Raw genomic sequence first — 57,671 nt, 5'->3', positions numbered from 1 at the left:
CATGACACAAATCCCTTCTTTTAATCGTTCATTGCTACATCCGCGCTATTGGCTCACCTGGTTGGGCATCGGCATCCTGTACCTTATCGTTTTGCTTCCCTACCCCGTTATTTATCGTATCGGTACCGCTCTCGGCTATCTGGCTATGCGTCTGCTGCCAAAGCGCGTCAAGATCGCCGCCCGCAACCTTGAACTGTGTTTCCCCGACATGCCACAGGCTGAACGTGATGTGTTAGTCAGGAAGAATTTCGAATCTGTCGGCATGGGCGTAGTTGAAACAGGCATGGCCTGGTTTTGGCCGAATTGGCGTATCGAGCGCTGGTTTACGGTGACAGGCGTTGAACACATCCTTCCTGAGAACGAACGGAAGCAAGGGGTACTGCTCATCGGGCTGCATTTTTTAACATTGGAACTCGGTGCGCGAGTTTTTGGCATGTACAATCCGGGGATCGGCGTCTATCGTCCGAATGATAACAAGCTGATTGACTGGTTACAGACGTGGGGAAGAATGCGGTCTAATAAATCCATGCTGGACCGAAAAGATCTGAAGGGCATGATTCGCGCTCTCAAGCAGGGCGACATTATCTGGTATGCCCCAGACCATGATTATGGCCCACGCAGCAGCGTATTCGCTCCTCTGTTTGCCGTAGAGAAAGCAGCGACAACCCGCGGTAGTTACATGCTGATAAAAACGGCACGCCCGGCAGTCATCCCTTTTGTGCCTCGCCGACTGCCTGACGGCAAAGGCTATGAACTACTGATCCAGCCAGCGGAACAGGATGCACCTGTAGATAATGAAACTGCGACTGCCGCTTGGATGAACAACGTGGTTGAACGGAACATTCTGCTCGCACTGGATCAATACATGTGGCTGCATCGCCGTTTTAAAACGCGCCCAGAAGGCGAACCGTCCCTTTATTAACGAATGCACTCCTGTAGTTTCGGAGCTGCGATACCTTATGACAGACGAAAAAAAGCAACGGCATTGATTGCCGTTGCTTTATCTTTCACACCACTAACTTTCTACACCACAAGCAGTTAGCTTTTGATATGAGGTGCGGGAAGTTTCTGGTAAGACTCAACCCATGCAGCATACGTTTCCGGCTTTTGCCACACATGGTAGTGCAGGCGCGAGATCGTTACAGGATCGCTAAGCAACGCCAGGCGCTGATTATTGCTCACCTCTTCCGGCTTGCGATTCAAGGCATCACGCACATTCTGCTCACGTACGTCTTCAATCGCTCGGCTGAAGCGATGGCGCGCCGTCGCCATTGCACTGGCAAGGGCGTTAATTGACGGATCAAAGACAGCCTGCATAAATCCATTATCGAGTCTACGCTGGTGGTTCAACCGGCAATATTCATCCGTAGCGACTAGTTCACGCGGCGGATTAAACTCTTCCGGTATCATCAACAGCTTGGCACGCTTACAACCCAGCCCCAATGACGCGCGGCTCGAATAAACCGAAACGAACGGCGACAAAATCAGCGAGAAGACAATCGGAGCCAGCCACCACAGGAAGCGCAGATCCAGCCATGCCATGCCAATCGCCCAGACCAGACCCAGAATCAACTGAGAACCGTGGCGCACAAACGCCTCACTCCACGGGGTCGCATCGTCGTCACGCTGTGGAGAATTCCACTGTACCGACCAGCCGAGAAACGCACTGACAACAAATACCGTGTGGAACAGCATTCGAACCGGTGCCAGCAGAACCGAGAACAGCATTTCCAGCAGCAGAGAAAGGAATACCCGGACAGCGCCGCCGTACTCTTTTGCCCCTTTCGCCCACACCAGAATCACACTCAACAGTTTTGGCAAGAACAGCAAGACCAATGTCGTCGAGAAGAGCGCGATAGCCAGTTCCGGCCGCCACTGTGGCCAGACGGGGAACAGCTGCCGAGGCTGCAAGAAGTACTGTGGTTCCATCAGCGTATGCACAACCTGTAAGGCTGTAGAGAGCACCAGGAACATAAACCACAGCGGTGCAGACAGATAAGACATCACACCGGTAAGGAAAACGGCACGGTGAACCGGATGCATGCCTTTAACCAGGAACAATCGGAAATTCATCAGGTTACCATGGCACCAGCGGCGGTCACGTTTCAGTTCATCCAACAGGTTAGGCGGCAGCTCTTCATAGCTTCCCGGTAGGTCGTATGCAATCCATACGCCCCATCCAGCACGGCGCATCAGCGCAGCTTCAACGAAGTCGTGAGACAGAATCGCACCAGCGAACGATCCCTCACCCGGCAGCGGTGCCAAAGCACAGTGCTCGATGAACGGTTTAACGCGGATAATGGCGTTATGTCCCCAATAGTGCGACTCACCCAGTTGCCAAAAATGCAGGCCCGCAGTGAACAGCGGCCCATAGACACGCGTTGCAAACTGCTGGCAGCGTGCATATAGCGTATCCATGCCCGATGCTTTCGGCGAGGACTGGATGATACCGGCGTTCGGATTTGCTTCCATCAGTCTGACCAGAGACGTCAGACATTCACCGCTCATCACGCTATCGGCATCCAGAATCACCATGTAGCTGTACTGGTTACCCCAACGGCGGCAGAAATCATCGATATTACCGCTCTTACGTTTGACACGACGGCGACGGCGACGATAGAAGATACGCCCTGCTCCACCAACATCACGACACAGCTCCATCCAGGCTTTTTGCTCTGCTACGCAGATATCGGGATCGTTACTGTCGCTCAGGACGTAAATATCAAAATGCTCAAGATTGCCCGTCGCTTCAACCGATTCATACGTCGCACGTAATCCCGCAAACACGCGTTCTACGTCTTCGTTACAAATCGGCATGATTAACGCCGTGCGATGCTCGGGATTCAGCGCCTCGTTACCCACTGTCGTGGAAGAGATACTGTATTTATCTCGACCAATCAGCAGTTGCAGGAACCCCATCAGCGCGGTCCAGAACCCGGCCGACACCCAACAGAACAGCACAGCGAACAGAACGAGTATGCCGCTTTGCAACACATAAGGCAGCAGTTGCATCACCGAGCGCGTCCACGGCTGACCCGCCATTTCAAACGGATCGATCAGCGCCCACCCCTGATAAGGAAGGATAGTTTTCATGTACCAGGTGGCGATCGCCGTCTGGAACAGCGTCAACACCAGCAGTATATAGCGACGGATTGTCCCTACCAGACGCCAGCGGTTTTCGGAAATTTTCTCTTCCGGGCTGTAATGAGGACGAGGCGGCACGGTACGGCCCAGCAGACTTTCCCACCAGCGAATCAGTGGGTTCGTCCGCCAGACATCAGGGAACATCGAGGCGCGGGTAATAACAGGCATAGCTTTTAACGCCGTCCGCCCTTCCCTGTCTGTGCCGAGCTGCTTACCGTTGTCCAGACCATCAGCCCAGGCCATTTCAAGACGAGCCTGCACGGAATGCAGCGCAGCATCGTCTTCTGCCTGAACATTGACCTGGCTGCCTTCAGACTGGCTGCCTTCAGACAACGCCTGATGCAAAACGGCCTGATCGTTCCAGGCCGCTTGCGGTAATTTTTCGCGAAGAACCTCTGCCTGCGGAGCAGGCAGAGGTAGTTTCTCAATATAATCGAGAGAAGAAGTTGACTTATTCATTAGCAGGCAGCTGATTGCTCCAGGTTTCAGTCAATGTCGTCTCGCCATTAACCAACGCAGCTCTCATTTCGGTCGGCTGTTTCGCATCCTTCACACGCAAACGCAGCGTCAGACGCCAGCCATGAGTTACCGGGTTATAGCGAACATTATTTTCTACAATCTCGCCGTTGTCGCCAATGCTGACCTGAGAAGCGACCGGAGTGCTCTCATCCAACTCTTTTAAATTCGGTCCAACAAAATCCACAATATAAGCGATCGTGCCGTCAGGCTGGCGGATCAGGTTAGATTGTTTAACATCACCGGCAGAACGGCGAGTCTGTTGAACATAGGCAATGTTCGGGGAATGCAGTTGATCTTCGTCGCGCGTAAAGTGCAGACGATATTTAATATCCAGCGGTTTGCCCGTTTCTGGCAACACATCCGGTGTCCAGAAGGCAACGATATTGTCGTTGGTTTCATCTGCGGTAGGGATTTCAACCAGCTCAACTTTTCCTTTGCCCCACTCGCCTTTTGGCTCAACCCAGCCACTTGGACGCAGATCGTAACGGTCATCAAGATCTTCGTAGGCGGCGAAATCACGGCCACGCTGCAGCAGACCAAACCCTTTCGGATTTTCCACCGCATAAGTGCTCACAGACAGGTGCTTAGGATTATTCAGCGGACGCCAAATCCATTCGCCATTACCGGCATGAATTGACAGACCGTTAGAATCGTTCAGTGCAGGACGGTAATTCAGCGTCGGCGACGGTTGGTTCGGCCCAAACAGATACATACTGGTCAGCGGAGCGATACCCAGCTTGCCCACTTTGTCACGCATGAACACTTTAGCCTGAACGTCTACAACGCTGTCACGCCCCGGATAAACGGTAAAACGGTAAGCCCCTGCAGCACGTGGCGAATCCAACAGCGCATAAATCACCAAGTGTTTATCATTTGGTTTTGGGCGTTCAATCCAGAACTCACGGAAACGCGGGAATTCTTCACCAGAAGGCAACGCCGTATCGATCGCCAAACCACGGGCAGATAAGCCATAAATCTGGCCTTTACCGACCACACGGAAATAGCTGGCACCCAGCATACTGACAATTTCATCGTTCTTATCGGCTTTATTGATCGGATAGAGAACTTTAAAACCAGCAAAGCCGAGATTTTTAACCGTTTCAGGATCGTGATTGACGGAGCCAAAATCAAAATACTCAGGAGAGTATTTAATCTCATCAACCGTTGTCGCCGTCACTTCATTAATTTTCACCGGGGTATCGAAATACATGCCCTGATGGTAAAACTGGAGTTTGAAAGGCGTCTGTACATTATTCCAGTATGATTTGTCGTTATTGAAACGAATTTGCTGGTAGTCCGCAAATTTCATATCACGGAATTGCGCAGGAAGATTACTTTTCGGCGCTTCAAAACCCTTTTCAGCCAGCTTTTCGGCTTGCTGTGCTACATCATCAATAGAGAATGCCCAAGCTGGCACTGCGCTTACTGACAGCATAACGGCGGCGGACAGCCAGCGAAGGCTAGCAACCCGCTGTTTAAACCCAAATTTATTATCCAGCACAGCTCCCCCTGTTCGTGTGCTTCAATCAACTAAAATCCATATTAATGGATAAGTTAGCTTTCCGACAACTTGATAAAGATATTGTTCATCATAATAGGTCAGCGTTTAAACAACGAGAACGCTAAAGCATGATAAACCGGGTTGTCAAAATGGAAAACAGCCACGGACTATAGCGAATATCGCCCTGCGCGGGCGTAGGATTATTCCGTTTACGCCCGTGCAATTTCCTAACGTGTCATTGATAGAAATCGGCCGGATAGCAACAACACTTCACATGGCACTGGCAGTATGCCGGGTATAAACATTTGTGTAACAATGCAGGGACAAGTAAAGTACACTCCTTGGCTGAACCCGGTATTGTTGAATTAAGACTGCTATGCTTTTGTCCGCACTACGACGGCGAAGTTTCCCAGCCTGGGTCGGCATCTTCGCTATTTTGACCATCTTCATTGCCCCGGTGATTTCACAAACACTGGTGCTTCATGGGGCCCATGCTCATGAAAATGGTACAAACACGCATAGCTCGACTGCACATACTAGTACTACTGCACATACGGCCTACGCGCATGATACAACCGCGTCCACCGGCCACAGCGGCAGTATAGCCGAACCGCACCATAATCATAATCATAATCATAATCATAATCATAATCATACCGGACATCAGATGTCCGGGCATCACGCGGCGCAATCACACCATTCTCCCTCATCGCCATCCATGATGATGGACCATGCTGCTTGCGGTTACTGCGTACTCTTTTCGTATACGCCGGCGCTGTTCGCAACAGGCACTCCCAATCCCATACTGACTGCGTCTTTATCGGAAGCGCTGGTTATTCATTTTATTTCCCGCATTGTCCTTCCTGAGCGTTATGCTTCTCCTGTAGTCCGCGCCCCACCTTTCTGAATCACGCATCATCATGCTCATGTGCATTTATAACGCATCGCGCTATACCCTTTCAGGTGTGGCGTTTGATCATTTTTTGCTAAGTGATTTCAGAGGGGTCTATGTCACACCCTAATCAGGCATCAGCCACTGCTGCCGCCTCCGGCTCACGCCCAGCCGGAGAAACGGCGTCGGATAAACACGCGATGGATAACGTATCGCCACGTGCAGCGATCGTTGCCCTGTTCATCCGGCTTCATTTCTATATCGGTATTTTTGTCGGTCCTTTTATTTTTGTCGCCGCTCTGACAGGGACGCTGTATGTCCTGACACCGCAGATTGAAAACCAGCTGTATTCACACCAACTTTTCACCGAGAGTCAGGGCACGCCACATTCTCTGTCTGAGCAAATCCATGCGGCACAGGCGGGGCTCGCTCACCGTCAGGATGCAAAACTGCTTGCGATCCGCCCTGCACCGGTAGCCGGAGAAACCACCCGCGTCATGTTTGCCTTACCGGAATTGGGGCCATCGGAAAGCCGCGCCGTTTTCATCGATCCGGTTTCGCTGGAAAATCGTGGCAGTGAGATTGTTTACGGCACCAGCGGCATTCTGCCATTCCGCACCTGGCTTGATTACCTGCACCGCGGGCTGCTGTTAGGCGATGTCGGGCGTAATTACAGCGAGCTGGCAGCATCCTGGCTGTGGGTCGCAGCACTGGGCGGCGTTGTTATCTGGTGGTCAACCCGACATCTGTCGTCAGCGACCAAACGACGGAAATTGAAGAATAGCAAGACGACAACAGCCAAGACGCAGCGTCTGCGCCACTGGCACGCCACGATGGGGCTGACCCTTGTGCTTGGTTTGCTCTTTTTCTCCGTAACGGGGTTAACCTGGTCGCAATGGGCGGGAAGCAATATTTCTGTCGCGCGTACCGCACTAGGGTGGCAGACCCCATCGGTGAACACACAGTTGCCCACACCGATGTCTCATCACGACATGATGCACGGTCACGATATGGCGATGACTACAGATGAACATGCAGAGCACCATGTGTCGATGCCAATGGAGAATGTCGAAGCCGCTTCACCTGCGTTATTTGATGAAGTGCTGGCTGCCGCGCGCAATGCTGGGATTGATGCCAATAAAATCGAAATTCGCCCTGCCACCAAGCCGCACCGTGCCTGGACCGTCAGTGAGATCGATCGTTCCTGGCCAACGCAGGTTGATGCCGTGTCGGTTAACCCAGATACGCTGGAGATTATCGACAAAACTGATTTCAACACCTTCCCGCTTGCCGCCAAGCTCACCCGCTGGGGAGTGGATGCACATATGGGCGTGTTATTCGGTTTGCCAAACCAACTCATCCTCGCGGCATTTGGTCTTGGGCTCTGTACGATGATTGTGTGGGGCTATCGGATGTGGTGGATACGTCGGCCAAAATCTCGCCATGACGCTAATCCGATCAACACACTGACTGCGGCATTGTTAAGGGTTCCGCTCTTTCAGCGTGTGTTAATTGCGCTTATTACGCTGCTGCTGGCAGTGAGCTTGCCCGTCATGGGGATCAGCCTGCTCATCTTCCTGCTCATTGATGTTGTTCGGTGGTATATGAATCATCCTAAGCAAACTATCGCTAAAAGCTGATTTCCGTCCTGTCATCATTGCCCAACACGGCAATAAAAAACCGCCATTGTGTTACACAACAAGTGCACACAATGGCGGTCAATCAGCAATACCGTTTAACGACAAAACGTTAGAACGTGGTCCAATCCGCTAACTCACCTTTGGCTGCTGTTTTTTCTGTACGGCCATTTTTAGGGGCAGCCAGCGCAGGCGTTTCTGCTTTTCTATTTAATGTCGCACTTTTGTACGATGCACCAAGATTGAATACGCTGACCGTACGCGCGAGGCTATTGGCTTGATCCTGCAAAGAGAGCGCAGCGGCGGCAGATTCTTCAACCAGCGCAGCGTTTTGCTGGGTTGTCGTATCAATCTGCCCAACGGCCAGATTGATCTGGTTTATCCCATCACTTTGCTCACGGCTGGCCTGCGCAATTTCGCTGATGATTCCCGTTACGCCCTGCACATTCGTCACCAGTGAGTTCATCGTGATGCCGGTTTCTTCTACCAGCCCCATGCCGTCCTGCACTTTCTTGAACGAGTCATCGATAAGTTCTTTGATTTCTTTTGCCGCCGTAGCGCTTCGCTGAGCCAGCGCACGTACCTCACTGGCGACAACAGCAAACCCTCTGCCCTGTTCACCGGCACGTGCCGCTTCGACGGCCGCATTCAGCGCCAGAATGTTAGTTTGGAATGCAATGCCATCAATCACGCCGATAATTTCCGCCATACGCTGTGACGAATCACGAATACCACGCATTTCCTGCGTTACTGTTTCCATCATGGCGCCGCTTTTTTTCACGGTTTCAGACGCGCTAGCCGCAAGATCTGTCGCCTGCGTCGTGTTATCGGCGGTATTTCTTATTGTCGACGTCAATTGTTCCATTGATGACGCCGTTTCTTCCAGCGAGCTTGCCTGTTCTTCCGTTCGGGCAGATAAATCCTGGTTCCCCGCAGCAATTTGCGATGCGGCACTAGAGATCGTTTCTGCCCCATCGCGCACCTGGCTGACAATCTGCCTTAAGCTGCTGTTCATATTATTCAAGGCGGATAACAGCTGGCCGGTTTCATCTTTACGATCGGTATAAATTTCAGAGGTCAGATCGCCTTTCGCGACATTTTCGGCCACACCCAGCGCTTCCTGTAGCGGCTGAGTAACGCTACGGGTAATCAATGAAGCAATAATTAATCCAGCCAGCGCACTGATGATAATGATCGTAGCGAGGACCATCAGCGCATTTTTATAGCTGTCCCCTACTTCTTGCGCTGAGGATGACATTTTATCATCCTGTATATCGATGAATTCGTTGACTTTACTGGTGTATTTCGCCTGGGTAACACGCGTGACATTGAAGTACTCTTCGGCAGCCGCGTCGGTGTTCCCTGCTGAGACCAGTGCAGAGAGTTTGTTCGCTGAACCAAGGAAATCACGTCGGATATCGCTAATATCACGCAGTACCGCAACAGATTTATCGTCACTTACCGACTGGTTCAGGTACTCCATGAGTTCAGATATTTTCCCTGAACGCTCTTTGTTCAGCGCCAACTGTTTATTGATTTCACTTTCTGATTTAAGGAGTAGCAGCAGCTGCTGATTATTGAGGTAACCGTTCAGCTCATCAATGAGCTTGTTACTTTTGACGGTGAGTGGATAGTTTTGCGAAACAATCTCATCCATTTTTTCGTGAAAATCACTTAGCTTTGAAATTGCAACGCTGCCAATTACCAAAAGCATTAATACCAGAAAAGAAAATCCCGCCCCTAATCGATATCCTATACGCCAGTTGGACAAACTCATTAACATCTCCTTAATTAATTTTCTCTATCTGTATAAAAATATATAATTAAAAAATTAATATTTATTTAATAAATACAGATAGCTCCAATACTCTTTTTCATAACAAAAAATACACATCTCTGGACAGATTATTTATATGCCCTGGTGAGAAACATAAACAATATGCAGATAGACATGCTCATCAACCCACATCCATCACAGCCCGGTCGAATGGGTCTAGCCAGATACGGCGCTCGGTACAAGACATCTGCCCATACTGGCAGTGGAAAAAGTCATCCTTTACCCCTCATCTTTCGCCGCACACTCTCGTCCATAGCTGATTTTTTACATTCCCATATGCTCGATAAAACCCAGGAGCATTACCGCCACTAAAATTAGGGTTAAATAGCAGCGATAAGGGTGAATAAAAAACCAGAACACGCCTTCTTTACGCCGAAGGTGGTATCGGCCTTTTGTAGATAATCTTTATATTTTCTAACTTATGACATTAATATCTATTAAATCGATCATTTTTTTATAATCTATCTATTTATAAGATATGTGTTTTTCAGGGAGGATAAATATTGCATTTAGGATGTAACAATAACCTCAAAAACAAAAGGTAACAATTCATTATAAAATTAAATAAACACAATCTGAATTTATATTATGGCGATCGTGGAGAGTGGGTATATATGGGATTAGATGAATAAGTTGCAATAGTATACTTTCAAGTGACTTTCACTTTCTATACTAGCCGCATTACAGGCAGGATGCTTTGAGCAAAGAAACGCACCCAGAGGTCTTTTTATCAAGACCTCTGGGTGATTTAATTTTATTATTTACTTCTTGAATCAATCAGAGATTCAACATCACATTTCAGCATTACTTTTTCTTGGAAGCCGCTTTGGATTTACCTTTCAGCAATTCCCGAACTTTCTTTAGCTCTTTCTGCGTCAACGGCGCTTCTGCTCCGACTTCTTCTGTACCCTGACTGTCCACTAATTCAGAGGACAACTCAGAGGTCTGGTGGCTTTCATCAAAGCTTCTCAATAATCGGGCGCTGACTTCTGCACTGATAGATACTTCGTTTTCCAGGGCAGCCGCTTTGATTTTTTCTTTCAGCTCTGAGGAAATCTTCAGGGACAGACTAGATATCTCACTCATTTTATTACCTTTCTCATGGGGTAAAATAGTAAGCTATGACAGCCTGCAAGCAATGTCCATACTGAAATAAAAATTTAATATTTCTGTCACAGAAAAAGCGTAATCAGACTCTTAGCAAAGAGATTATTATTTCGCTATTTTTATTTCCCTGCCGAATACTATCTATTTCCGTTTTTCATTCTCCAATCGTCAATCATTTTCCGAGTCACTTCGTCTTTGTAACAGATGGGCGAATATCCTCCTGCCCGACTCCATGCGCTACGTTTACCGCACCTGCTGCCATTACGTGCTGAATTATAAGGGCAAGGACAGTTACCAGAATAAGACGAAATCGATTCCTGAATGACCTGTTCTTTGATCTGCTCATCAGAAATTCGGACATTTTTCGCCATACTAGGCGTAGAAATAGAAAGCAGGGCCACAACACATACCATCGCAACAGCCAGCGTTGTTTTCATACCAAGGGTCTCATTTTAACCAGAGGATAATAACTGCGGTACAAGATACGTACCGCAGAACAATGTCACTCAACTACCCATTAAGAGTTAAAAAATTGATCGTAAAATATTAACAACATAAAATGCAGGTGCTGCGAGGATAAAAGGAAACAAACGTGCCACATCATTCCCCATGGGAACTCATTAAACTGACCTACATGATCGGCTTTGTCGTTTCCCTGATCGTGACGTTCTTGTTAAGTAAAGACAAATCCCTGCTCATCCGATTTTTTGCTTCGTTGATAGTCGGGCTAACCTGGCCGTTGAGCTTTCCCGTTGTCCTGCTGTTCTCCATTTTTTAAAGCGGCCTCACCGTAAGCTTGCTGCCCCGTCAACAACCTCAGACGAGGCAGCAAGGTTATGCACAAACTAGCGGACAACTAAGACTGACATTTTCGCATGGCGAACGATTGCTGCGGCATTTGAACCAAGTAGGTAGGTTTTCACATTCGGTCGCCGCGAACCAATGACGATTAAATCTGCATTAATCTCTTCCGCCAGCGCTAATACTTCGTCTCTGGCCGAGCCAAAACTGACGCTACATGACAAACGCGAGGCAGGAAGGTCGATCGTTTTCATCAGTGATTTCAGCTTGTCATTCGCTTTCACCACCACCTCATTCTCCAACTCTTTTATGCCAAAAGAATAAGCAGACAAAAACGCCGACGCATCTGGGAGGGAATGAAAGAGGTGGATTGCGGCACCCGACATTTTGGCCAACCTGACTGCATGCGTAAGCGCGTGTTTGGTGAGTTCATCTTCTTCTATATCTACTGGCACCAGAATGCTCGTGTACATAATCACCTCTCCCCTACGTGGATAACTGATTACCTGTCAGTCAGTAAGAAGCGTAGTCTGCCCCTCGTCAGCAAAATATGATCCCGTTCACTTTTACGCATGTTGCCTGCAACTTTTAACCCAATCGGCGCACAAAGTAAGCCGTTAGCTCACCTGTGGTTTTCATCTAAAGCGATCGTGAATAGATACGTGACGATTCACCCCAGGGGTGATAGCCCATTCCGGTAAAGTGAAATCCATACCGTTCATAAAAACCGAGTAGCTCGGTGCATAAATGCAATGCAGAAAAACCAGCACGGCGAGCTTCCTGAGCAAGATGCTCAATCAACCGCCCCGCATAACCTTTGCCACGATGGTTCTCTTCAACGTAAAGCGCGCACAGCCAGGGATAAAGATCCATGCGGCTGATGAAATCATTGGTAATTAACCCTGCACCGCCGATAATTTGCCCATCCTTCTCCAGCAGATACCAATCTGGCAATGGGTTTTCCGCATCAATACAGTGGCTGATACAGTCTTCGTAAAGCATCAGCGTCTCATCTGATGCCCAGTGGCGTTGGAAGTACTGGATCGCCTGCTCTTTGTATTCGGGGCGATTTCTGACAGAAATAATATTCAGCATGGAACTAACGACTCATCTTCCATGAAGCAACGATGTGCTCCGTGGTTTCTACCGTAATCGTGTTGCCCGGAATAATAAAATTCCGCCACACGTCGTTGTAATGCGTGACGAGCTGTTCGGCTTTCAGTTCGCCGCGATTCGCCGTCGTATGCGCATCAGCTGCAATCGTCAGCGCATAGCCTCGGCTGGCTGCATTCTTAATGGTTGCATCAACGCAATAGTCTGTCGCACACCCGCAAATCGTAAGGTGGTTAACACCCAACTCAGCCAGCACATCGGCTAACGACGTGCGGTAAAATGCATCGCACGCCGTTTTGGTGATAAACAGACTCCCCTCTGGCTGATGCAGTTCAGGTAATAGCTGCCACCCATCGCTGCCAGACAGCATGCCGTCTTCTTCATGCTGAATAAAAATCGTCCGATCTGCTGCATCTGAAAGCTGGTTTATCAATGCGACCGTCTGCGCTTGTCGCGCTCTTGGCGTTGAAAACACCGCATTTTGCATATCAATCACTATCAAAACCTGCATCTTTTTTTCCTTATTTCGACGCTTAACATCGGCACGGATTATCATCACGGATCAACGGCATGCCATCATCCCCACCAGTCAATTCCGACTAGATCATGTCCACTATACCATGAGGATAAAACTTGATTTCCCCTGAACGCAGCAAATCAATATCAAACCAGCGAGTCACGATCGGAACACCGTTTGTCTCTATCCCATGAATGATATCTTGTTGATAAAGAGACTCATCCTGAAATCGGGCCTCATAAACAAAGACAATCTCATGACCCGGCTTGCCATTGTAGGAGAAAATATTCTCTGAAACGCCCAACAGCGAAAAGTCCTTGGTCGCCGCACTGATTTCCTCCTGAACTTCCCTCTCCGCCGCGGCCTGCGACAGTTCGCCAAAATCGATGCCTCCACCGAGCGGCAACACATAGTGCTCATCTTTTATCGGGTCATGCCCTTCGGCTAACAGAATTTTGCCATTATTGCGGAAAAGACAAACTGCTTTTGCTCTGATCTTTTGCATGCCAACGCTCCAGGTAAACTACAGCTCTCTTTTGATAAAAAGATATTTTTGATAAAGAGACACTTTTTGGGTAAACGGACAATTTTTGACAAAAAGACATTTATTGATAAACAGCATGTATCACAGAAAAATGTCATCTTCTTGTACAGATCAAAATCTTATAGGTCGTAATCAAAATGCATTAATAGTCTTTATGTTCAGTTAATGTTTTTCCCTGCCTCCTTTCCTCTCGTTATGTTTAACTTATTGAAGTTATGTATCTCGCATAATTATTTCAGACATAATATTGGTGGGAAACGAACAATTCATATTTATCCGCCTGACCATTGATCCCCGTCATCCTTTCACGTTTGGAAGCATTGCGAGTAACGCTGTGTTTATTTATCTTATCAACTGGTTTTATGCGTATGATCGACTAAAGTTAAGTAACCATTTCTTCATGTCTGGCGGATAGCGCGTTCGTGCCGTCTGGCAAGACGTGCATTCACCCTGTCAGAAAGCGCTAAAGGGAGGAAAAACAATGCATTCAGAGGTACCCCCAAACGAGCTCCCGATATCTGATGTTCTCAGTCTTGACTCTCAGATCAGCGATATGGAAATGCTTGGCAACATTGTGGAAGAGATCATTCAATCTGGCCATTCCGTCAGTAACAAGGCCATCATCGCTAAATTAGTCCACAAGATTGAAACAGAGGCCAATGCCGCTTTTCAGGAAAAATATCGCACATTGCTCGATCTGGTTGTTTATAAAACTCAGGATGATTTCCTGATTTAATCTGTAATCAATACATCAACCTATCGTTTTCAGTCACATACATGTTTTCCATGTTCAGCGTTTTATTTAATGTACGCAAGGCCGAACAGAATATGTAAGCAATAAATAACACCGGTATTTGTATTGTTATTATTGAGCAATAATTATCTATTTATTAATAATGAATAACGCGATGCTTATTTATTTTTTACCAATCGTTAGTATTCATTTCTGAATGAATAGGTGATGGGAAAAACTCGCTTCGTGTCTTCACTACATGTTTCAACATGCTCAGCGCAGAAGTTGTTACGGACAATCGCCACATCAGTGCCATAAGGTAAAAACGATTCTGGGATTTGATAGCAGAAACGAAAACGGGCTAGCCTAAGCTAACCCGTTGAATTTTGTGGCGGAGGAGTAGAGATTCGAACTCTAGAACACTTTCGCGTCGCCGGTTTTCAAGACCGGTGCCTTCAACCACTCGGCCACTCCTCCGCAATGACGCGAACTATAAACAGTGTGTGAGATCTTGTAAAGCATCACAGCGCTCAATCGCCTGAAAAATAGCCTAACGCAGTGCAATTGGACGCAAAACCGTCACGCAGCAGATAAAATAGTGCAATTTATCTCCGGTATCACACCACTTGCCGAACAAAACACAAGCGCTGGCAGAAAAATGAAAAATTTCAGCGTAAAGAAGGGTAAACCATCTTTAATAACGTCATGAAACTATTTACTCTTTGACATTGGATAATAGCACCCTGAAGAGAGAGTCGCTGATATGGATCGTATTGTTGTTTCTTCTACCCGTGAAAGCTCGCTACTCAGCACGCACAAAGTGCTGCGCAACACCTATTTCCTGCTGTCGCTGACACTGGGTTTTTCAGCCGTTACCGCCACGGCAAGCACCGTACTCAACCTGCCTGCCCCTGGCTTAATTCTGATGCTGGTTGGGTTTTATGGTCTGATGTTCCTGACGCACAAGCTGGCTAACAGCCCTGCAGGCATTCTGGCCGCGTTCGCACTGACCGGATTCATGGGCTATACGCTGGGCCCAATTTTAAGCTCGCTGATTTCCACCGGCGCAGGCGACATTGTCATGCTGGCCCTCGGCGGCACGGCGGTGGTGTTCTTCTGCTGTTCAGCTTATGTCTTAACGACACGTAAGGATATGTCCTTCCTGTCAGGCATGATGATGGCTGGATTTGTTGTCCTGGTTGTTGCCGTTATCGCCAATCTGTTCTTGCAGATTCCGGCTCTGCATCTGGCAATCAGCGCCCTGTTTATTCTGTTCTCTGCGGGTGCCATCCTGTGGGAGACCAGTAACATCATCCACGGTGGCGAAACCAACTACATCCGGGCGACAGTTAGCCTGTATGTCGCGATATACAATATCTTCGTTAGCCTGTTGAGCATTCTGGGCATCATGCGTAACGACTAAGCCACATCTATCGCCGCACCAAGAAAGCCCCATCTGGGGCTTTTTTTATTCCGGTGCAGATAGAAAAATTTGGTAAACTGCGGGCTGAACTATCGCAGTCGGAGAGAAGATGTTGGAGTTTGAAGGGCGGACAATCGCAACTGACACACAGGGTTACCTGATGGACAGCACCGCATGGAGTGAAGCATTGGCTCCCGTGTTAGCGGAACAGGAAGGCATTGTGTTGACTGAACCGCATTGGGAAGTCGTCCGGTTTGTGCGGAATTTTTATCAGGAGTTCAATACGTCACCCGCGATACGCATGTTGGTTAAGGCGATGGCGCAAAAGTATGGTGAGGAGAAAGGAAATAGCCGCTACCTGTACAAACTGTTCCCAAAAGGGCCAGCCAAGCAGGCAACTAAAATCGCCGGCTTACCCAAACCGGTGAAATGCATCTAGCGTCACCCAGGTTCAATAGCGGATCGTAAACCCTTCATAGTCCGTCTTGCCATGTGGCTCAATAAGCACCTTATCCACTCTGGCGCTTCGTGGGCCTCCTTGCTTCAGCCACTCAATCAACGCCTCTACCGCATGAGGTTCACCGCTTGCTACCACCTCTACGCTGCCATCATCACAATTGCGTGCATATCCATTGAGCCCAAGCTGCCTAGCCTGATGCTGCGTGCTGTAACGAAATCCAACGCCCTGAACCACACCATAGACATAGGCGACCGTCGCTATCTTTGCCATCTTCTTCCCCCCTTTCCTACCCTGCAACCACACAACATTTCATTAGCAGACCTGTATCTTCTAAAAATTTACACCATACTGTTAATAATGTGTTCAGCCAGCGATTCATCAACGAACACATGACTTGAAAAACGCTGTACGCTAAAAGGCGTTATCGGATGCGGTCATTTTCCTTCACGCCATCCGCAACGAGTAGAAAGTGTAATCTATTTCCAGGGGGGTGATATGATCATCTGTAAATTTGGTATCGGACAACAGATTCGTCATAGACAACTGGGATTTCCAGGGGTTGTGATTGATATCGATCCCGAATACTCATTAGACACGCCCACCTGGGAAGAAATTAGCGGCAATGACACACCGCGCTCCGAACCGTGGTACCACGTTGTGATGGAAGATGACGAAGGCCAACCGATTCATACTTATCTGGCAGAAGCGCAGCTGATGAAGGAAGAACTTTCTGAGCATGACCACCCTTCGCTAAACGAATTAGCCGAGGTCATTCAACGCCGCGCGCCACAGCTGCGCCATTAGTTTTTCACTAACAGTAGATGCTGATGACCAAAGGCAGGCATTGGCGATGTTGTGATATTCAGCATCGCCTATCTGCAACTTATTTCTCCAACCCCAGCCGCGGGATTTCAATTTTCGGACAGCGATCCATTACGACTGTCAGCCCGGCATCGTGAGCCAAAATTGCGGCTTGCTCATTAATGACACCAATCTGTAGCCACAGAACGGTAGCGCCAATGGCGATGGCTTCTTTGGCAATCTCATAGGCCGCTTCCGGCTGGCGAAAAACATCGACCATATCAACTGGTTTAGGAATATCCTCTAAGCTGGCATACGCTTTTTGACCTAAAAGTGTCTGACCGGCCAGTTTGGGGCTAACGGGAATAACGTCGTAGCCCTGCTTAAGCAAATATGCCATCACGCCATAGCTCGGACGGGATGGATTATCGCTGGCCCCCACTACCGCAATGGTTTTTACCGTTTTCAGTACAGACTCAATCTCTCTGTCATTCATGCTATTCAACCTCTCTTGCGTGATTGATTACAGTGTATCGCACATTCTACGAATAGCATGAAATGGCTTAAGACCACCTCCATCTGCGCCCTATAGCGCGAAAAATGCCATAACAGCCTGTTTCAAATTGAAACCTTTGACACATTCAGACAATTCCTCAACAATACTCGGATTACGTTCCATCTGGGAAAATTATGAAATTCGGCTTCATCACTGTCTGCCTTGTTATTGCAGGTTTAAATACCTCTGCAATGGCGGCAACAACGTTGAAATTAGATCAGAAAATCGATCTCCTTATGGTTGACGGGCAAAAGATGTCAGGCTCGTTGCTGAAAGGTGCCGATAGCCTCGAACTTGGCAGTGGACAACACCAGATTCTGTTCAAAGTCGTCGATACTGTCGATGCCCAGACCGGTGCGCCAGCGACCTATTTCCCTTCAACCTTTATTGCGACCTTTAACACGGAAAAAGTGGCATCGGTGTCATTCAAGCTACCGCCGTTACAAACCCTTCAGGATCGCAAAAATTTTACCGCCCAGCCTCAATATCAATTGCTTGATGAAAAAAATCAGGCGATCCCCGTGCGTACCGATGCGTTTGTGATCGCAGACAATGAGCTACTTGATATAGAGCGAAAAATGTCAGAGTACAACGCGGCGGCGAACGGGGCTTCAGTTGCGGGCTTTGCTACCGCACTGAATGAATCCGTAAGCTGGTGATTTTACGCGCAGTCACATCTGATTTTTGATACCCGTTCGCCTTTTCCTGCTTTTATCGCTTTGCACTGAAACTACGTTTCCGTAATCTGTCTGTACCCTAGCGTCAGCTTTACTACACCAGATTGAAGGACGTAACCATGGAGTTCACCACCCGTACCATCCCCGCGCAAAAACATATCGCGCTGGTCGCGCACGACCACTGTAAACAATCTTTGCTGGATTGGGTTGGTACGAATAAACAACAGCTCACAGAGCACACGCTTTACGCTACCGGAACCACCGGCAACCTGATTCAGTTGAACACGGGCCTGCCCGTAAAAAGCATGCTAAGTGGACCGATGGGGGGTGACCAGCAGGTTGGCGCACTCATTTCCGAAGGGAAAATCGATTTAATGATCTTCTTTTGGGATCCGCTTAACGCCGTACCACACGATCCCGATGTGAAGGCGCTGCTGAGACTGGCTACAGTCTGGAACATTCCTGTTGCTACCAACCGGGCAACGGCGGATTTCCTGATTAACTCAGCGCTATTTAAAGAATCCGTTCAAATTGCCATTCCTGATTATCAGCGCTACTTGCAAGATCGTCTGAAATAATATCAGTACATCACAATGGACCAGCGGCGTACTACGTTGTCGACGCTGGTCTCTTCTGTTCTACTTTTCTCTTTTCGTTATCCCGGCTTACGCTGCGTCGGTACACCTAAACGATGAAGATGTTCAATAAACACCGATGGATTCGCCACATCCTGTAGCAACCACACGCGATGTTTCGCCCTCGTCAACGCCACATAGAGCAAACGTCGCTCTTCCGCATCGGGGAAGTCCTCCGGTTCAGGTAACAGCACCGCCTCAATCACCGACTCTCTTGCCGGCGCTGGGAAGCCGTCCTTCCCTTCATGCATACCTACGATAATGACATATTCCGCCTGCTGCCCTTTACTGGCATGCACCGTCATGAAATCAATGTGCAAATTCGGCCATTTGGTTGCAGCCTTTTCCAAAATCGCCGGGCGTAAATGGTGATAACGCGCAAGCACGAGAATGCGTTCATCAGCTTTCACAAAACCGCTCAGTTTATCCAGAAGTGGCTCAAGCTGCTCCTGAGGCAGAATAGTCACCGCTTTTTTATCTCCCTTACTCAGGCTATTAAGCGGTTTCTTCAACTGATACGGGTTTTGCTGTATGAAGGTGTTGGCGATTTCACCAATGCGTTCATTAAAGCGATAGGTCGTATCCAGCGCGCATTGCTCGCCTACGCCGAAATGCTGTTCAAATGCCGTCGTCAACGCCAGCTCAGCACCGCTAAAACGGTAAATTGCCTGCCAATCATCCCCGACGGCAAAAAGACAGGTACGGCTATTTTGTCGACGCAGTGCTGCAAGTAAGCTCGCACGCTGTGGCGAAATATCCTGAAATTCGTCCACCAGAATGTGCTTCCAAGGGCTGACAAAGCGCCCTTTATCCAGCAAGTTCACGGCCTGATGGATAAGGCCAGAGAAGTCGACGGCGTTCTCGTCCTTAAGCGCTTTTTTCCAGGCTTTCAACAGCGGTGCCATCAGGCGAATGCGTTGCTGAAAGTCTGTCCGAATGGATTCTGGTGCCTGCTCAATCATTTCACTCTGGCTGCCACCATGCATACGCATCAATCCCAGCCAGCGCTCAAGTCGCCCGGCCAACCGCCCCGCCAGCTTCGGATCGTTCCAGAAATCACCTTCTGGTACATCCCATTCCAGCTCTTCCGCTAACCAGCGTCGCCACCCGTTAGCCTGCGTTTTTTTCTCTGCACACTGCTGCTGCCAGTGAGAAACCAGCAGTTCGCGACGCTGTTTCGCATCGCTTTCCAGTTGGCTTATCATCGGGGCCTTGCGGCTAGCCTGCTGAATAATGTGCAATGCCAGCGCATGGAACGTCTTAGCCTGAATCTCATCCGTATGAAGCCGCTCCCGAATGCGATCGTTCATCTCTTCTGCCGCTTTACGACCAAATGCCAGCAGCAAAATTTGCTCGGGCGTGGCCTCTTGTCGGTGCATTAACCACGCCGCTCGGGCCACCAGCACGGAGGTTTTTCCGCTGCCTGCGCCCGCCAGTACCAATACGCCTTCTTCGCCATTGATCACCGCTTTACTCTGCGACACATTTAATGGCGAACTCTCCACCGTTTCAAAGAAAGGCTGCTCTGCCACCAGTGTGCGATCCATCCATGCCTGATTCACCGCAGTGCGCATCTCATCACCTTGCTCAAGCCAGCGTAAGCAGTGCCAGTAGTTATCACGGCAGTTATCAAAAGTCTCAAGACGAGAAACAGGCAGGGGCAAAGCCCCCAGAGAATCGCGAATGGCATTCTGCAACGTAGTGAGAGCCTGACGGCTAAACCATTTGTCCTGCTGCGTCAGCGTGTGAATATTGTCCGTTTGGCGCTGTAAAACTTCAGCGCTGATCAGACTCATCTCCTCACTCCAGTCGAGCCAGGATTTAAGAAGATGGCGGTAAAAAGCCTGCGTTTCCTGCCACTCTGTTCCGTGCAGGCGCACCACTTTTCCGGCTGGCAATTCAAATTCCAGCTCTCCCCACACCAGCCCTCTTTTACAATGAATACTCAGCAACTGATTAAAGGGGATCAGGTATTGATGTTTATCGCCACTCACTTCGACACCGGCATTCAGTAACCGCACCCGATTGTAAGGATGCTGGGCCAGATGTTTACCTAACGAGGTAGATTTCAGTTCCATGATGTTCGCGCCATGACTATGTGAGAGGTTATTTGTCCATTTTTTGTCGTTTATCTGTCCCTAGTTTACCCGTTATCGGACTTCACGCTCTAGCCTTAAAAACAGGTTAGGATATCCTGATGCTTAATGTGATAATTCTTTTACCATCAGCGAGTTTGGGACGTTATCTGGTTACCTTACAAGTACAGGAGAGACTATGCGTACTGTGTTGAATATCCTTAATTTCGTATTAGGTGGTTTTTTCACCACGCTAGCCTGGCTGCTGGCGACAGTCGTCAGCGTGCTACTGATTTTTACTTTACCGCTAACACGTTCATGCTGGGAAATCACCAAGCTGTCGCTCTTGCCTTATGGTAATGAAGCGATCCACGTTGATGAGCTACGTCCAGATGAAAAGAGCGCCATTCTCAGCGCTGGCGGATCGTTGCTGAACATCTTCTGGTTCATTTTCTTTGGCTGGTGGCTTTGCCTGTCGCACATCATTACAGGCATCGCACAGTGCATTACGATCATTGGCATTCCTGTTGGCATCGCCAATTTTAAAATTGCCGCCATCGCGCTGTGGCCAGTAGGGCGTCGCGTGGTTTCCATAGAACTGGCGCAGGCCGCCAGGGAAAACAATGCCCGCCGCCACTTTCGCTAACGGCATCTAAGGATATTACGTTGCTCACCTTCACCTCAGGAATTCGCCGCTATGTGTATAACAGCAGTTGGCTGTATACCATTCGCATCTTTATTGCACTGAGTGGTGCGGCGGCAGTTCCCTGGTGGCTGGGTCAGCCAACATCGACAATCCCCGTCACACTTGGCGTCGTCGCGGCCGCCCTCACCGACCTTGACGATCGCCTCACCGGGCGTCTGCGTAATTTGTTCATTACGCTGGCCTGTTTTTTTGTCGCTTCCGTCTCGATCGAACTGCTTTTCCCCCACCCCTGGCTATTTGGTCTTGGTCTGGCGGTATCGACCTGCGGCTTTATTCTGCTCGGCGCATTAGGGCAACGCTATGCAACCATCGCATTCGGCGCATTGCTGATCGCGATTTACACCATGCTGGGCATATCCCTTTACGACAATTGGTATCAGCAGCCCATCATGCTGCTGATCGGGGCCTCGTGGTACAATCTGCTGACGCTATTCGGCCATGTGATTTTCCCCATCCGCCCGTTGCAGGACAACCTCGCGCAGTGTTATCAGCAGTTGGCACGCTATCTGGATGCCAAAGCTAACCTCTTCGATCCCGATATTGAGGAAGAAACTGACAAGCCCCTCATTGACGTCGCGATGGCAAACAGCCAACTAGTTGCGACACTCAATCAGACCAAGTCATCGCTGTTAACACGCTTGCGGGGCGATCGCGGCCAGCGTGGAACGCGTCAAACGTTGCACTACTATTTCGTCGCGCAGGATATTCACGAACGGGCCAGTTCATCGCATGTTTACTATCCGCAATTGCGTGAAAAACTGCGTTATAGCGACGTCCTATTTCGCTTTCAGCGCCTGCTGAGTAGGCAGGCCAAAGCCTGTCAACAGCTGTCGCAATCCATTCTGCTGCACCAAAAATATCAGCATGACGGCCGCATTGAGCGGGCTTTCGTGCATCTTGAATCCGCTATTGCGCGTATCGCTGCCAACAACATGGCGGATGCCTCGCAAATTAAGGCACTCACTTATCTATTAAATAATTTACGCGCTATTGATGCCCAACTAGCGACTATCGAATCCGAACAGGCCATTGAGCAAGAGAACAACCCGGAAAACACGCTGGCAGACGACAAAATCACGGGCTGGAGTGACATCCGCTTACGTATTAGTCGCCACCTGACGCCGCAGTCAGCACTGTTTCGTCATGCTATCCGTATGTCCGTGCTGCTCTGTAGCGGCTACGCATTAATTCAGATAACGGGCTTGCAACACGGTTACTGGATCCTGCTCACCAGCCTGTTTGTTTGTCAGCCCAACTACAACGCCACTCGGCGGCGACTGACGTTGAGAATCATCGGGACATTGACCGGTATTTTGCTCGGCTTACCCATCCTGTACTTCGTTCCTTCGCTGGAAGGACAGCTCACGTTGATCGTTATTAGCGGCGTACTATTTTTCGCCTTTCGCAACGTGCAGTACGCCCACGCGACCATGTTTATTACCCTGCTTGTCCTGCTCTGTTTCAACCTGTTGGGTGAAGGCTTTGACGTTGCGGTGCCACGCATCATTGATACGCTACTTGGGTGTGCCATCGCCTGGGCGGCGGTGAGTTTTATTTGGCCGGACTGGCGCTTTCGCGCTCTGCCAACCGTCATCAATAAGACACTGGACGCTAACTGCCGCTATCTTGATGCGATCATGGTTCAATATTATGAGGGGAAAGATAATAGCCTGCCTTATCGTATTGCCCGCCGCGATGCGCATAACTGCGATGCCGAACTGGCATCCGTTGTGTCGAATATGTCTTCAGAACCTCATGCGACCAGAAGCAAGCTGGACAGCGCATTCCGCTTTATGTGCCTGAATCATACGTTGCTAAGCTATATTTCGACGCTCGGCGCACACCGCGGGAAAATTACCTCAACGGAAACGCTGCAATTGCTGGATGATGCCGTTTGTCATGTTGATGGTGCGCTACACTGTAGCGAAGAGGAAAGTTTACGTATCAATCAGGGATTGAAAACCATTACCGCCAGTCTTCAATCCCTCTCACCCGAGTCAGACAGTAAAGAATCATTAATTATTCAGCAAATCGGCCTGTTGATCGGTCTCTTACCTGAACTCGTACAGCTAAAAAATGACATGATGACACAGTGAAACAGACGCATCCCTTAGTGCTTTGGCCCTTTGGAGACCGCATTACTTTTATACCATTCCAACAGTTCATTGCGGATACCGCGAGGGAGTGCCGCCTGATGTGTACCACAAATGGCGCCAGCAAGCGCCAATAGCACGTTAACACTCAGATTAGCGCGAACCTTCCGCAACTCGAGATAGCTGTTTTTCGCACCATAATGCTGTAATTCATCGACATTCTTGATCCCTGCTTTCCACAGCAGCCGTTCGATATCGTGGTTAAGATTCGGAAGATCCTTTAACCGCCCGTTGGTACTTCTGACTGCTTTATCATACTGCGCCCCTCCCAACGCCAGATGGGCGAAATACAATAGCTGCTCAGATTCTTGCCATAATACTTCATCGACAAGAAAGTAATTCAACGGAACGGGCATACCGCGCTTGGTATAAATCAGATTAGGCATATCACGCTGCTGAAAATATTTTTCATCCTTCTTACTGGCGCGAAGATAAAGCTCCCCTTCCGACACCAGTCCAAAAATCGTTTTATTTGCTGCGATGCTGTAGCCACCAAATTGGGAACGTGAAGTGATGTCCCCCAAAGATGAAAAAGACTGCTGAGATTGCAAAATCCTTTTTTTGCATAATTGCTTCATTGCCATAATCCTTAGTATTGAAATGATCTCGTCCTGAACAATTAAAAATATCTGTAGCAGGAACAAATAATTAACCACAGCCCCGATGCTGCTTCAAACAGTAAATGTGTTTACTGTCTCTTGCATAAGGAATATGCGAAGCGCTTTCAAAAAATCAGGTTGATTTTCACGCACACAGCAGATACTGTATGTTCATACAGTAACACTATGGGTAGAACTCATTATGCGTACGCAATCAATCCGCTCTCACAACATCGAGCCGTCATCATTTTCTGCAAATCAACACGCTGCGGAGCCCTCGGTTGCCACAGGTGGAATTATCAGCGAAATCGTGTATAACGCCGATCAGCCCATAGTCACACACCTGTTATTACCGCTCTTACAGCAGCTAGGCACGCAGTCTCGTTGGCTATTATGGCTTTCGCCGCAGCAAAAATTGAGCCGCCCTTGGGTCCAGCAATCTGGGCTGCCGTTGGATAAAATGGTGCAACTCCACCACATCAATCCGCTGTTTACCGTTGATGCCATGGAAAGAGCCTTGCTGACAGGGAATTACAGCGCTGTTTTATGCTGGTTACCGCACGAATTGACGGAAGAAGAGAAGGTTCGGTTACGGCACGCCGCACAGGCAGGAAATACGTATGGCTTTATTATGCGGCTAGAAAGTACTGGCGCTGACGCCTATAGACTGTTTCCTAGCCTTAAAATTCATTCGACATTGTATCATTAAGTAAATTAAGAATTTTCTCAGCCTATTCAGGTTATATGTCTTATCGATCGCCGCAGAGCGGTATTCTGCGGGCTTTTTGGATATATTTGATACAGCTAAAAGGCGTAAGATCTGTCAAAAGCATCTACTATTTGTTAGCAAGTATGTATGAATCGTGCGATTTTCTTATGACGCAAATCACATCATACTTGTAACTTTCTCATCACGTTGTAGACTTTAACTCGCTGGAGTTGCTCTTTTATAACGTCAGTTGACTGACAGTGAGTCATAAATAAGGGCAAAGTCTCCGACCAAAGGATTTTAACCAAAGGTTTATTAGCCCTCCGGGTTAATTGCCGATTTGGATGATAATGAGGCGTAAAATGAAAAAAACAGCTATCGCAGTTGCAGTGGCACTGGCTAGCTTCGCGACCGTCGCGCAAGCAGCTCCTAAAGACAATACCTGGTACACCGGTGGTAAACTGGGTGTGTCTCAATTCCACGATACTGGTTTCTACGGCAATGGTTACACTGGTATCAATAACAACCCGATCAAAAGCAAGTTAGGCGCTGGTGCATTTGTTGGTTATCAAGCCAACCCGTACCTGGGCTTTGAACTGGGCTACGACTGGCTGGGCCGCATGAAGTATGCAGGTTCTACTGCTAACGCAGCAGACAGCGCGAGCTTCAAAGCACAGGGCATCCAACTGGCTGCTAAACTGAGCTACCCAGTTCTGCCTGATCTGGACGTTTATAGCCGTCTGGGTGGTATGGTATGGCGCGCAGACAGCCACGCGGCTATCGGCGGCGGCGACATCAACAACGACGACACTGGCGTTTCTCCGCTGGCTGCAGTTGGTGTTGAATACGCTATCGACAAAAACTGGGCTGCACGTGTTGACTACCAATGGGTAAGCAACATTGGTGATGCTGGTACCGTTGGTGCCCGTCCAGACAACATGCTGATGAGTGTTGGCCTGTCTTACCGTTTCGGCCAGGATGACCGCGTAGCACCAGTTGTTGCTCCGGCTCCAACTCCAGCTCCGGCTCCAGTTGTTGAAACCAAGCGTTTCACGCTGAAATCTGACGTCCTGTTCAACTTCAACAAAGCAACGCTGAAAGCAGAAGGCCAGCAATCACTGGATCAACTGTACACCCAGCTGAGCTCTCTGGATCCAAAAGACGGTTCCGTTGTTGTTCTGGGCTTCACTGACCGTTTAGGTTCAGAGCAATACAACCAAGGCCTGTCTGAAAAACGCGCACAGAGCGTAGTTGATTACCTGGTTTCTAAAGGTATCCCTGCGAACAAAGTCTCTGCTCGTGGCCTGGGTAAATCTCAACCAGTTACCGGTTCTACCTGTGACAACGTGAAACCTCGTGCTGCGCTGATCGACTGCTTGGCACCGGATCGTCGCGTAGAGATCGAAGTTAAAGGCATCAAAGACGTTGTAACTCAGCCTCAGGCTTAAGTTATTAACGAAAAAAACCTCGCTTCGGCGAGGTTTTTTTTTATGAAGAACATCCTTGTCTGTCACCCTTCGGGCCGTTGGTACGCAACGTTGAAAAACGCTCCCTGCGTTTTTTATGCATGTTTGTCAGCGCGATAAATGGCAAAAACCGATCACGTCTCGTCTTTATTCAGAATGGCTTTAAGATCCTGTTTAAGCAGCGACATCTGGCTGGCATATTTTTCTTTGTGCTCAGCATCTTCGATTAACTGCACAATCGTTTCTGATAAGGTCACCCCACGTCTCTGAGCGAGAGCCGCAAGGCGCTGCCAGACCAGGTATTCCAGATCGATCGATTTCTTGCGTGTATGCTGGTGCTCTGCGTTGAAATGGCGTTTACGCCGTGCACGAATCGTTTGCTTCATCCGGTTTTCTAAAGAGGGATTCATACACTGTGCAATCCACTCCAACACTTTCACCGGCTGATTTTCCATTTTAAGCAATGCCTGTACGGCGTCATCCGCAGCACTTTGCTCGAGAAAACGCGTAATCTCTTCTCCCTCCCGATGCTTCTTCACCAGGTATTTCCATTTCCACCCGCACTCAAGATTTTCTAGTTGTTGATATTTCATATTAAATTCTTCAGTGACCGCGTAACGTGACTTTCAGCATAACAGTTTTCCCTGATTTTGACCGCTTTCTGGCGGCTTTCTGACAGCTTTTAAGATGATTAGCCAAACCTGGTCTGAGCTTCAACGTATGAAAGATGACGGAGAGATGACTCTCCTTATGCGAAGTCTAGATTATTCTTGTATAATCACGCTTTTCCTTCAGACGATTACATTGATACTTTGACCAGTAACCGACTCTCATGGCAGCATTTACTGCCCAATAATACGCCTTATCAAACGCTATTCACTCAGGCAGCTCAGCTTGCTCCTGCTGAATTCTCCGCTATTCAGTCGCGTCTGGCAGACAGCCTGACGCTCTTTTGCCACCCTCGTTCCCCTTCCCGCTTTATGCTGTTGAAAGCGCAAGAGAATGATGAATATATGGCATTGATCGCCCGTGCGCTAAGCGCCATCAGGCCAGACTCCGGGGCGATACATGGCAGTAAATATATCATTGAGGGTCGTCATATCCGGGTCGAACCCGCTACGCAGCCTGCGGATAATTTTGCCGCGCAGGAGCTCTGTGGTTATCAGGAATGGATTGAACCTGAACAACTCTTCGGCTGCGTACGCAGTTTTCACGATGAAATCACGCTGCATCCAGGACTGATTCATCAGCTCAACGGCGGCACGTTGATCCTATCCGCCAGAACGCTTCTGGCTCAGCCATTGATGTGGCTGCGTCTGAAGCAGATTATGGCTGAAGGTATTTATCGTTGGCAGTCACCAGACGAGCGCAAGCCACTTCCTGTTGATGTGCCACCGATGCCACTTGATATTCGCCTAATCATTCTCGGTGACCGTGAAAGTCTGGCAGATATTCATGATATGGAGCCGGAATTAGGCGAACACGCTATTTATGGCGAGTTCGAAGCGCAATTGCAGTTGATTGAAACGGATGACATGGCGCGCTGGTGTTCCTACATCAACGCACTATGCAGCGAAAATCAACTACCGTTGCTGGACGCCGATGCCTGGCCGGCATTAGTGAACGTTGCGATACGCTACAGCGGCGATCAGGGTAATTTGCCATTATGCCCACGCTGGCTAATCGGTCAGTTAAAATATGCGTCGCTATACGCCAGAGATGGCCAAATCACGGAGCAGGCGCTGGTTGACGCCGTTGCCGCTCGCCAATGGCGTGAAGGCTACCTTCGTGAACGTATGCAGGATGAAATAGAATTAGGCCAGATCCTGATCGAAACAGAAGGCGAAGTCGTCGGCCAGATTAATGGACTTTCCGTATTGGAATTCCCAGGCTATCCCGTTGCCTTTGGCGAACCGACACGTATCAGCTGTGTGGTTCACGCTGGCGATGGTGAGTTCACTGACGTTGAACGCAAAGCCGAACTTGCTGGCAATTTACACGCCAAGGGTATGATGATTATGCAGGCGTTCCTGATTACGGAACTGGAGCTTGATCAACAGCTGCCTTTCTCGGCGTCCATGGTCTTTGAGCAGTCGTACAGCGAAGTTGATGGCGACAGCGCCTCACTGGCAGAGCTGTGCGCGCTGGTTAGCGCCCTCTCCTTGCGGCCAATCAATCAGCAGTTCGCTGTGACCGGCTCCGTCGATCAATTTGGTAACGTGCAACCCATTGGCGGCGTGAATGAGAAAATTGAAGGTTTCTTTGAGGTCTGCCAGCGTCGTGGATTGACGGGAACACAGGGAGTGGTTTTACCTGCGGCTAATTTACGCCATCTCTGTTTACAGGAAGATGTCGTTGAAGCGGTACGCGAAGGGAAATTCCACCTTTTCCCGGTAGAAACTGCGCCGGAAGCGTTGTCATTATTGACCAATTGCGCTTATGACGATGAACAGCAGCCAAACCTGCTGTCCGCCATTCGTGAGCGAATTGGGCAACTGACACCGCAAGAACGTAGACGTTTCCCTTGGTTTTTCCGTTAAACCAACTGGTTCAACCAGACGCAACAGACTTGCCCAGCGTACAGGTGTACGCTAACCTGCGTGCTTCATTAAAACAAGGCTTACAGAGACCATGGTAGATAAACGCGAATCCTATACAAAAGAAGACCTCCTTGCCTCCAGTCGTGGCGAACTGTTCGGCCCGAACGGCCCTCAGTTGCCTGCCCCTAACATGCTCATGATGGACCGCGTCGTTAAAATGACGGAAGACGGCGGTAAGTATGGCAAAGGCTATGTGGAAGCCGAATTGGATATCACGCCTGACCTATGGTTCTTCGGTTGCCATTTCATCGGCGATCCGGTGATGCCAGGTTGCCTCGGTCTGGATGCCATGTGGCAGTTGGTCGGCTTCTATCTGGGTTGGCTGGGTGGCGAAGGCAAAGGCCGCGCGCTCGGCGTGGGTGAAGTTAAATTCACCGGACAAGTGCTGCCAACAGCGAAGAAAGTAACCTATCGCATTCACTTCAAACGCGTGATCAATCGCCGTTTGGTGATGGGGATTGCTGATGGCGAAGTACTGGTTGACGGTCAGCAGATCTATACCGCTGACGAACTGAAAGTCGGTCTGTTCAAAGACACCAGCGCTTTCTAAGTATCAGATAGCACTGCGGGCGAAAAACCTTTCGCCCGCGTTATCCGTTTATTTCTCCGACATTATCTCACCATCGCTTAAACCACTCGCCCTACTATGATGGACTTTTCAGTTCATTGGTGATCGACTGCCGTACATCTTGCGGTATCTTCAATTCGGTCGCTAACGCATCCAGATAGCTTTTCTCCATGAAGTGATCGACATCAATGACCGCGCAGCTCAAGAAGTAGACCTCAAGCGCCTCTTCCTCATTTTTCACATCTTTCGCCAGCAAAATTGGATCAAGCGGTTGTTCTATGGCTTCCTGCACCCAGCGCTGCGCTTCACTGCCCAGTTGCAGCTGCTGAATATTTTCATCAATACGCTGTTTCTCAGTCGCATCAATATGGCCGTCACTTTTAGCAGCAAAAACCAGAGCCTGAATCAGACGACGGGCACGAATATTGTCACCCGAGGACTGAGTGCCAAACTGCGGATCGTCCTGATGCGTATCGCGAACACGTTTTTTATACTGGTTCCACAACACCACGCCCGCCGCCGCACTGCCACCAATGATCAACGCATTTTTACCCAATGAACCCATGATTTTCCGCGTAGACTTATTCGATAACAATACGCCCGCCAAACCGCCCAGCGCAGCAGGCTTTAGCATATCGCCCAAATTGCCGTTTTTACCCCCTTGATGCTGATTCCCCTGCTTGCTACCGGAGCCCAATAAGCCCTGAATTTGTTGCAGCCAATTATTCATTTTCATTCCTCAAGGAAAAGTGACATCACTGATGGTGTTGTCACCCATAGTAATGGTGCGGAAGGCGTTTGTTTGTCAGATTGTGTATAGCAATGAAAAGTATGGACCGCGCTTTCTCTGCGGTCCATCTGGCTATGCAGGAAGCGTCACGAAACCGACTTCAGCGGCGCTTTTCTCACTGGAGTATTTCCAGAAACATAGTAGCGCGCTTTGCTGCGCGGCAGCGGCTGACGCCGGCGGATTCGGTCGGCAATTTTCTCGGCAATCATGATGGTTGTCGCGTTCAGATTACCGGTAATAATCTGCGGCATGATGGAAGCATCCACCACGCGTAGCCCTTCCATACCGTGAACCCGGCCTTGCCCATCGACCACCGCCATCTCATCCTCTCCCATCTTACAAGAACAGGAGGGGTGGAATGCTGTCTCAGCATGAGTGCGGATAAACTCGTCCAGTTCCTCATCCGTCTGAACCTCCAGCCCAGGGCTGATCTCTCGCCCACGGTATTTATCCAGTGCGGGCTGAGCCATGATTTCACGCGTAATGCGGATCGCATCGCGAAACTCCTGCCAATCCTGCTCCGTCGACATATAGTTGAACAAGATGCTAGGGTGCTCGCGGGCGTCTTTGGATCGCACCTGTACACGCCCCCGGCTGAGTGAACGCATGGAGCCGACGTGCGCCTGAAATCCGTGCTCTTTCACCGCATTACTGCCATTGTAATTAATCGCGACGGGCAAGAAGTGGTACTGAATATTCGGCCAGGCGAACTCATCCCGACTGCGAATAAAGCCACCCGCTTCGAACTGGTTGCTAGCCCCAACACCAGTGCCATTGAACAACCATTCCGCGCCGATTTTTGGCTGGTTAAACCACTGCAGCGCCGGATACAGCGATACCGGTTCTTTGCAGGCATATTGCAAATACATTTCCAGATGGTCCTGCAGATTCTCACCGACGCCGGGCAAATCGTGCACCACGGGAATATCGAGACGCTGGAGCAAGTCTTTCGGCCCCACGCCAGAACGTTGCAAGATTTGCGGCGAGGCGATTGCGCCCGCACACAGCAGCACCTCGCGGCGTGCCTTCGCCGTCTGCGCACTTTCCCCTTTAAAGTAAGCCACGCCAACGGCACGTTTTCCGTCAAAGAGAATCTTGTCAGTTAAGGCATGCGTCACGATGGTCAGATTTTTACGGCCTTTTGCCTGATCCAAATAGCCTCTCGCGGTACTGGCTCGGCGCCCATTCGGCGTGACGGTTCTATCCATCGGACCAAAACCTTCCTGCTGATAGCCGTTAAGATCGTCCGTACGCGGATATCCGGCCTGTACGCCCGCTTCAACCATCGCGTGAAACAGTTCGTTGTTTCCCATCTTCGGCGTTGTCACTGAAACAGGACCGCTCGCGCCATGGTAGTCATTCGATCCCACGTCTCGCGTTTCCGCTTTACGGAAATACGGCAGGCAGTCAAGGTAACTCCAGTCTTCCAGACCCGGCATAGTCGCCCAGTTATCAAAATCCATCGCATTGCCACGGATGTAGCACATGCCGTTAATCAGCGAGGAACCACCCAGCCCTTTGCCGCGGCCACATTCCATACGGCGATTATTCATGTGAGGTTCTGGGTCGGTTTCATAAGCCCAGTTATAGCGCTTCCCCTGCAATGGGAAAGCCAATGCGGCGGGCATTTGCGTGCGAAAATCCAAACGATAGTCCGGGCCGCCCGCTTCGAGCAGCAGCACGCTTACGTCGCTTTCTTCTGTGAGACGCGTTGCCAGCACATTTCCTGCCGAACCGGCTCCGATAATGATGTAATCATATTCCATTAGGCTTTCTCCCCTTCGTTTAAAATACCGAGCGGAATTCACCCAGTTCAACCTGTACCGATTTAATTTGCGTGTAGTGTTCCAATGTTGTTATGCCGTTTTCACGTCCGACACCTGAATGTTTGTAGCCGCCCACAGGCATTTCAGCCGGAGACTCACCCCAGGTGTTGATCCAGCAAATTCCTGCCTCAAGCTGATGAATCACCCGATGTGCCCGACTCAGATCGCAGGTCACGATGCCAGCCGCCAGCCCATACTCGCTCTCATTAGCGCGGCGGATAACCTCATCCTCATTCTGATACGTCAGAATACTCATGACCGGGCCAAAGATTTCCTCGCGTACAATCTTCATGTCGTCCCGGCAGTCCGTGAACACCGTCGGGGCAACGAATGCACCTTGTGCATACTTCTCGTCAGTCATCGGTTCGCCGCCCACCAGCACACGGGCACCTTCACGCTTACCGCTTTCGATATAGCGCAGTACGGATTCTCTGTGGGGGAAGCTGACCAGCGGACCAAAATTCACCTGCTCGTCTGTCGGGTCACCGATACGGATGCGCTGAACGCGCGCCAGAATTTTTTCCTCAAACTGTGCCTGCAATGCCTGCGGGATAAAGACGCGAGTACCGTTAGTACACACCTGTCCTGAGCTGAAGAAATTCGCCATCATGGCGATATCCGCTGCCTTATCCAAATCGGCATCATCAAAAATGATCAGCGGCGATTTTCCACCCAACTCCATCGTGACCTCTTTCAGGGTCGAACCTGCTGCATTGGCCATTACCGTTTTCCCGCTGGCAATCCCACCGGTGAAAGAGACTTTGGCAATACCCGGATGCGTGGTCAGCGCCTGACCAACCGACGTTCCCGTCCCCGTCAGCACGTTGAATACGCCAGCCGGCAGCCCAGCCTCGGTATAGATTTCCGCCAGCTTCAGCGCGGTGAGCGACGTGACTTCACTGGGTTTGAAGATCATCGCATTGCCTGCCGCCAGCGCAGGGGCAGATTTCCACAATGCGATCTGAATGGGGTAGTTCCAGGCACCGATACCCGCGACCACGCCAAGCGGTTCACGACGGGTGTAGGCGAATGAGGTATCACGCAAGGGGATCTGCTGACCTTCCAGCATAGGAATCAGCCCTGCGTAGTACTCCAGAACATCCGCGCCAGTCACGATATCAACAGTGCGGGTTTCCGAGAGCGGCTTGCCAGTATCGTGCGTTTCAAGCAAGGCGAGTTCATCATTGCGCTCACGCAGGATATCCACGGCGCGACGTAAAATGCGCGAGCGTTCCATCGCCGTCATCGCCGCCCATACCTTCTGCCCTGAGGTTGCTGCACTGACCGCATGGTCAACATCAGCAGCAGTGGCCGACTGAATGTGGGCAATGATGTCGCCATTCGCGGGGTTAATCGCCTCAAACGTATCGTCACCCGTGCTATCGACATAAGTGCCGTTGATATAAAGCTGTTGTAAACCGTAGTGAGACATAAATTCTCCTGTCTGATGGCTGCCCGAACAAACGTTCCGGGCAGAAAAGGCAAAAATGATAAGGAAGGATTACGCGCGGACGAGCTGCTGTTCGATATAGTCGTAGGTAATGCTCAGCGCTTCTTCGCGGTTGAAGGCCTCATGGCTTAGCGCACCACGTAGCCACAGCCCATCGATCAACCCTGCCAACCCTTTTGCTGCAACACGCGCGCGGTCCTTCGGCAAACAGTGGCTGAATTCGACACACAGGTTGGAGTAAAGTCGCCGATCGTTAACCTGCTGTAACCGATGGAGCATGGGGGAATGCAGGCTACTGGCCCAGAACGCTAGCCAGGTTTTCATCGCTGCGCTATTCGTCTGGCTATCATCAAAATTCCCCTGAACAATCGCCCGCAAGCGTGCGCGAGGCGTATTTTCTGCCAGATTCAGCAACCTTGATTTCACCGCCAGCCCTAGATGACTAATCAGATAACGCATCGTCGCTTCCAGTAAGCCATTTTTATCGCGGAAGTAATGGCTGATGATTCCATTCGACACGCCCGCACGTCGGGCAATCTGCACGATTGAGGCATCATGCATCCCCACATCGTTAATCGCGGCCAGCGTCGCTTCGATGAGTTGCTGCCGTCTGATGGGCTGCATTCCGACTTTAGGCACCGCACTTCCCCTTCATTTTCTTCCCTTCATTTTTGCGTGATGAATCACGGTAAACGACGGTGATTCATGATCCGATTTGTCCCATTAAACTTTTTTTTGATTGAACGTTCAATAAAAAATGAATATCTTTTATTGCTGAAAGGTTAAAAATCTGTATCAATTATCATGAAAAATGGTGTGAGTTCAGACGATAACTCCACCTTAAAAAGAATAATTTCTTTTTTGTTCTGACGACCTTCTTCAACGGAAAGCGTACTCAGCGGATGTCCTGCGCCGTATTCTTGATATGCGCTAAGCGCGCTTCGTGGAGAGAGGAATCAGAGTATCTGTTCACGTCACGCAAGGGATAACCATGCCAGCATCAGAAACGACCACCCAACAGGATCGCCTGAATCCTGTCGTGTTCTACACATCCGCGGGATTAATCCTGACTTTCTCGCTGATGACCATGTTGTTTAACCAAGAAGCGAATGCCTGGATTACCCACGCGCTTAACTGGGTTTCTGCCACATTTGGTTGGTACTACCTGCTAGCCGCCACGCTCTACATCGTTTTCGTCATCTTCATTGCGTCATCTCGATTTGGATCGATCAAGCTCGGGCCAGAACAGTCGAAACCTGAATTTAGCCTGATGAGCTGGGCAGCGATGCTATTTGCAGCGGGGATCGGTATCGATTTAATGTTCTTTTCCGTTGCGGAACCGATCACGCAATATATGATGCCGCCGGAAGGACAAGGCCAGACGACAGAAGCGGCACGGCAGGCCATGGTCTGGACGCTGTTTCACTACGGGTTAACCGGCTGGTCAATGTACGCATTGATGGGAATCGCGCTGGGCTACTTCAGCTACCGGTATAATCTGCCGCTGACGATTCGCTCTGCCCTGTACCCTATCTTTGGTAAACGTATTAATGGCCCGATTGGTCACAGCGTTGATATCGCGGCCGTACTCGGAACCATCTTCGGTATCGCGACCACGCTGGGCATCGGCGTCGTTCAGCTTAACTACGGACTGAAAGTCCTGTTCCAGATCCCAGAAAATCTCACCGTTCAAGCCTCACTCATTCTGCTTTCCGTGATCATGGCGACCGTTTCCGTGACGTCTGGCGTCAATCGCGGCATTCGCTTCCTCTCCGAGCTTAACGTCCTGCTCGCACTGGGCCTGATTCTTTTTCTGCTTTTCTGGGGTGATACTGAGTTTCTGCTAAACGCGCTCGTGCTTAATGTTGGGGATTACATTAATCGCTTTACGGGCATGACGCTTAACAGCTTTGCGTTCGATCGCCCAACTGAGTGGATGAATAGCTGGACGCTGTTCTTCTGGGCATGGTGGGTCGCATGGGCGCCGTTTGTCGGACTGTTTCTGGCACGTATCTCACGCGGCAGAACGATTCGACAGTTCGTTGTCGGCACGTTGATCATTCCGTTTGTCTTTACGCTGCTGTGGCTCTCCATTTTTGGCAACAGCGCGCTTTATCAGGTGCTCCACGGTAATCTGGATTTTGCCAATGAAGTCATGCAGCACCCGGAGCGCGGATTCTACAGTCTGCTAGCGCAGTACCCCGGCTTTAACTTAAGCGCCTCTGTCGCGACCATTACCGGCTTGCTGTTTTATGTCACCTCTGCCGATTCCGGATCGCTGGTCCTGGGCAACTTTACCTCTCGCCTTGGCGACATCAATAATGATGCGCCAAACTGGCTGCGAATTTTCTGGTCAGTCGCCATTGGCCTGCTGACGTTGGGTATGCTGATGACAAACGGTGTGTCAGCCTTACAGAACACCACCGTCATTATGGGCTTACCGTTTAGCTTTGTGATGTTCTTTATTATGGCGGGATTATACAAATCACTGCGGGTTGAGGATTACCGTAAAGCCAGCTCCTTACAAACCTCAGCCCCGATGCCAATCTCCGGCGACGATCGCCTGAACTGGAAGCAGCGCATCTCACGCGTCATGAATTTCCCCGGCACAACACATACGCAAAAAATGCTGGATAACGTCTGTAAAGCCGCCATGGAGGATGTCGCGCGTGAACTGCGCCTGCGAGGTGCCAGCGTTGAAGTTAACGACTTGCCGCCTGTCGAAGATGAGCGCTTGAATCATCTCGAACTGTTGGTTGATTTGGGTGATGAACAGAACTTTCTTTACCAAATTTGGCCACAGCACTATAGCGTCCCAGCGTTTACCTACCGGGCCCGCTCAGGTAAATCAGATTATTACCGCCTTGAAACCTTCTTGTTGGAAGGGAGCCAGGGGAATGACCTGATGGATTACAGCAAAGAACAGGTGATTAACGACATTTTGGATCAGTACGAACGACACCTGAATTTTCTTCATCTTAATCGAGAAGCACCGGGCAATACGCTGACCTTCCCTGACGCCTAACCTCCTCCCCTATGGCGCTGAAATACAGCGCCATTTTCAATACGTTATGCTTTTATTCTCCCTTTTCCTTGTCTCGTATTTTTCCTGAATCTATGGGCTGTGCCGCATTCTTTGCTTCCACGATTTGCGCTTTATTTTTGAAACGGTATACTGCACACATCAAATTGAAATACAGTTTTAAAAAATGTATTTGTCCGTCACAGAAAAGGAACGAACATGAAAATTGCACTGATTAACGAGAACAGCCAAGCTGCCAAAAACGCCATCATCGCCGAGTCTCTGACCAAAGCGGTTGCACCGTTGGGCCACACTGTACACAACTACGGCCAATACGCCGTTGAAGATGCAGCGCAGCTGACCTACATCCAGAACGGTATTCTGGCAGCTATCCTGCTGAACTCCGGCGCGGCTGATTTCGTTGTGACCGGTTGCGGTACTGGCCAGGGCGCAATGCTGGCTTGTAACTCTTTCCCAGGCGTAATTTGCGGTCTGGTTGTTGACCCATCTGATGCTTACCTGTTCTCTCAGATCAACAACGGTAACGCGGTATCCGTTCCTTACGCTAAAGGCTTTGGCTGGGGCGCTGAACTGAACCTGGAAAACCTGTTTACCCAGCTGTTCAAAGAAGAAGGCGGCCGCGGCTATCCGAGCGATCGCGTTGCTCCTCAACAACGTAACAAAAAAATCCTGGATGCCGTAAAAGCAGTGACCTACAACGATCTGATCACCATCCTGAAAGGTCTCGATCAGGATCTGGTTAAAGGCGCGATTGCTGGTCCTAAATTCCAGGAATACTTCTTCGCTAACAGCAAAGACGAAGCACTGACCAGCTACATCAAAACGCTGCTGGCATAATCGCCAATAGCTGAAAAAAAGAACCACAGGCCATCGCGGTCTGTGGTTTTTTTATGCCAATTCCCAACGTATTTTACCTACATGTTAACGACACGGTTACGCGGACTATCCGTTACCGTTCAATGCTTAGCCATACGCACCGTTCGCGCTAAATACTGCTTGACCGAAGCTAAGCGACTCCCTATAGTAGCGCCCCGTTGCCCCTTGTAGGCAACCCCCGGTGAGGTGTCCGAGAGGCTGAAGGAGCACGCCTGGAAAGTGTGTATACGTGAAAACGTATCAAGGGTTCGAATCCCTTCCTCACCGCCATATAAAAGAAAACGCCCTTAACGCAAGTTAAGGGCGTTTTCTTTTACACCGTTGGAACGGATGAGAAGCCTTGACTGGTTCGACAAAACGACAGAACTGGCGTTTTGGACCGCCAACGGCGGCCCGCAGGGCGAGCGGCAGGACGCCGCGAGTCAATCCATCGAAACTTGTACATGCCTGATATTAAAACGCCCCTGATGCAAATCAGGGGCGTTTTTTTATGGTGAGTCATAGGAACGTTCATTCCCATGCCACACAAACATCAGCCATAGGCATGGAGCGTACGCTGGCACAGCGCCGAACGTACGCAGTCCTCTTTACCGAAAGAGACCACGCCAATCATGTCATCCTCAACGAAACGCTCCAGTGCGTCGCGCAGGCCGGATTTAACCCCAGATGGCAAATCACACTGCGTGACATCACCATTGACGATAACCGTGACATTTTCGCCTAAACGCGTCAGGAACATTTTCATTTGGTTCACTGTCACGTTTTGCGCCTCATCCAGAATCACAACTGCATTTTCAAATGTCCGCCCGCGCATATACGCAAAAGGCGCGATTTCGACTTTGGCGATTTCCGGCCGCAAGCAGTACTGCATGAAAGAGGCCCCCAGTCGACGCAAAAGTATGTCGTAAACCGGGCGGAAATAAGGCGCAAACTTCTCCGCAATATCTCCAGGTAAAAAGCCAAGATCCTCGTCGGCCTGTAATACTGGCCGCGTAACAATAATACGCTCAACCTCTTTATGGATTAGTGCCTCCGCCGCTTTCGCAGCGCTCAGATACGTTTTACCGCAGCCAGCTTCGCCTGTGGCAAAAATCAACTGTTTGTTTTCTATCGCAGACAAGTAATGTTCCTGGGCGACAGTGCGAGCTTGAATAACGGAATTATCACGATTTTCACGCGCCATTCCGATTGCTTCAATCCCGCCCATCTGTACCAGAGAAGTGACCGATTCTTCCTCACGCTGACGATGGCTACGCGACTCACGACGGATAACGCGTTTGGCCTCACGACGAGCTTTGATCACTGCTTTTTGTCTTCCCATAGTGGCACCTTACAGTTTGTTTCACTTACCGCACTGCTCTACAGTGCGTGACGTTTAACTCACTAACGAGGTTAGGCTTCCTTATTAAGCCAATAGCGGACAGAGAATATGCATGATTCATCCACGAACAGAGTGCAAAACGGGTCGAGTGCTCATGGATAGAAAAAGAAAATATACGGAGAGTTTGAGTAACAAGAGAATGGCGCAGTGTTGAAAATAAGTGGGAGGAAAATCCCTCGCATCGGCGAGTCGGCGGTGTAGAATCTTGGCATCGACTACAAAGTCCAGAAAAGGACATTACCATTCGCGTTCCTCACTGTGACAACGACTATTCCACTGAATAATGATTGATCGCATCGTAGAACTACTGCTAACCATTGCCTAAAAATTAGTGCCGAATGATTTCAGTAGTATGACAGTGCAATAATTTGCCTCTGCAATGCAAGCATTTTTTACACTGTCATAACATTTACGTATAGTCAGTATCCCATAGTTTGGCAATGTCAGCCTGAGAACGACGCATGATGTGCGTCAGAAATGCCGCTGCCAGTCCAGATATTGATCGTATTTTCGTAAGGCGCTGCGGTAAATATTTTGCTCAATACCGGGAAGGTAATCACATACGCGCTGCTGTACCCCATCGCGGTGACGGGAAAAAGTTTCTGCGGGATAATTATTGGCGGCAAGCAGCTCATCCAGGCGCCGCAAACGAATGACATACTCGCGCATTGTGCTATGGCGGACTTCGGTCTGCTCAATCAGATACTGTGTGAAAGCTTTAATATCGAAATAGCTAGCAGTGGTATTGCATAATATTTCGCTACAAAAGCGGCAAAGTGGGATTAATTCCTGTTGCAGACTGGACCAGATGTCGTCGTCGATAAGCCGGTCGATGCTGCCGATCGATTTTTTATTGATGAGCTGATTGCGAAATACCAGTGAAACGCGGTCGAGCTCTTTATCACACTGGGAACAGTTAGTTTGTCTGTGTTTGAAGTCTTTCAGATAACGGCTTAGGAGCTGTTTCTTCCGAATTGATGGGTGCATGAATCCATTCCATGACAATATATAACTTCAATGTGAAGCGATAGCATCGTTTATTACACCAGAGAGCCTGGTATGCTAAAAACAGGTGACATGAATCATGTAAATACTGATGCAAGACACGCATCAATATTCAAACAGGGTCATAGTCCTGCTACTTCAGTGACTGAAGATATACTTTGATAACAGTATTCCTACGCAGCGCAATTAAACATCGTTCATTAATTTCACGCGCAGGCGCTTTATCGCCTGGCTATGCAACTGACTGACTCTCGACTCTCCGACTTCAAGAACGGCACCGATCTCTTTCAGGTTCAACTCTTCCTGATAGTAGAGCGTCAATACCAACTTCTCACGCTCTGGCAGGCTTTCAATCGCATCCATTACACGATGACGCAAATTGCCTTCCATCAGTTGATGCAATGGATTCGCATCTTCATTGCCTTCCAGTAACGCTTCTGCGCTGTCACCATGTTCTTCACGCCATTCATCGTAAGAGAAAAGCTGGCTGTTATTTGTATCCAGCAATATCTGACGATAATCCTCAAGCGTGATATTCAAGGTCTGCGCAACTTCCTGCTCCGTTGGAGTACGACCGAGCTGCTGTTCAGCCTGTTGCATTGCTTGTGCCACTTCCCGCGCATTACGCCGTACACTGCGTGGAGCCCAATCACGACTGCGTAATTCATCCAGCATCGAACCGCGAATTCGTTGGACGGCATAGGTGGTAAACGCCGTACCTTGTAACGAATCATAACGCTCAACTGCGCTTAGCAAGCCGATACCGCCAGCCTGTAGCAGATCGTCAAGCTCAACACTCGCGGGGAGACGAACCTGTAAACGCAAGGCTTCATGGCGCACTAGTGGTACATAGCGCTTCCAGAGGGAATTTTTATCCATTGTGCCTTCGGCGGTATACAAATCGCTCACAGTGACAAATACCTACGATGATAATGTTATCGACACTATTATGCTTTTAGGTAGGGTAGCCAATCGTCTGAATAGCGTCAAAAAAGGAGGGTTATTCATGCTATGCATGACAGGACTGAGTAAAGAGTCTGCGGAGAGAAACACAAACGGCATCTATAGATGGTGTAATGCGACAGAAAATCTGTGATGTATATCTCTTTCGGAGGGAGATGATTCTAGCGCAGACCTCTGGCAGAGGAAAGGCCGTTTTATGGAAAGGAAATGCTGCTTTGTGGCCAGTCTGAGTACAGCAATTACAAATTTTATTTTGCGCTTAGCTTAGTAGTATTGCCTGACAATGCCAAAATCTTGTCACCATAAGCCAATGGCACTGATAACAATTTTAGACGGTCCTGATAAATGATACACAGCTTAACGTCTGCGAGCGGAACAACACTGTTGATCATTGCAGGAAACCAGAATTAATCAATAGGTTATTCCGCCTGCCAGAATCAGGCCACATTGAGGAGGTTAAGCGCTTTGTCTAAGTTTAAAGAGGGGATCCGTCATTCCTGTTTTATATTACTGAAATGACACAAGCACTCTGACAACTATTAATTGCTAGTATATTTATCAATAAGATACTTTTTATATGAAGAATATTTTCCTTCAACATTTTTCATCGTTGTCACCACCCACATGAATGAATAATCGGTATGACTAATATCACAGACGAATGATGAATTAATCCTGAAGACAACACTTTTATCTTTTACATAATCAAGAGCAGCAGAAAGCGCAACTTGATCTAAAAACCACACATTATTGTTGCTCACCAAGTTAGTATGAATAAATGATGCAACTCTATTAATATAGTCCTTTGACGTACTCCCGCCACCTAAATAAACAAAACCTGCCGACACATTCTCCCAAAAAGGCGCATTTTCAGTAGTAGTCAATATCAAGTCAAACTCTTCTACATGAATTGATGACAGCCAATCTTTTCTTAACAAACAGTCAGCGTCTAGAAGTAAGACAGGTGTATCTAATGCATTTAAAGCGTAGTCAGCAAAAACAAAACGCCTTAATGTATATTGGATAATCATGCCTGAAGGGGTAGAAAAGCTTTCCGATGTGCAAGAAATATTTAATTCAGGAAGTTGTTCATTCTTTCTTTTAATATCGGCAGATGTTTCTTCATCAATATTGTAAACGTGAACATGAACATTAAAATTTTCCTTATTTGTTTCATATATTGAATACAATGCTGGAATAGTATGCTCATAGTAATATTTAACATCACAAGCTATAATGATAGTTGTTTTTTTGTTCTGATGGTTTTTTCTTATTATCCAATCATAGTTATCATCAGGAGCAGAGAAAACTTTATTGTCTAAAAGCGAAGAAAAATTAATATAAGAGTCAGGATACCCGCCAAGCTTGTAAATTGCACAAACCACCATTAATAAAGTCATTAGATCTTCACCTATCAAATGCTGACTAGATGTCATTTCTCTTACTAAAGGCAATGCAAGTTCATAGTCTTCTTCAATGATACAAATCATCAACAATATTCTGAAGGCTGCGGGAGAATTTTTTAATGCAGAAAAGTTATTATTTATTAAAGCAACCGATGAATCAACATCACCAATCCTAAATAAAATTTGAATGGCTATGACAAGATATTCTATATTTGGATTTAACTTCAATATCCCAACTAATGAATCGCGAATACCTGAAACATACTCATTAGGCAATTTTTTCTGATAGCCACCCCATTTTTCATCAAAGATGAAATTAGCCTGAGCAATTGTCACAAGTAGTTGTTTTAATGCATTATCACTATCTGGTGGCAGACCACTATCATATAAACTTAATTCTCTGGCAACAAACAAAACATCGCAATTAAATTCTTTAATAACACTATCAATGATTCTCAGGGGAATATTACCAGTATTGCCAAGCTCAAGTCCTCTTGTAAATACATCCCGATAAAATTGATGCGCAGCTTTTGCACGAATGTAGTTTTGCATAATGTCCTTTATTCCTATTAGTTACTTAACAAGTATAATTTTTAAAAAATATACAAATCAAATACTAATCATTTTTTCTCACACAGCAAAAATATACTCGAACAAAGATCAGGATATTGTTGACCAAGCTGATAGCAGCCTTCTAAATACTCATCTGATATAATATCAGTTTGCAATAATTTGTCCCATTGAAAATTAGCCAACGCTTTAAAGAAAATACCAGATCGATAGGCAACGTGTAACCCAGCATGGCTTGCATCGCGCTCAAGCGTGTCCAGAGCGTACGTACAACGGTGCCCATGCTCAAATTCTGCTTCAGTCACCGCTGAATTATGGGAAATAATTCCCATTTTTACTGCTATCTGACGGGAAGCTGCATTAGCATTAGGACAAACGAGGAATAAACGCCCACCCTCGGCTAACCATTCGTCGTTAATACGCTTAAGTAGAGCAACGGGATCGTCAATATGTTCAAGCACATGCGTCAGAATAATATTGTCATAACGGCGAGGCAATTGAACATCTTCAAAACGTGAGTGGATATAGGTAATTCCGTCTTTTAACCGGCCTTGTGCATGTGAAATAGCCTCTGCAGAAGCTTCAACACATGTGATATCGTTGAAATGTTCCTGTAGCCGTGAAGTGAAATCACCTTTGAAGCTCCCCAACTCCAGCAAATTTCCTGGCCGAAAGAAAGGGGTAAATGCACGTACCATAAAAGGATGCATCACATCAAAGTCAAAACTATAGGCGTATTTATGGCCTGCTGCATCCTTAATTTCCTGATCATAATTTCTGTTGATTGTCATGTTCTCGTCTCACAATGTCGGATCATTTGCAGGATATTGCCGCTCATTCCTGACTGAATAAAAGCGTGTTTTAGATAAAAGTATCTGGCGACCTGATTACTTTCTTCAACTTCCAAACGTATTTCTGTCGCACCTAAAGTTTGCATTTTCGCTATACACTGTTCCAACAGAATACCGCCAGAACCTACGCCCTGAGCTTCCGCTAATACAGAAACATTAGTAATAAAGGCAATTCTTGTTTGTGCATTAAAATATGCAGCAACAAGGCCGACCAAGCGTTCGTCTCTCCATCCTTCAATACAATGAGCAAGGCGAGCTATCTTATCGGCATAGGCTACTATTTCAACTCGTTGCTCCAGCGCACGGACAAATACATCATCACAGGCACGCAGATGTGATGCGATCTCCTCAGCGGTGGCGCTATTCTGACGTATAATCATTCGCTGCATGCGGTCAACTCAGCCAAACCGAAACCTTCTTTTCCGAATGCGTTGCCGTTATAGAGCAAATAAACCTTCTCATCGCATTGGAAAAGGTGAGGATAACATTGCATTTCACTATCCCACTCGCCTGATTCCGAAATGGCAGGCACCTGAGTATCATCTCTATGCCATGTAATAAGATCATCTGACCAGGCATAACCAAGACGATATCCACGCCCGGCACCTAAGCGGAAATCGAAGCACTCGCGATAACAAAAAATCATGTGATAGCGATTGCCCACTTTGATCACCGTAGGCAGCGCCTGGCATTCATCATCACCGAGCCGATCGGCAATAATAGGTTTACTCTCTCGCACCCAGTCGGTGCCATCATCAGAAACAGCATGTGCAATTTTATAAATACGGTCTGGTGGGGAATCAGACTGTTGCTTTTTCCAACCCACACCGTAGATGTACCACATATGGAAGCGCCCTTCGATATGCAGAACAAAAGCGTCCCCGACCAAGTAAGGTTCGTGCAAAGAGGCTGACATCACAGGGCCAGTCGCATGTCGTTGAAACGTATTACCGCCATCACGGCTAATTGCCAAACCTATCGAAGTATCCACAGAAACAGAGACCCGGCGATTCCACCCTGTCGTCCAGGCCATCACCACATCATTGTGGCGCAAGACGTTAAAGGGGAAGATACCATGTTCATCAAACGTGCCTAATTCAGCGTGGGCAATGACAGGTGCCGGGCTGACTTTAAGGATTTCCTGCAGATTTTTATCCATATCTACATAGGCAACTCGGCTGATAAATTTATTATTTCTCTCATCTATTTCGCGAGTAGAAAAATAGATACGAACAAAGTCATCATATACTAAGGCCTGAGGGGATTGGGCATACCCTGCCCCACCAATCAAAGGTGGATGCGCCTGAGGTGAATAGATGAGCCCATGTTTACGCCATGTCAGCATTAGCGCAATTCTCCTTCTAACTGTGCCAAACCAAAACCATAGCGCCCAACTTGATCGCCTAAATATGCCATATAGACTTTGCCATCAAGCTCAAACACATGGGGATAGCTGATCATTTCCGAGTCCCATCCTGTTTCAGACACGTCAATTCCTGCCTTTTCATCATCACGGTGCCAGTCAATAAGATCAGAGCTCCATGCGTATCCAATACGGTACCCATGCTTTTTCCCTCGATAATGTTCGCTATAGCGGTAGCAAAAAAACATATGGTACTTACCGTTCGCATAAAACACATCCGGACTCGCCTGCGCTTCATCCTCTTCAATTCGACTGCTTATTAAATCTTTATTTAACTTCCGCCAATTTATGCCATCGCTCGATACCGCCATGCGGATTTTATAAACAGGCTCTGCGCGACCATCAACGAGTTTCCATCTACGACCGGCAATGTAGAATAGCTGCCATTCGCCATTAAAGCGGCGAACTTTTGGCCCACTCATAACAAAGGGTTCTTCAGGGGAATAGCTAATAATTGGCCCTGGCCCAGCTTTGCGGAATACGTCCCCATCATCACTCGTGGCCATACCAATAGCAACATTGAAAGGTACTGATTCACATCGGGTCCATCCAGCATAATATGCGCGAAAAATATTTTCATCGCGAACGACGGACACGGGATAGGTACCAAATTCGTCAAACTCACCTGATTGCCCTAGCGGTAAAATAGGGTTTTCAGAAACACGTAATACTTTAAATAGGTTATTGCGATCTAGATCAACCCAGGCTGAATAACTAACATACATACCCTGTTCATCAGCAGGTGGGCGACAAGAGAAATAAACACGAACAAAATCATCAAAAACAAGCGTTGCAGGTGCTTGTGCAAATTCTTTAAGCCAAAGGCGATCATTAACATCTTGCGGGGTAAAGACCTTGCCTAGCTTTTTCCACTTAAACATACTTATATCAACTCATATTCATTAGTAACAAGGTGCAATACCTCATCACTGGAATTAAACATCATGACATCAATGATTGATAACCAAGCCACAAAAGGTTCATCAAATTGTTTATAAATAATATTATTTGGCTGGATAAAATTCAGAGTCATTCCGTGCAAAGAAAAGGCCTCTTGGGAGTACAGAGAAATACCACCAGGTGGATTGCTATACGATTTCGCACCAAGGGCATTCCCGAAGGCAAGAACTTTGTCTTGAGATTTTAGTGAGTGGTCGATGTTAATAGAAGATGATACTTTTATATCACATGTTAAACCAAGATATTCCTTAATACTCTCCAAGGAATATAATATATAATTAAACAAATTATCATCTCGATGATTTATTATGTTTTCCAGCAATGGGAAAACATTTTTAAAGTAAGGTGCACGCCGATAAGCCCCACGAATCTTGTTGATTAAATCATCTCTATTAAATGTCTCTGATAACACTCTATCTTTAACATCTAAAAAATCAGAATCTTTCTTCAATGGTAAGCTAAATGTACTATCCTTCCCATTTAATAAAATGCGATTTCGATTTATCCATCCCTTTTTAGTATATTTTATATTATCGTAAACCACAAAAACGTCTACTTCGGCCATCAACTGAAAATAGCCAATGTAAGGGAAGAAATAAGGTTGCATTACCGCATATTTTATCAACGCTATCTCCTGATAAAACTAAAACACTAACTAAGATAGATTTCGCATTGTAAATTAAAAATTATATTTTACTGAAAATAATAACTCACTTTATTACTTCCTTCGGCCTAAAATACTTTTCAGTTTACACAGTCAGAAATACACCTAACAACATCCAATATACTTTCATCTGACAAATCAGGGTAGATTGGAAGACAGAGGACATTGTCGGCGATATGAGATGCTGTGGGTAGCCCACCTTCTTTAGCTGAGTCTAACCCTCGATACATAGGGAATGTGCTAATCAGAGGATAAAAGTATCGACGAGCATATATATTATTTTCCCTCAGAATATCGTAAACCTCGTCCCTTTTCTTAGGGAAAGTATCAGAGAAGAAAATAGGGAAATAGGCATAATTCCAGGTCACATCATCAGGAATACTCAACACCTTAATTCCTGATATGTTTTTCAAAAGATCACAATATCTTGAATAGATATTTTTACGCTGATTTAATGCTGAATCAATATGTTTTAATTGAAGCAATCCAAATGCGGCCTGGACCTCATTCATTTTTGCATTAATGCCAGGAGCCACAACCGTCACTTCATCAACAAAGCCAAAGTTCTTAAGATAATCAATTCTTTTTTTCGTTTTTTCATCTTGAGAAATAATCGCACCACCTTCAATAGTGCTAAAAACTTTCGTTGCATGAAAGCTGAGGATAGAAAGATCCCCATGATTTAGTATGCTGACATCATTCTTTTTAACACCAAAAGCATGAGCCGCATCATAGATCACTTTTAAACCATATATATCAGCGATATTTTGAATTCGGTCAACATCCGCAGGCAATCCATAACAATGCACGGGTAAAATGGCAGATGTTGCTGGCGTAATAGCCTGTTCTAATTTCGAGGGATCAAGATTGCATGTCACGGGGTCGATATCAACAAATACTGGTTTTAATCCATTCCATAGTAATGTATGCGATGTCGCCACAAACGAGTAAGGTGTAGTAATTACCTCACCGGTGATGCGTAACGCTTGCAAAGCAGTGAGTAATGCCAGCGTACCATTAGAAAACAAACTAAGATACGGAACGCCCAGATACTCAGCCAAAGCTTGCTCTAAACGCTGATGGAAGGTGCCATTATTCGTCAGCCACTTATTTTCCCATATTTCTTCAAGATAAGGAGTAAATTCATCCAAAGACGGTAATAACGGGCTTGTTACATACACTGGTTTTTTCATTTCACCATCTTCCGCTTATAGATTATTCGCAATCAACGCTACCGCCCTTGACTCGCAGCTACCAAAGCGCTGAAACTTCACCCATATTAATGATATAAAAAGAAAATGTTCAGGTTTGGCTTCGTGCTCCTGACAAAAATAACAATGCTACATTCTCTTTCTATAATATCGCAGCCGACTTCCACTTATTCGGCAGTACGTTTGAACATCAACTTTTAGAGATAATGGCATAAACATAAATGCCATTATCTTATCCATTTACCAATCAACCTGGTGACATTCATCCGTGACAAACTATCACTTACATGACATCAGTTAGTGGCCTATCGAATAGCTTTTAGGCGGCTCACCAGCACAGTAGGCTTTCCATACCGTTCTTAACGCCTGTTGAAAATACGTTGAAGACGTTACGTCAGCAGTATCGATATCATGCTCCATTTTCTTGCGTAAACTATGGCGAATTTGATTCAGTTCATCCAACCGGTTATTCCAGGAAATAGCCTTGTCGATATAGTCTGCTTCTGAATCTGCAATAAACTCATTCAAACCAGCCTGACCAAGGTTGACCACCCCTTGGCGAGCAGCATAGGTTTCACCGGCCAGCGTCAGAGTCGGCACGCCCATCCACAAAGCGTAGTTCGTCGTGGTTCCCCCTGTATAGGGGAACGTATCCAACAACACATCGATTTCCTGGTGCATAGCGAGATAATTCATTATGTTGACGCGTTCACGGAAAATTAGCTGCTCGGGCTGAACGCCCTGTGCCTCTAGCTTTTTACGTATATGTTCCCTTGTCTGCATGCTAGGCAACGCACCAATAATCATCTTGCTCGTTGGCAACTGAACGAGGATCTTTCCCCATGCCGATAATACGGTATCGTTAATCTTCGTCGGCCTGTTAAAGCTAGCGAAAGTGAGATAACCGTTTGTCAGTGCGGGAAGATCGTTGACCTCAGGACCATTGACCACGGGCTCAAACTGTCGGTCAAATAGCACGTACAGTAATTTTTCAGTAAATTGATGAGCTAAAACCTCTGGGTATGGGGCATGGTTCATAACCAGATAGTAATCCATCGCCTTTAATCCAGTCGTTCCCGGATAACCAATCCAGCTAATTTGGATCGGTGCAGGCTTCATAGCAAACATCGATAAACGGTTGTCGCCAGTATGGCCGGAAAGATCGAAAAGAATATCTATCTCATCCCGTTTAATTAACTCGAATAATTCAGTATCGCTGCTACTCGCTACGTTACGCCATGCCGTTGAACTTTTTTCCAGCATGCGAGTGACATCATCATAATGATGTGATGTGGAATAGGCATAGAGGGAAAAATGCTGATGATCGATGTCATTCCATACAGGCGATAAGAATTTGCTAACTGGGTGTGAATATAAATCGCCAGACACAAAGCCAACGCGCAACACTCTATTGGGATCTTTATTTTGCAGATAATGCACTGGAGCAAGTGCACCATTCCGTTTTTCTACTACTTCACCATATAACAAGTGTTCAGCAAAAATCTCTGAAGCAGGAATCTTAGCATTATGCAGTAAAGCGAACAGAAGATTGCTGTATAAACTTAAATCTTCAGGAGCATTAGTAACGGCCTTGCGATAGTACTCAATTGCACTTTCGACATCAGATTTTTTATCCAACACCATCGCCATTGCATTTAATATTGCCGCATCGTTAGGTAGAAGTTTTATTGCTTTTTCTATGCATACTTCTGCACCGGCCATATTTTCAAATTTTAAATAAACGAGCGCCACCACATTCCAAGCAACAGCAACATTTCCATCGCAGCGAATAATCCTGTAGGCCAGGTTAATTGCTTCCCAGTAATGATATGTATTATGCAATAGACTGGCCAACTCACTGTAGACCAACCATGCATTGCTATGCATAGAAATGACTTTTGCTAACGAGAAAATTGCCGCATCTTTATCGCCAGTGACGAAGTTGATTCTTTCTAGCGTGATCCAATTTTGCAGATTATTCGGTTGTTTTACCGTCAATTCTTCAGCCAGAGAGCGCGCTTCATCGTATTTCTGTTTCTGTAATAAATCATATAATTGACGCTTAACTTTCGCATCAATAGGATCATTAACGAATTCTTTTCTACTTTTCTCAACTTTTATGACATCACTAGCCTTGAATAACCCCCCACCGCTCGCATTACTGGAATACATAATCAGCGGGTTTACATTGTGGATAACCTCGTTAACATCCTTGGCTAGTTCCATACGTTTTTGGAAATAACGCTGCCATGCCAACGCACTTCCAATCATCAAACCTTTATGGTGCAATTCATCTAACAGCGCTAATGAGCCCTCTTCCTGCTCATCCAGTAAGCCCATTGGGATTTTCAGCCCCTGAGCCGCTAATGGCAGCATGAAAGACTCATACCAATAGTTAAATGCAGGATAAATATCCCCACAGTTCGGTAATACTCGCAGTGCGCTGAATTCACTTTTACGATAAGCACATTCACCGACGCAGAAATGAATGCTCGACATTCCCTGCTTTAATAAAGCATAAAGAGATTCACGCACATTGTTTTCATGTTCTTGCTCATCGTTTTCTCTTTCAGGAAAATGCGTATTAAATATCAGTTGCTTAAAGGAAACACTCGCTGGCCACGCATTACCTAAGACATCCAGAATTTGCTGTGTCAGTTCGTGATCGGTCGATATCTGTATACCGGTATTGGTAACATACGAGTTAGACGCCAGCCCTTTATTCAACATTACACGGCGGAAGCTACCGGCCCAAGACAGTTTATCCAGTCGCGAGACATCAATTTCCGATTCCAGCTTTTCCGCGCGTTCAGCAGCGACCAGCAGACTAAATCGACGTTTGCGCCCGACGTTAAAATCTAGATACTGCTGTTTTAATATCTTATTGCCAGCTGGACAGATTGTGCGCAGTAAGTTATCTACCTGCTCACCATAGTGAGAGGCAATCTCCGTGTGAGGTTCAATTTCGCCAACATAAGCCAAGCCTTCTTGCGTAATCTGCGCATTAAAGTCGAGCAGATAGCAGGGTTGATTCAGGCCTTGTAAATAGTTGAGCGCGAGTGACACATCTCCCAGTTGTTCAGCTTCTTCAACCAGGGTCGCAATAGCGGTTCTCTGAGGATTACCTGCTGACATACCCAGCGCTAAGTAACTCAACATGGCTCTGGCGCTGGCTTGCTGTTGTTCCGGTGTTTCTGCCAGGCTAGCATGCAGATTTAAGGCATCCTGCAGGATTTCTTCTGTTTTCCCACCTGGATAAGTCGAATAGGAAAAACACACCACACCTTTTGCACTTAAGTGGCGTTGACAATATGCCAGCAACATCGAGCGCGCTTCGCCGCTGATCAGTCCAAAAACACCATGAACAATAATATAATCAAATTTGCCAAGATCGCTGTCCAAAAGCGATGCCAAATCCATTGCCTGAAGTTGCAGATTGGTTAGCCCGTACTGCTGTACCCACATCTGCCCTTGAGCAATTTTTTCCTCATCAAGATCGATACCAATAGCCTGTGCCTGCGGATATGCAGTGGCAAATGGCAGCAGATTCGCGCCACTCATGCATCCCAGTTCCAGTACTCGCGCCCTGTCAGGGTCCGCTGCCACAATGCCATGCAAGTATGCCACGGCTTGCAAATGCGTCGGTGAGGTATAAGGCAAAGGACAACGATCAGCCGCGCTCATTGTTGGATGGCTGGCAGCAGTATCTAAAGTCATCAGAAGGGAAAACCTTTCATGAGAGGAAAAATGAATTACTACTATCGTATCAACTATTAAGATACGCAATCTTATAAATAGAGGGAAATATTAGGCGTATAACATACGTTAGGGAGAGGTAGTACGGTTTCACAACAGCATTAACGCACAGAACGTTTGCCATAAAAAAACCAGTCCCGGAGGACTGGCTTATGATATAAGTTACAGCGTTTGTCTGGCTGGGGATTAACGCAGCAGAGACAGAACAGTCTGTGGAACCTGGTTTGCCTGGGACAGTACAGAAGTACCAGCCTGTTGCAGAATCTGGCTACGGCTCATGTTTGATACTTCAGTTGCGTAGTCAGCGTCTTCAATACGGCTACGAGCAGAAGACAGGTTGTTGATAGAGTTGTTCAGGTTAGTAATGGTAGATTCGAAACGGTTCTGAATCGCACCCAGGTTACTACGTGCAGCATCAACAGCTGACAGAGCAGTATCCAGAGAAGTGATCAGAGCCTGAGCTGCTGAGTTAGCAGAACTACCGGTAGCAACAGCGCCCAGAGAAGTGATTTTAGCTGCAACATCACTCATTGAACCAGTACCGCCAGTGGTGGCGTTGATCAGTGCGGTGCTGTCGATGGTAATAGTTTCAGTTGCACCAGTGTTAGCGCCAACCTGAATGATGATGCCAGCACTTGCAGAACCGTCCAGCAGTTTAGTACCGTTGAAAGAAGCGCTCTGAGCAACACGGTTAACTTCGTTAATGCGCTGAGTCATTTCCTTGACGATAGAGTCACGGTCAGTTTTACCGTTAGGATCGTTCGCTGCTTGCGTTGCCAGTTCACGGATACGTTGCAAGTTGTTGTTGATTTCGTTCAGGTTGCCTTCAGCAGTCTGAGTCAGGGAAATACCATCGTTGGCATTACGTGCTGCCTGAGTCATACCTTTAACCTGAGCGGTCATACGGTTAGCGATCGCTTGACCAGCTGCGTCATCTTTCGCGCTGTTGATACGCAGACCAGAAGACAGACGCTCAATAGCGGTACCCAGAGCAGACTGAGATTTGTTCAAGTTGTTCTGAGTAGTCAGAGACATGATGTTAGTATTAATTACTGCCATGATAGCGTTCCTTAATCAGTGGTTATCGGTTTCGGGTTAGACCCACGGGTTCATCCCCGTCGCTAACATTTATCGGAACGCTTTCCAGAAGCTTTAACTTTTTTTTTAGCCTAAATTCATTTTTATTGTTCAGAAGGCAATTTTAATAGCCCCCTCTTCTACAACACTAACTAGCAATAAAGATGACTATTCTTTACTGCTAAACTTATTTTCTATCCTGCCGATAATGGCTTCATAGCTCATCGAACTCTGAATAAAAGGATTCTATCATGGCAAGCGTTTCTTCATTAGGTGTAGGTTCAGGTCTGGGTTTAAACGAATTGCTCACGCAGCTTAGAACCGCTGAAAATCAAAGACTTGTACCAATAACAACTCAGCAATCCAGCTTCAAGTCACAGCTAAGCGGCATCAGTGCCCTCAAAGGCGCCCTTGATAAACTTAAAACAGCGAATGATGCTTTAGCCATCTCTGAATCTTTCGGCATCGTTAAGGGTTCGATTGATGGTATCACATCAACCAAAGTCACCAGCACGAACAAAGCGTTTACGACAACCACTGATAGTAAAGCCGTTGCCGGCACCTTCAGTATTGAAGTGAAACAATTGGCACAAGCACATTCCATAACGTCAACAGCCAAAACCAGTGCAACAGAGCCCTTAAGTGCAACAGATACAAAACTCGTTATTGCTCAGGATAATGGTAAATTCACCAAAGTGGGTGATGACTACTTAAAATATCTGGAAATAGACATTAAAGCGGGTGAAACCTCATTAAACGATGTTCGTGACGCGATCAACAAAGTTAATGGCACCGTGACGGCGAGCGTCGTCAAAGCGAAGGATAATGAGTACTACCTGATGCTAACCGCAAAGAACAGCGGTACTGAGAGTAAAATCTCCATTGGGGGAGACGACACAAACGTCTTTAATGGCGCGCCAACAGAAAAGGTAGCAGCCAAAAACGCGCAAATCACGGCGAATGGTATTGATATAGAAAGACAAAGTAATTCTATTTCTGATGCTTTTGAAGGTGTAACGATCAATCTTCTTACCCAAACTGAGGCAACCAAACCGGAAACCCTGACGATTGAGCAGGATATCACCGGAATGAAGGATACGATCAAAGCCTGGGTTGATGCTTACAATGCGTTGCAAGATACCATCGCAGCTCAAACAAAGTACACTGCGGTTGAGGCGGGCGAATCCCAATTAAGTAGCAATGGTGCGTTGCTGGGAGATTCTACTGTTCGTGGTATCCAGAATAAACTCAAGGCGCAGCTCACAACGGTACAAAGTGACAGCGATGAATTCCGTATTCTGGCGGATCTTGGTATTACACAAAACTTCAAAACCGGGAAGTTGGAAATCAGTGATACCAAGTTAGACAAAGCGTTGAAAGAAGAACCCGGCAAGGTTCGGGCATTTTTTGTTGGTGATAACGACAAAACCGGATTTGCGACCCAAACACGTACATACCTGAAAGAAATCCTCGATACGAGTGAGGGTCTAATCAAAACCAAGGAAGATGGTATTAATAGTACGCTGAAAAAGTTGGATTCTCGGGCAACTCTCGTCAAAAATGGCATAGAAGATACCATTGCCCGTTATCAAAAACAGTTTGTTGAACTGGATAAAGCCATGAGTGAAATGAATAGCACCATGGGCCGTTTAACGAGCATGTTCTCTAAACTCTAAATTTTCGCTGAAAGAAAGATAGGTAACGTGATGTACAACATGAAAGGCAGCCAAGCCTATGCTCAAGTAGGCCTCGAAAGCAGTGTGATGAGCGCAAGCCCTCACCAGCTTATCGTCATGCTGTTTGATGGCGCGCGCAGTGCGATGGTGCGCGCGCGCATCCTCATGGAGCAAGGCGACATCCAGGGTAAAGGTATGGCGTTATCTAAAGCAATCAACATTATCAATAACGGACTAAAAACCGGATTGGATATGGAAGGAGGGGGCGAACTTGTTGAAAACCTGTCTGCCCTTTACGACTACATGTCTCAGCGTTTGTTGATCGCCAATTTACATAACGATCCCAAAGCGATAGAAGAAGTTGAAGTGTTGTTGGAAAATATCGCTGATGCCTGGCGGCAAATCGGCCCTAATTACAAACCAGAGCAGGAAGTACGTTAATGGCCTCCCCCCATCGGCTTCTAAAAGATTACCAACAGCTTTTGTCTCTGAGTCAAAAAATTCTCCATTTGGCCGTCAGCGGCCAGTGGGATACGTTGGTTGAGCAAGAGATTGTTTATGTTCAGTCCGTTGAAGGCTTAGTTAACACGCCAATTCCTGACGAAATTGACAGCGTGATGCGTTTGCATCTGCGACAGATTTTGCAGGAAGTGATGGATAATGAAGCGAAAGTAAAACAACTTCTGCAGAAGCGGATGGACGAGTTAAGTTCGTTAATGGGGCAATCACTGAAGCAAAAGTCAATTAATACGACTTATAGCGAATTTGCAGGGCAGCGACTGCTACCAGGTGAACCCGCTCCCGGTGAGCCAGGTTCATAATTTCATTCTCGTTATATATGATACTCGCGCCCCTATCTTCACCTGATACGGGCGCGTTTTTTTTTACCCACAAGCGGTGCTTTTACTCTGCATGCTCAGACTATCAGTATAACGAAATGAGTACGCGTTAAGAATGTGAAGATTAGAGGGCGTGGAGACAAGGAATAGACACAAGCGGAAAGTCGGGAAAAAATAAAGATTGTGCGTAATTTCATTGCATTAGCAGTGAGATTACGCACAATGGCTTTGCTAGTTGCAGGTTAATGTCATTAGACGACATCAAACAGACATATTCATCACTTCCTGGTACGCAGATACCAGTTTATTACGCACCTGAATGCCCATCTGCATTGAAATGGATGATTTCTGCAAATCCACCATCACATCATTCAATGCCACGCCCGGCACACCCAAGGTAAATTTTTCAGCCTGCGTACGAGCCGTCTGCTGCGTGTCGCTGATCTTATCGATCGCGGCCTTCAGCTCACTGGCAAAACCAGGTTCTACCGACGGTCTGGCTATTGGCGTGTCAGCAGCCTGCAGAGCTTTGACCTGCATTTGCTGTAAAACACCATCAATACCTTGAACTGACATAACACCTCACTACATCATACAGAGTAGACTACTTATGCATTTTCTATGACAGCATTACCCTATCACACAGCTTTTCAGATAAATCGCACAATTAGCGCGAAAAATGCCACCTTATCGACCCATCGATTTTTCTTTTACGGAAAATAATGACATGCCCACAAATGTAGGCGAAATGTTTTATTGATTGCGCAATCAGGGAGTTCTGTTTTGTCACGTCACAACGTTAAGTATATCGTTCAACAACCAAGCAGAGATAGAGTATGAACGCCTCATTCACCGGAACCGCTACCGGTAAAAATAGCTTTGGCGAAATACTCAACCGGTTACGCGCCAATCCGAAAATTCCGCTATTGATCGCAGCTGCTGCGACCATTGCAATCGTCGTTGCGTTGACGCTATGGGCCAAAGGTCCAGACTATCGAGTGCTTTATAGCAATATAAATGACCGTGACGGTGGTGCGATTGTCAGCGAATTAACAAAGCTGAATATCCCCTATCGTTTTGCGGAAAATGGTGGGGCGATCATGATTCCTGCCGCCAATGTCTATGAGACCCGACTCCGACTTGCTCAATTGGGGCTGCCAAAAGGCGGCGCAGTTGGCTTTGAATTGCTCGATCAGGAAAAGTTTGGCATCAGCCAATTCAGCGAACAGATTAATTACCAGCGTGCGCTGGAAGGTGAACTGTCCAGAACGATAGAAACGCTCGGCCCCGTTCAGAATGCGCGCGTTCATCTTGCCATACCGAAGCCTTCACTGTTCGTTCGTGAGCAAAAAGCGCCCTCTTCTTCCGTCACGCTGACATTACAGCCAGGTCGTGCATTGGATGAAGGGCAAATCAATTCCATCGTCTATATGGTTTCCAGCAGTGTTGCTGGCCTGCCACCAGATAATGTTACGGTCGTTGATCAGACCGGGCGCCTGTTGACTCAGGCTGGCGGCAGCGGCCGCGATCTGAATGCTGCGCAACTGAAGTACAGCAACGAAGTCGAGGCGATGTACCAACGCCGCATAGAGTCCATTATCGCGCCGATGGTTGGTATGGGTAATGTACATGCCCAGGTCACCGCGCAAATCGATTTCTCTGCTCGTGAACAAACTGACGAACAGTATCAGCCCAACCAACCGCCAGATAAAGCGGCAGTTCGCTCTCAGCAAACCAGCCAGAGTGAGCAAAGAGGAGGCCCGAATGTCGGTGGCGTTCCTGGTGCATTAACCAATCAGCCTGCGCCAGCTCCTACAGCGCCTATCGCAACGCCGCCAAATAACGCTAATGCCAATGCGAACAATCAGGCTGGCCAGCAGAACCAAAACAATGCGGCAGGTGCTCAAGCTAATGCGGCAAATGCGAATACCGTTATTCAAACATCAAATGTTCGCAATGATGCAACAACCAACTATGAAGTCGACAAGACGATTTTACATACCAAACACAGCACGGGTGGTGTGAAGCGCTTGTCTGCGGCCGTTATTGTTAATTACCAGCCTCCTGGTGAGGATGGCAAACCGGTTGCACTGACGGAAGAGCAGATCAAACAGATTGAAACAGTGGCACG

Annotated in this window: 53 protein-coding genes and 2 tRNA genes (1 of these 55 cut by a window edge); 23 read left to right on the top strand and 32 right to left on the bottom strand. The window is 47.7% G+C overall.

What is annotated here, in order from left to right; all coding sequences use genetic code 11:
* Position 1 precedes the first annotated feature (1 nt).
* Positions 2-922, top strand: a complete 921-nt coding sequence (locus ACIPUG_RS13990; RefSeq protein WP_180788307.1) for a Kdo(2)-lipid IV(A) acyltransferase — start codon at positions 2-4, stop codon at positions 920-922.
* A 116-nt stretch (positions 923-1,038) separates the two neighbouring features.
* Here ACIPUG_RS13990 and mdoH read toward each other — a convergent pair whose 3' ends face one another.
* Together mdoH and ACIPUG_RS13980 are read right to left on the bottom strand one after the other, a co-directional pair.
* Positions 1,039-3,603 (bottom strand): glucans biosynthesis glucosyltransferase MdoH, encoded by a 2,565-nt coding sequence (gene mdoH / locus ACIPUG_RS13985; RefSeq protein WP_039528622.1) that lies wholly within the window; start codon positions 3,601-3,603, stop codon positions 1,039-1,041.
* Positions 3,596-5,098, bottom strand: coding sequence for a glucan biosynthesis protein G (locus tag ACIPUG_RS13980; protein ID WP_117584322.1), 1,503 nt, complete (start codon positions 5,096-5,098; stop codon positions 3,596-3,598). The genes mdoH and ACIPUG_RS13980 overlap by 8 nt, the downstream gene beginning before the upstream one ends.
* A 442-nt stretch (positions 5,099-5,540) precedes the next feature.
* Here ACIPUG_RS13980 and ACIPUG_RS13975 point away from each other — a divergent pair, with 442 nt between their 5' ends.
* Together ACIPUG_RS13975 and ACIPUG_RS13970 are read left to right on the top strand one after the other, a co-directional pair.
* A complete protein-coding gene (locus tag ACIPUG_RS13975; protein WP_400338817.1) occupies positions 5,541-6,071 on the top strand; it encodes a DUF2946 domain-containing protein in 531 nt (176 codons plus the stop codon).
* A 101-nt stretch (positions 6,072-6,172) separates the two neighbouring features.
* Positions 6,173-7,696, top strand: coding sequence for a PepSY-associated TM helix domain-containing protein (locus ACIPUG_RS13970; RefSeq protein ID WP_400338815.1), 1,524 nt, complete (start codon positions 6,173-6,175; stop codon positions 7,694-7,696).
* A gap of 109 nt (positions 7,697-7,805) precedes the next feature.
* On the opposite strand, the gene ACIPUG_RS13965 is transcribed toward ACIPUG_RS13970, so the two are convergent.
* From ACIPUG_RS13965 to ACIPUG_RS13955, 3 genes are all read right to left on the bottom strand, one after another.
* Positions 7,806-9,470, bottom strand: coding sequence for a methyl-accepting chemotaxis protein (locus tag ACIPUG_RS13965; RefSeq protein WP_039548628.1), 1,665 nt, complete (start codon positions 9,468-9,470; stop codon positions 7,806-7,808).
* Positions 9,471-10,334: 864 nt separating this feature from the next.
* Entirely contained in the window at positions 10,335-10,616 is a 282-nt protein-coding gene (locus tag ACIPUG_RS13960; protein WP_039528633.1) for a hypothetical protein, read from the bottom strand.
* Positions 10,617-10,774: 158 nt separating this feature from the next.
* On the bottom strand, positions 10,775-11,074 hold the full coding sequence (locus tag ACIPUG_RS13955) for a hypothetical protein (protein WP_072036249.1): 300 nt from the start codon (positions 11,072-11,074) through the stop codon (positions 10,775-10,777).
* A 155-nt stretch (positions 11,075-11,229) separates the two neighbouring features.
* Here ACIPUG_RS13955 and ACIPUG_RS13950 point away from each other — a divergent pair, with 155 nt between their 5' ends.
* Positions 11,230-11,415, top strand: a complete 186-nt coding sequence (locus tag ACIPUG_RS13950; RefSeq protein WP_039275654.1) for a GhoT/OrtT family toxin — start codon at positions 11,230-11,232, stop codon at positions 11,413-11,415.
* A 67-nt stretch (positions 11,416-11,482) separates the two neighbouring features.
* Here ACIPUG_RS13950 and ACIPUG_RS13945 read toward each other — a convergent pair whose 3' ends face one another.
* From ACIPUG_RS13945 to ACIPUG_RS13930, 4 genes are all read right to left on the bottom strand, one after another.
* Positions 11,483-11,911 (bottom strand): universal stress protein, encoded by a 429-nt coding sequence (locus ACIPUG_RS13945; protein WP_400338811.1) that lies wholly within the window; start codon positions 11,909-11,911, stop codon positions 11,483-11,485.
* Between the two features lie 166 nt (positions 11,912-12,077).
* Positions 12,078-12,533, bottom strand: a complete 456-nt coding sequence (locus ACIPUG_RS13940; protein WP_180773597.1) for a GNAT family N-acetyltransferase — start codon at positions 12,531-12,533, stop codon at positions 12,078-12,080.
* A 4-nt stretch (positions 12,534-12,537) separates the two neighbouring features.
* On the bottom strand, positions 12,538-13,062 hold the full coding sequence (locus ACIPUG_RS13935) for an isochorismatase family protein (RefSeq protein WP_014915860.1): 525 nt from the start codon (positions 13,060-13,062) through the stop codon (positions 12,538-12,540).
* An 88-nt stretch (positions 13,063-13,150) separates the two neighbouring features.
* Positions 13,151-13,573 (bottom strand): NUDIX hydrolase, encoded by a 423-nt coding sequence (locus tag ACIPUG_RS13930; RefSeq protein WP_014915861.1) that lies wholly within the window; start codon positions 13,571-13,573, stop codon positions 13,151-13,153.
* A gap of 520 nt (positions 13,574-14,093) precedes the next feature.
* Between ACIPUG_RS13930 and ACIPUG_RS13925 the strand changes: the two genes are divergently transcribed.
* Positions 14,094-14,348 carry a biofilm/acid-resistance regulator YmgB/AriR gene (locus ACIPUG_RS13925; RefSeq protein WP_039553833.1) on the top strand — a complete coding sequence of 85 codons (255 nt, stop codon included), beginning with the start codon at positions 14,094-14,096 and terminating at the stop codon, positions 14,346-14,348.
* A 386-nt stretch (positions 14,349-14,734) separates the two neighbouring features.
* On the opposite strand, the gene ACIPUG_RS13920 is transcribed toward ACIPUG_RS13925, so the two are convergent.
* Positions 14,735-14,822 (bottom strand) — tRNA-Ser (locus ACIPUG_RS13920).
* A gap of 286 nt (positions 14,823-15,108) precedes the next feature.
* Between ACIPUG_RS13920 and yccA the strand changes: the two genes are divergently transcribed.
* Together yccA and tusE are read left to right on the top strand one after the other, a co-directional pair.
* On the top strand, positions 15,109-15,768 hold the full coding sequence (yccA, locus tag ACIPUG_RS13915) for an FtsH protease modulator YccA (protein WP_010276064.1): 660 nt from the start codon (positions 15,109-15,111) through the stop codon (positions 15,766-15,768).
* 109 nt (positions 15,769-15,877) lie between these two features.
* Entirely contained in the window at positions 15,878-16,207 is a 330-nt protein-coding gene (gene tusE, locus ACIPUG_RS13910; RefSeq protein WP_400338808.1) for a sulfurtransferase TusE, read from the top strand.
* 12 nt (positions 16,208-16,219) lie between these two features.
* Here the strand turns inward: tusE and yccX are convergent, their stop codons facing one another.
* Positions 16,220-16,498 (bottom strand): acylphosphatase, encoded by a 279-nt coding sequence (yccX, locus tag ACIPUG_RS13905; RefSeq protein WP_039464715.1) that lies wholly within the window; start codon positions 16,496-16,498, stop codon positions 16,220-16,222.
* A gap of 225 nt (positions 16,499-16,723) precedes the next feature.
* Between yccX and hspQ the strand changes: the two genes are divergently transcribed.
* Complete coding sequence (hspQ, locus tag ACIPUG_RS13900) at positions 16,724-17,032, top strand: heat shock protein HspQ (protein ID WP_039275664.1); 309 nt, start codon at positions 16,724-16,726, stop codon at positions 17,030-17,032.
* 79 nt (positions 17,033-17,111) lie between these two features.
* On the opposite strand, the gene ACIPUG_RS13895 is transcribed toward hspQ, so the two are convergent.
* Complete coding sequence (locus ACIPUG_RS13895) at positions 17,112-17,525, bottom strand: CoA-binding protein (RefSeq protein WP_014915866.1); 414 nt, start codon at positions 17,523-17,525, stop codon at positions 17,112-17,114.
* Between the two features lie 194 nt (positions 17,526-17,719).
* Here ACIPUG_RS13895 and ACIPUG_RS13890 point away from each other — a divergent pair, with 194 nt between their 5' ends.
* Both ACIPUG_RS13890 and ACIPUG_RS13885 read left to right on the top strand, forming a co-directional pair.
* Positions 17,720-18,244, top strand: a complete 525-nt coding sequence (locus ACIPUG_RS13890; RefSeq protein WP_014915867.1) for a DUF2057 family protein — start codon at positions 17,720-17,722, stop codon at positions 18,242-18,244.
* A gap of 137 nt (positions 18,245-18,381) precedes the next feature.
* Positions 18,382-18,840, top strand: coding sequence for a methylglyoxal synthase (locus tag ACIPUG_RS13885; RefSeq protein WP_014915868.1), 459 nt, complete (start codon positions 18,382-18,384; stop codon positions 18,838-18,840).
* A gap of 77 nt (positions 18,841-18,917) precedes the next feature.
* Here the strand turns inward: ACIPUG_RS13885 and helD are convergent, their stop codons facing one another.
* Complete coding sequence (gene helD / locus ACIPUG_RS13880) at positions 18,918-20,975, bottom strand: DNA helicase IV (protein WP_400338804.1); 2,058 nt, start codon at positions 20,973-20,975, stop codon at positions 18,918-18,920.
* A gap of 196 nt (positions 20,976-21,171) precedes the next feature.
* Between helD and ACIPUG_RS13875 the strand changes: the two genes are divergently transcribed.
* The gene (locus ACIPUG_RS13875) at positions 21,172-21,618 is read left to right on the top strand and encodes a YccF domain-containing protein (protein WP_400338801.1); all 447 of its coding nucleotides are present in this window, start codon (positions 21,172-21,174) and stop codon (positions 21,616-21,618) included.
* Positions 21,619-21,638: 20 nt separating this feature from the next.
* On the top strand, positions 21,639-23,774 hold the full coding sequence (gene yccS / locus ACIPUG_RS13870) for a YccS family putative transporter (RefSeq protein WP_400338799.1): 2,136 nt from the start codon (positions 21,639-21,641) through the stop codon (positions 23,772-23,774).
* A 14-nt stretch (positions 23,775-23,788) separates the two neighbouring features.
* Here the strand turns inward: yccS and ACIPUG_RS13865 are convergent, their stop codons facing one another.
* Complete coding sequence (locus tag ACIPUG_RS13865; protein ID WP_180773602.1) at positions 23,789-24,409, bottom strand: TfoX/Sxy family DNA transformation protein; 621 nt, start codon at positions 24,407-24,409, stop codon at positions 23,789-23,791.
* A gap of 223 nt (positions 24,410-24,632) precedes the next feature.
* Between ACIPUG_RS13865 and sulA the strand changes: the two genes are divergently transcribed.
* Together sulA and ompA are read left to right on the top strand one after the other, a co-directional pair.
* A complete protein-coding gene (sulA, locus tag ACIPUG_RS13860; protein ID WP_400338796.1) occupies positions 24,633-25,139 on the top strand; it encodes an SOS-induced cell division inhibitor SulA in 507 nt (168 codons plus the stop codon).
* Between the two features lie 362 nt (positions 25,140-25,501).
* Complete coding sequence (gene ompA / locus ACIPUG_RS13855) at positions 25,502-26,587, top strand: porin OmpA (protein WP_039520081.1); 1,086 nt, start codon at positions 25,502-25,504, stop codon at positions 26,585-26,587.
* A 152-nt stretch (positions 26,588-26,739) separates the two neighbouring features.
* On the opposite strand, the gene matP is transcribed toward ompA, so the two are convergent.
* Entirely contained in the window at positions 26,740-27,198 is a 459-nt protein-coding gene (matP, locus tag ACIPUG_RS13850; RefSeq protein WP_014915873.1) for a macrodomain Ter protein MatP, read from the bottom strand.
* A gap of 177 nt (positions 27,199-27,375) precedes the next feature.
* Here matP and ACIPUG_RS13845 point away from each other — a divergent pair, with 177 nt between their 5' ends.
* Positions 27,376-29,145 carry a Lon protease family protein gene (locus tag ACIPUG_RS13845; RefSeq protein ID WP_014915874.1) on the top strand — a complete coding sequence of 590 codons (1,770 nt, stop codon included), beginning with the start codon at positions 27,376-27,378 and terminating at the stop codon, positions 29,143-29,145.
* A gap of 91 nt (positions 29,146-29,236) precedes the next feature.
* Positions 29,237-29,755, top strand: a complete 519-nt coding sequence (fabA, locus tag ACIPUG_RS13840) for a bifunctional 3-hydroxydecanoyl-ACP dehydratase/trans-2-decenoyl-ACP isomerase (protein ID WP_014915875.1) — start codon at positions 29,237-29,239, stop codon at positions 29,753-29,755.
* Positions 29,756-29,849: 94 nt separating this feature from the next.
* Here the strand turns inward: fabA and ACIPUG_RS13835 are convergent, their stop codons facing one another.
* The 4 genes from ACIPUG_RS13835 to betI form a co-directional block, all read right to left on the bottom strand.
* Positions 29,850-30,503, bottom strand: a complete 654-nt coding sequence (locus ACIPUG_RS13835) for a tellurite resistance TerB family protein (protein WP_010275999.1) — start codon at positions 30,501-30,503, stop codon at positions 29,850-29,852.
* 146 nt (positions 30,504-30,649) lie between these two features.
* Positions 30,650-32,329, bottom strand: coding sequence for a choline dehydrogenase (gene betA / locus ACIPUG_RS13830; protein ID WP_119871415.1), 1,680 nt, complete (start codon positions 32,327-32,329; stop codon positions 30,650-30,652).
* Between the two features lie 19 nt (positions 32,330-32,348).
* Positions 32,349-33,821, bottom strand: coding sequence for a betaine-aldehyde dehydrogenase (gene betB / locus ACIPUG_RS13825; protein WP_400338793.1), 1,473 nt, complete (start codon positions 33,819-33,821; stop codon positions 32,349-32,351).
* Between the two features lie 69 nt (positions 33,822-33,890).
* Positions 33,891-34,478: a transcriptional regulator BetI gene (gene betI / locus ACIPUG_RS13820; protein ID WP_039275685.1), complete on the bottom strand. Its 588-nt coding sequence runs from the start codon at positions 34,476-34,478 to the stop codon at positions 33,891-33,893.
* A 352-nt stretch (positions 34,479-34,830) separates the two neighbouring features.
* On the opposite strand from betI, the gene ACIPUG_RS13815 reads away from it, so the two are divergent.
* The 3 genes from ACIPUG_RS13815 (at position 34,831) to ACIPUG_RS13805 (ending at position 38,028) form a co-directional block, all read left to right on the top strand.
* Positions 34,831-36,864 carry a choline transporter gene (locus tag ACIPUG_RS13815; RefSeq protein ID WP_400338790.1) on the top strand — a complete coding sequence of 678 codons (2,034 nt, stop codon included), beginning with the start codon at positions 34,831-34,833 and terminating at the stop codon, positions 36,862-36,864.
* 216 nt (positions 36,865-37,080) lie between these two features.
* Positions 37,081-37,719 (top strand): RpiB/LacA/LacB family sugar-phosphate isomerase, encoded by a 639-nt coding sequence (locus ACIPUG_RS13810; protein WP_010287191.1) that lies wholly within the window; start codon positions 37,081-37,083, stop codon positions 37,717-37,719.
* A 219-nt stretch (positions 37,720-37,938) separates the two neighbouring features.
* A tRNA-Ser gene (locus ACIPUG_RS13805) sits at positions 37,939-38,028 on the top strand.
* A gap of 262 nt (positions 38,029-38,290) precedes the next feature.
* Here the strand turns inward: ACIPUG_RS13805 and phoH are convergent.
* From phoH to ACIPUG_RS13745, 12 genes are all read right to left on the bottom strand, one after another.
* Positions 38,291-39,079 carry a phosphate starvation-inducible protein PhoH gene (gene phoH, locus ACIPUG_RS13800; RefSeq protein ID WP_010279663.1) on the bottom strand — a complete coding sequence of 263 codons (789 nt, stop codon included), beginning with the start codon at positions 39,077-39,079 and terminating at the stop codon, positions 38,291-38,293.
* A gap of 531 nt (positions 39,080-39,610) precedes the next feature.
* Entirely contained in the window at positions 39,611-40,126 is a 516-nt protein-coding gene (gene fliZ / locus ACIPUG_RS13795) for a flagella biosynthesis regulatory protein FliZ (protein ID WP_014915880.1), read from the bottom strand.
* A gap of 204 nt (positions 40,127-40,330) precedes the next feature.
* The gene (locus ACIPUG_RS13790; RefSeq protein ID WP_014915881.1) at positions 40,331-41,053 is read right to left on the bottom strand and encodes an RNA polymerase sigma factor FliA; all 723 of its coding nucleotides are present in this window, start codon (positions 41,051-41,053) and stop codon (positions 40,331-40,333) included.
* 593 nt (positions 41,054-41,646) lie between these two features.
* Positions 41,647-43,065, bottom strand: a complete 1,419-nt coding sequence (locus tag ACIPUG_RS13785; RefSeq protein ID WP_400338788.1) for a hypothetical protein — start codon at positions 43,063-43,065, stop codon at positions 41,647-41,649.
* Positions 43,066-43,133: 68 nt separating this feature from the next.
* On the bottom strand, positions 43,134-43,874 hold the full coding sequence (locus tag ACIPUG_RS13780) for a bifunctional 2-polyprenyl-6-hydroxyphenol methylase/3-demethylubiquinol 3-O-methyltransferase UbiG (RefSeq protein ID WP_039528682.1): 741 nt from the start codon (positions 43,872-43,874) through the stop codon (positions 43,134-43,136).
* Complete coding sequence (locus ACIPUG_RS13775) at positions 43,871-44,323, bottom strand: N-acetyltransferase (RefSeq protein WP_039464749.1); 453 nt, start codon at positions 44,321-44,323, stop codon at positions 43,871-43,873. The genes ACIPUG_RS13780 and ACIPUG_RS13775 overlap by 4 nt, the downstream gene beginning before the upstream one ends.
* Positions 44,311-45,279, bottom strand: coding sequence for a hypothetical protein (locus tag ACIPUG_RS13770; protein WP_039553859.1), 969 nt, complete (start codon positions 45,277-45,279; stop codon positions 44,311-44,313). The genes ACIPUG_RS13775 and ACIPUG_RS13770 overlap by 13 nt, the downstream gene beginning before the upstream one ends.
* A complete protein-coding gene (locus tag ACIPUG_RS13765; RefSeq protein WP_039553861.1) occupies positions 45,279-46,238 on the bottom strand; it encodes a glycosylase in 960 nt (319 codons plus the stop codon). Before ACIPUG_RS13765 ends, ACIPUG_RS13770 begins: the two co-directional genes overlap by 1 nt.
* 2 nt (positions 46,239-46,240) lie before the next feature.
* A complete protein-coding gene (locus ACIPUG_RS13760) occupies positions 46,241-46,942 on the bottom strand; it encodes a WbqC family protein (protein ID WP_320743192.1) in 702 nt (233 codons plus the stop codon).
* A gap of 119 nt (positions 46,943-47,061) precedes the next feature.
* On the bottom strand, positions 47,062-48,174 hold the full coding sequence (locus ACIPUG_RS13755; RefSeq protein WP_014915888.1) for a DegT/DnrJ/EryC1/StrS aminotransferase family protein: 1,113 nt from the start codon (positions 48,172-48,174) through the stop codon (positions 47,062-47,064).
* Positions 48,175-48,489: 315 nt separating this feature from the next.
* The gene (locus ACIPUG_RS13750) at positions 48,490-51,909 is read right to left on the bottom strand and encodes a methyltransferase regulatory domain-containing protein (RefSeq protein WP_400338784.1); all 3,420 of its coding nucleotides are present in this window, start codon (positions 51,907-51,909) and stop codon (positions 48,490-48,492) included.
* Between the two features lie 225 nt (positions 51,910-52,134).
* A complete protein-coding gene (locus ACIPUG_RS13745) occupies positions 52,135-53,007 on the bottom strand; it encodes a flagellin (protein ID WP_010279647.1) in 873 nt (290 codons plus the stop codon).
* Positions 53,008-53,276: 269 nt separating this feature from the next.
* Between ACIPUG_RS13745 and fliD the strand changes: the two genes are divergently transcribed.
* From fliD to fliT, 3 genes are read left to right on the top strand one after another with little or no spacing between them, the layout of a single operon-like run.
* Entirely contained in the window at positions 53,277-54,701 is a 1,425-nt protein-coding gene (fliD, locus tag ACIPUG_RS13740; RefSeq protein WP_014915890.1) for a flagellar filament capping protein FliD, read from the top strand.
* A 30-nt stretch (positions 54,702-54,731) separates the two neighbouring features.
* The gene (gene fliS / locus ACIPUG_RS13735) at positions 54,732-55,142 is read left to right on the top strand and encodes a flagellar export chaperone FliS (RefSeq protein ID WP_014915891.1); all 411 of its coding nucleotides are present in this window, start codon (positions 54,732-54,734) and stop codon (positions 55,140-55,142) included.
* Positions 55,142-55,522 (top strand): flagella biosynthesis regulatory protein FliT, encoded by a 381-nt coding sequence (gene fliT / locus ACIPUG_RS13730; protein WP_039464764.1) that lies wholly within the window; start codon positions 55,142-55,144, stop codon positions 55,520-55,522. The genes fliS and fliT overlap by 1 nt, the downstream gene beginning before the upstream one ends.
* 279 nt (positions 55,523-55,801) lie before the next feature.
* On the opposite strand, the gene fliE is transcribed toward fliT, so the two are convergent.
* Positions 55,802-56,116, bottom strand: a complete 315-nt coding sequence (gene fliE, locus ACIPUG_RS13725; protein ID WP_010279635.1) for a flagellar hook-basal body complex protein FliE — start codon at positions 56,114-56,116, stop codon at positions 55,802-55,804.
* Between the two features lie 260 nt (positions 56,117-56,376).
* Here fliE and fliF point away from each other — a divergent pair, with 260 nt between their 5' ends.
* Positions 56,377-57,671 carry the 5' portion of a flagellar basal-body MS-ring/collar protein FliF gene (gene fliF / locus ACIPUG_RS13720; protein ID WP_039528699.1) on the top strand. It continues 430 nt past the right edge of the window, so 1,295 of the gene's 1,725 nt are visible here — the first part of the coding sequence; its start codon is at positions 56,377-56,379; its stop codon lies beyond the right edge, outside the window.

Origin of the sequence: Pectobacterium sp. CHL-2024 (assembly GCF_044751765.1) — a bacterium.
Lineage (GTDB): Bacteria > Pseudomonadota > Gammaproteobacteria > Enterobacterales > Enterobacteriaceae > Pectobacterium > Pectobacterium brasiliense.
This window is presented reverse-complemented; position numbering and strand designations above follow the sequence as displayed.

Bases quoted from the DNA above. Each gene is read 5' to 3' on its own strand.
- ACIPUG_RS13875 (WP_400338801.1), top strand. From the start codon at position 21,172: ATGCGTACTGTGTTGAATATCCTTAATTTCGTATTAGGTGGTTTTTTC.
- sulA (WP_400338796.1), top strand. From the start codon at position 24,633: ATGCGTACGCAATCAATCCGCTCTCACAACATCGAGCCGTCATCATTT.
- ACIPUG_RS13835 (WP_010275999.1), bottom strand. From the start codon at position 30,503: ATGAATAATTGGCTGCAACAAATTCAGGGCTTATTGGGCTCCGGTAGC.
- ACIPUG_RS13755 (WP_014915888.1), bottom strand. From the start codon at position 48,174: ATGAAAAAACCAGTGTATGTAACAAGCCCGTTATTACCGTCTTTGGAT.
- ompA (WP_039520081.1), top strand. From the start codon at position 25,502: ATGAAAAAAACAGCTATCGCAGTTGCAGTGGCACTGGCTAGCTTCGCG.
- tusE (WP_400338808.1), top strand. From the start codon at position 15,878: ATGTTGGAGTTTGAAGGGCGGACAATCGCAACTGACACACAGGGTTAC.
- ACIPUG_RS13935 (WP_014915860.1), bottom strand. From the start codon at position 13,062: ATGCAGGTTTTGATAGTGATTGATATGCAAAATGCGGTGTTTTCAACG.
- helD (WP_400338804.1), bottom strand. From the start codon at position 20,975: ATGGAACTGAAATCTACCTCGTTAGGTAAACATCTGGCCCAGCATCCT.
- ACIPUG_RS13980 (WP_117584322.1), bottom strand. From the start codon at position 5,098: ATGCTGTCAGTAAGCGCAGTGCCAGCTTGGGCATTCTCTATTGATGAT.
- fliD (WP_014915890.1), top strand. From the start codon at position 53,277: ATGGCAAGCGTTTCTTCATTAGGTGTAGGTTCAGGTCTGGGTTTAAAC.
- fliE (WP_010279635.1), bottom strand. From the start codon at position 56,116: ATGTCAGTTCAAGGTATTGATGGTGTTTTACAGCAAATGCAGGTCAAA.
- ACIPUG_RS13960 (WP_039528633.1), bottom strand. From the start codon at position 10,616: ATGAGTGAGATATCTAGTCTGTCCCTGAAGATTTCCTCAGAGCTGAAA.
- ACIPUG_RS13965 (WP_039548628.1), bottom strand. From the start codon at position 9,470: ATGAGTTTGTCCAACTGGCGTATAGGATATCGATTAGGGGCGGGATTT.
- ACIPUG_RS13955 (WP_072036249.1), bottom strand. From the start codon at position 11,074: ATGAAAACAACGCTGGCTGTTGCGATGGTATGTGTTGTGGCCCTGCTT.
- hspQ (WP_039275664.1), top strand. From the start codon at position 16,724: ATGATCATCTGTAAATTTGGTATCGGACAACAGATTCGTCATAGACAA.
- ACIPUG_RS13775 (WP_039464749.1), bottom strand. From the start codon at position 44,323: ATGCAGCGAATGATTATACGTCAGAATAGCGCCACCGCTGAGGAGATC.
- phoH (WP_010279663.1), bottom strand. From the start codon at position 39,079: ATGGGAAGACAAAAAGCAGTGATCAAAGCTCGTCGTGAGGCCAAACGC.
- ACIPUG_RS13990 (WP_180788307.1), top strand. From the start codon at position 2: ATGACACAAATCCCTTCTTTTAATCGTTCATTGCTACATCCGCGCTAT.
- ACIPUG_RS13940 (WP_180773597.1), bottom strand. From the start codon at position 12,533: ATGCTGAATATTATTTCTGTCAGAAATCGCCCCGAATACAAAGAGCAG.
- ACIPUG_RS13930 (WP_014915861.1), bottom strand. From the start codon at position 13,573: ATGCAAAAGATCAGAGCAAAAGCAGTTTGTCTTTTCCGCAATAATGGC.
- betA (WP_119871415.1), bottom strand. From the start codon at position 32,329: ATGGAATATGATTACATCATTATCGGAGCCGGTTCGGCAGGAAATGTG.
- ACIPUG_RS13890 (WP_014915867.1), top strand. From the start codon at position 17,720: ATGAAATTCGGCTTCATCACTGTCTGCCTTGTTATTGCAGGTTTAAAT.
- ACIPUG_RS13780 (WP_039528682.1), bottom strand. From the start codon at position 43,874: ATGACAATCAACAGAAATTATGATCAGGAAATTAAGGATGCAGCAGGC.
- ACIPUG_RS13770 (WP_039553859.1), bottom strand. From the start codon at position 45,279: ATGCTGACATGGCGTAAACATGGGCTCATCTATTCACCTCAGGCGCAT.
- fliT (WP_039464764.1), top strand. From the start codon at position 55,142: ATGGCCTCCCCCCATCGGCTTCTAAAAGATTACCAACAGCTTTTGTCT.
- yccA (WP_010276064.1), top strand. From the start codon at position 15,109: ATGGATCGTATTGTTGTTTCTTCTACCCGTGAAAGCTCGCTACTCAGC.
- betB (WP_400338793.1), bottom strand. From the start codon at position 33,821: ATGTCTCACTACGGTTTACAACAGCTTTATATCAACGGCACTTATGTC.
- ACIPUG_RS13765 (WP_039553861.1), bottom strand. From the start codon at position 46,238: ATGTTTAAGTGGAAAAAGCTAGGCAAGGTCTTTACCCCGCAAGATGTT.
- fabA (WP_014915875.1), top strand. From the start codon at position 29,237: ATGGTAGATAAACGCGAATCCTATACAAAAGAAGACCTCCTTGCCTCC.
- ACIPUG_RS13970 (WP_400338815.1), top strand. From the start codon at position 6,173: ATGTCACACCCTAATCAGGCATCAGCCACTGCTGCCGCCTCCGGCTCA.
- ACIPUG_RS13785 (WP_400338788.1), bottom strand. From the start codon at position 43,065: ATGCAAAACTACATTCGTGCAAAAGCTGCGCATCAATTTTATCGGGAT.
- yccX (WP_039464715.1), bottom strand. From the start codon at position 16,498: ATGGCAAAGATAGCGACGGTCGCCTATGTCTATGGTGTGGTTCAGGGC.
- fliS (WP_014915891.1), top strand. From the start codon at position 54,732: ATGTACAACATGAAAGGCAGCCAAGCCTATGCTCAAGTAGGCCTCGAA.
- ACIPUG_RS13815 (WP_400338790.1), top strand. From the start codon at position 34,831: ATGCCAGCATCAGAAACGACCACCCAACAGGATCGCCTGAATCCTGTC.
- mdoH (WP_039528622.1), bottom strand. From the start codon at position 3,603: ATGAATAAGTCAACTTCTTCTCTCGATTATATTGAGAAACTACCTCTG.
- ACIPUG_RS13945 (WP_400338811.1), bottom strand. From the start codon at position 11,911: ATGTACACGAGCATTCTGGTGCCAGTAGATATAGAAGAAGATGAACTC.
- ACIPUG_RS13750 (WP_400338784.1), bottom strand. From the start codon at position 51,909: ATGACTTTAGATACTGCTGCCAGCCATCCAACAATGAGCGCGGCTGAT.
- ACIPUG_RS13865 (WP_180773602.1), bottom strand. From the start codon at position 24,409: ATGAAGCAATTATGCAAAAAAAGGATTTTGCAATCTCAGCAGTCTTTT.
- matP (WP_014915873.1), bottom strand. From the start codon at position 27,198: ATGAAATATCAACAACTAGAAAATCTTGAGTGCGGGTGGAAATGGAAA.
- ACIPUG_RS13975 (WP_400338817.1), top strand. From the start codon at position 5,541: ATGCTTTTGTCCGCACTACGACGGCGAAGTTTCCCAGCCTGGGTCGGC.
- ACIPUG_RS13895 (WP_014915866.1), bottom strand. From the start codon at position 17,525: ATGAATGACAGAGAGATTGAGTCTGTACTGAAAACGGTAAAAACCATT.
- ACIPUG_RS13810 (WP_010287191.1), top strand. From the start codon at position 37,081: ATGAAAATTGCACTGATTAACGAGAACAGCCAAGCTGCCAAAAACGCC.
- ACIPUG_RS13925 (WP_039553833.1), top strand. From the start codon at position 14,094: ATGCATTCAGAGGTACCCCCAAACGAGCTCCCGATATCTGATGTTCTC.
- fliZ (WP_014915880.1), bottom strand. From the start codon at position 40,126: ATGCACCCATCAATTCGGAAGAAACAGCTCCTAAGCCGTTATCTGAAA.
- ACIPUG_RS13885 (WP_014915868.1), top strand. From the start codon at position 18,382: ATGGAGTTCACCACCCGTACCATCCCCGCGCAAAAACATATCGCGCTG.
- ACIPUG_RS13745 (WP_010279647.1), bottom strand. From the start codon at position 53,007: ATGGCAGTAATTAATACTAACATCATGTCTCTGACTACTCAGAACAAC.